This is a genomic window from Pontibacter sp. Tf4, from assembly GCF_014212495.1.
Lineage (GTDB): Bacteria > Bacteroidota > Bacteroidia > Cytophagales > Hymenobacteraceae > Pontibacter.
Map to the genome: position 1 here is coordinate 115,344 of NZ_JACKZC010000002.1, position 57,671 is coordinate 173,014.

The following is a 57,671-nucleotide window of genomic DNA, read 5'->3' on the forward strand; positions in this document are numbered from 1 at the left end:
GCGCCGCCAAACAGGAAGTGTACGTTTAAACTATAGCTTTACAGGTAATTCAAGCCCTGTTGTGCGAAACACAACAGGGCTTTTTACTTAAACCAAGTTTTTAATAGCAGCAGAGTAAGTTTTGTCTGAATCAGGATTTACAGGATTAAAGGATTTTCAGGATTGGAGATATTGTTATAGTTGGAATGGCTGTAGTTTCATAGTCGCGGTTGGTCGTCCAACCACCCCTGCCCCTCCTTATCTAAGGAGGGGAACTCTGATACTGCTATAGGTTCAACTATAGTTCTATAGTTACAGCAGTAGAAAGGACAGGTTTACCTGTCCCTGCGGATTTACAACCACGAGAAAAACCGGTCTGCTACAACCAAGAGATATTAAGCAAACTATAGCCAAAACAGCAGCTATCGAATTGATATCAGTCTTTGGGTTGAGCGCCTTGTAGATTTCCGGTGCCGCAAGGCATTGCGACGGTAGGAGCAAAGGAAATGTACACCGCGCGATGCCCGAAGACGGGGCCTCCCGGCCCGGGAGGGAGACAAGCAAACTATAAAACTATAGGCTATTAAAGCTCCCAGGATTAGAGGAAACTATTGAACAACGGCTTGGTTCCAGCAGTAGGCAAAGCCAACTATAGGAGGATAGCTTTTGAGCATCAACTATAGTTTGAGATAGATTTCTCACGTTGTTCGAAATGACAATAGTGGGTTATTTGACATATACGATCCCTCACAGCTACGCTGGCTCTTTTCGACTCACGTCTCAGGAATGCTCGGGATGACTATAGTGTAAGAATTACAGGCCTCACATACCTCAAACCACAAACAAACAACAGCAATTACCACAAGCAACGGAACAGAAGGGACTGTAAACCATGTTGCAATTTTAGCTACCTTTGCAAGTTCTGCGGTAGTTGCAGATAGCAATTTAAAAGAAAGAGCATCGGCTATAGTTGCGATGCTAAAGTTAGAGAGTACATTGGAATCAACAAAGACATACAAAACCGCTTCTATACACCAGGTGCCGAAAGATGGCAGCCAGTTACCGCTGATGGAAGCATTTTATACCATACAGGGCGAAGGAGGCAATACAGGAACAGCAGCTTACTTTATACGCCTGGGCGGCTGCGACGTAGGTTGCCACTGGTGCGATGTGAAAGAAAGCTGGGACGCTGAATTACACCCGCTTACACCCGTAGAAACGATCGTTGAAACCGCTGCTCCTTTTCCGGGCAAGACGGTGGTGGTAACGGGCGGAGAGCCCTTGCTGTATAACCTGAACCCGCTCACCAGCCAGCTGCAGGAACAGGGCATGCGCACCATGATCGAGACCTCGGGCGCTTACCCCTTGAGCGGCTACTGGGACTGGATCTGTTTGTCGCCTAAAAAGTTTAAAGCTCCACACGATTCGGTGTACCCGCATGCGGATGAGCTGAAAGTTATTATCTTTAACAAGAGCGATTTTACGTGGGCGGAAGAGCACGCGGCTAAAGTTGGGCCAAAAACCAAACTTTATCTGCAGCCGGAGTGGAGCAAAGCCAACCAATTAATGCCGCTCATAGTAGAATACGTGAAATCAAATCCGCAGTGGCGTGTGTCGTTGCAGACGCACAAATACATGGACATTCCTTAACAAGCTATGCTTAAAAACCTGCTCGCTCTTTTTCTGAGTTTTATAGTTTCTGTAACGGTAGTTGCCCAGCAGCAAAACTTATCCACCAGCTCTAAAAAAGCTGAAAACCTGTACCTCAAAGCCGACCAATACGCCCGTACCAGAGATTTCGGGAAGGCACTGGAGTTACTGGCGCAGGCCGTAGAAAAAGATCCGAATTTTGCAGAAGCATACTTGAAGGCCTCTAACCTGAACAAGATGATGGGCAACAAAGGGGCTGCTTTCGAACAACTGCAGCAGGGACTGAAGCTGATGCCCTACAACCCGGCCTTTGCCAACTATTACTTCGACCTGGCAGAACTGTATTTCGATAGGGGCGATTACCAGGAGGCCAAAACAAATTACGATGCTTTCCTGAAAGCGAAGCCCCGCAACGCAAAGCAGGTAGCCTATGTGCAGGACCAGTTAGCGACCGCCGATTATGCCGTGAAAGCGATGCAGAATCCGGTGGAGTTTACCTCGGTGCAGCTGCCCGCAAGCATCAACAAAAATCCGTTGCAGTATTTCCCATCCACCACTGCCGACCAGAAGTACCTGATCTTTACAGCCCGCAAAGGCCATCGCCCTGACGATGATGAGAATATTCTGATCAGTGAAAACAAAGCAGATGAATGGCAGGCGCCGGTCTCTATCTCTGAAACTATAAATACCCCAGCCAACGAGGGCGCCGCTACTATTTCCGGAGACGGTAAAACATTAGTGTTTACCTCCTGCAGCCGCCCCGACAGCTTCGGAGACTGCGACCTGTACATATCTTACCGCACCGGCAACGAATGGAGCAAACCCCAGAACATGGGCAACACCGTTAACTCAAAAGCCTGGGAGTCGCAGCCGAGCCTTTCTGCCGATGGGCGTACGTTGTATTTCAGTTCGGTGCGCGGTGGAGGCGTTGGCCGTGAGGATATCTGGGTTACAACCCGTAACGAGGATGGTACTTGGCTGGCCCCGCGCAACTTAGGCGAGCCAGTAAACTCCAAAGGCCGCGACCTGGCGCCGTTTATACACGTGAGTGGCGCTACACTTTATTTTGTGAGTGATGGGCACCAGGGCTTGGGTGGGCTGGATGTTTTTAAAACGGATCTGGCTGGTAAGCAGCAATGGCAGCAACCCGAAAACCTGGGCTACCCATTAAATACACACGCCGACGAGAGCTCCCTTTATATTACGCCGGATAACAAGCTTGGCTTTTATGCCCGCAGCATGGTAACCGATGCCGGTGCCTCAACCGTGCAGCTTTTTGCGCTGGATGTGCCGCCTGTCTGGAAGGCTAAAGGTAAAAGCACCTATGCGCAGGGCCGCGTATATCACGCCGATACAAAACAGCCGCTGGGCGCCACCGTGCAACTATACGATGTTGTGGCCGACTCGCTGGTGCAGCAGGTACAGTCGGATAAAGTGAGTGGCGAGTATACTGTTGTGCTGACCGAGGGAAAACAATATGCCCTATTTGTAAACGCGCCACAGTTTTTAATGAACAGCCTCAGCTTCGACTATACTTCCCGTCAGAACCTGTCGCCGGTGGCACTGGATGTTTACCTGAAACCCATTAAAACCGGTGCAGCTGTCGTGCTAAATAATCTGTTTTTCCCGAGTGCCAAGTACAACCTGGAGAAAAAGTCTGAGACGGAGCTGAATAAACTCATCAGCTTTATGCGCCAGAACAAGGATGTTAAAATAGAGATTACCGGCCATACCGACGACGTAGGTTCTGATGCTGCCAACCAGGTCCTGTCTGAAAAGCGGGCGAAAGCAGTAACAGATTATCTAGTTGCGCATGGTATTGCGTCTAATCGTATCCGTTACAAAGGCTTCGGGGAGACAAAGCCAGTCAAGCCCAACACTTCTGAAGAGAACCGCCAGTTTAATAGAAGGATTGAGATGCAGATTTTGTAAAGTCTGAGGCTTCTGCTGTGTTCCAAATTGTTTTATAGTTAGCTATAGTTTCTGTTCTACGTTTTGCTGCTGGCGTGGGTATCCTGTTCGTAACTTAGTGCAGTGTTTAGTCTCCTGATTAAGCTATCCCGACAAGGATAGGTTTACCAAGAACGCTGGCTATAGTTTGTTAAGCTATAGTTATTTCTTTGTCATGTCGAGCGCAGTCGAGACATCTTATGGATCCAATAATCCATATTTGTCATTTCGAGTGTAGCGAGAAATCTATCTCAGACTATAGTTCAATAAGCTATAGTTCTATAGTTGCCTTTGCCTACTGCTGGGAACAAGCCGTTGTACTATAGTTTCCTCTAATCCTGGGAGCTCTAATCACCCATCGTTTTATAGTTTGTTTGGCTCCCTCCTGGGCCCGGATGCCCCGTCTTCGGGCATCGCGCGGTGTACATTCCCTTTGCTCGTACCTCGCAATGCCTTTCGGCACCGGAAATCTACAAGGCGCTCAACCCAAAGACTGAGATCAATTCGATAGCTAGGCTATTGCTATAGTTTCTGTACTTGCTCTTGGGTAGAGCAGATCGGTTTTACTCGTGACTATAGTTCCGAAGGGACAGGTAAACCTGTCCTGTTCACAGGCTGTAACTATAGAACTATAGTTTAGGGATGGCAAATTCAGAGTTCCCCTCCTTAGATAAGGAGGGGCAGGGGTGGTTGGACCAACCGCAACTATAGAACAATAGCTGAAACTATAGCTTATGCCAAATCCCGCTTAAAACAAAAAAGGCTGATCTTTTCAGACCAGCCTCCCTATTTGTATCAGATACGGTTATCTCTTGTTCATTGGCACGTAGTTGCGCTCTGTTTCGCCGGTGTAAACCTGGCGCGGACGGCCGATCGGCTCTTTCTGCTCACGCATTTCTTTCCACTGTGCGATCCAGCCTGGCAGACGACCAAGGGCAAACATCACAGTGAACATATCTGTCGGGATGCCAAGGGCGCGGTAGATGATACCTGAGTAGAAGTCTACGTTAGGGTATAGTTTACGCTCCACGAAATACTGATCAGTAAGGGCTGCTTCTTCCAGCTCTTTGGCAATGTCCAGGATCGGGTCTTTCACGCCAAGGGCAGTCAGTACTTCATCAGCTGCTTTTTTGATGATCTTCGCGCGTGGGTCAAAGTTTTTGTACACACGGTGACCGAAGCCCATCAGACGGAACGGATCGTTCTTGTCTTTTGCTTTCTCGATGAATTTCTTAGAGTCGCCGCCATCTGCTTTAATTTCTTCCAGCATCTCGATCACAGCCTGGTTAGCGCCACCATGCAGCGGGCCCCACAGTGCAGAAATACCTGCAGATACAGAAGAGTAAAGGCTTGCGTTAGCTGAACCTACCAGACGCACAGTTGATGTAGAGCAGTTTTGCTCGTGGTCAGCGTGCAGGATCAGCAGTTTGTTCAGGGCATCTACAACTACCGGGTTGATCTCATAATCTTCGGTAGGGTAGGCAAACATCATGTGCAGGAAGTTGGAGCAGTAGTCCAGCTTGTTCTTAGGGTAGTTAACCGGATGCCCGATAGAATTCTTGTATGACCAGGCTGCTATTGTTGGCATTTTAGCCATCAGGCGGATGATCGACAGGTTAAGTTCTTCGGTGCTCTGGTTCGGGTTAAGCGACTCCGGATAGAAAGCGGTAAGCGAGCTAACCAGGGCAGACAGAATACCCATTGGGTGAGCTGCAGACGGGAAACCATCCAGTATCTTGCGCATATCCTCGTTTACAAGGGTATGCATTTTAATAGAGTTGCTGAAATCATCCAGTTCCTGGGCGGTTGGCAGTTTGCCGTAGATCAGCAGATACGCTACTTCTATAAAGTTTGAGTTCTCTGCCAGCTGTTCGATCGGGTAGCCTCTGTAACGCAGAATACCTTCTTCACCATCCAGAAACGTGATAGCACTTTCGGTAGCGCCCGTATTTTTATAACCTGAGTCCAGCGTAATGTAGCCGCTCTCGGCACGCAGGTTGTTTATATCAATTGCTTTTTCGTCTTCGGTACCTACTACAATAGGCATTTTATAGGATTTACCCTCTAAAATAATTTCAGCGAAATCTGACATTGTTTCGATTAGTTTATGTCCGTTGTTGTGTCTCTTTTAATAAGGCGAAATTATGCAAAAATGTATTAAAATGAAATCAGACCAGTTCTTAATATCTGTATTTTATAATATAATAACACCTTATCAACTATAGCCTATGGTATAAACGGCAAAGCGCCAAAAAGTTTTTAATCCTGAGCAATTATAATTCTGAGGTAAACCCGTTTTGCTGCGCCCCAGGTGCTTACCACACGGGCGGTACATCTTCATCATCGTCGTCGGTGGTACTGCTGAAACCGTCGCGTGGATTATAAGGTGTGCCGCGGCCCTCCAGGTGGTTCTGCATGTCGTGGTGCAGCTTTATAGCATCCAGCCGGATAAACTCGTGCCATAGTTCCTGGTCATCTTCCGATAACTGGCTGATCAGGTCGTTCAGTTGCAGGCTTTTGCCCTGTTGCACCATGTCGCGGATGTACGGGTCCGAATCCACAAGCACCTGTATCCGCACCCGGAAATAACTGTTCAGTTCGCGGTAGCGCTCCTCGTTCCACTCGTTCAGGTTTTCTTGCTCCATAGTTGGTATACTCCGGTTGTGGTAGTTCTGTTGGGTGGTGGCTGTAAAGCCGGTTAAACTATAGCTCAGGCGTTAAAATGATACAGGAATGTGATGATGCCGGTATACGCTGGTTTTTTGCTGCCGTTTATTTCAAGGGTTACTTCGATACGTGTTTTGGCAATGCCGCGCAGGTCTTTTACCGAGAGCATTTTAGCACGCAGGCGCACTTCGCTGTTTACGGTTACTGCCTGGTTAAACCGCAGGTTTTCGATCTCATAGTTTACCTGCATTTTCAGGTTGCCGATCTCCACGATCTGGTGCCACAGGTAGGGGAGTAGCGACACGGTCAGGTAACCATGGGCTATAGTTGCGCCAAAGGGTGTTTCTGTTCTGGCCCGCTCTGCATCCAGGTGTATCCACTGGTGGTCCAGGGTGGCGTCGGCAAATTTGGTTATCTGCTCCTGTGTAATGGTGTGCCACTCCGATACGCCCATTTCCTGGCCTTCGTACTGCGTTAGTTCCGCCAGGCTGTTGATGAATAATTTGCTCATATAGGTTGTTTGTTGTGTCGGTTTAAGCAGGCTGCCGGTATTGCCTGCCGCGTAATTTCCTGTAAATATAGGGCTAAATCTATAGTTGGCTGTAGCCGTGTGCTCAGAAATTACCGCTGTGGCCAGCAGCCTTATAAAAACAAAAGCAGCCAACTATAACGTAAGCTGCTTTTGCCTGATGTGTTGTATGCTGTACAAGTTGGTTAAGCGGCGTGGCTTAATCGTAGCTGTTCTTTTTCTTTTCCAGTTTGGCTGCTTTCTTTTCCTTATCGGTTTTAGCAGGCTTTTTCTTCGCTTCTTTTTTTGCGTCCTGTGACTTTGCCATGGGAGTTTTGATTTATAGTTTAGCTAAAGATACGAAATTTATAGTTATAAGTCGTTTCAATTTACCTGCAAACGGAAACTGGTAAAACTGCCACACATGTGCTGCAGCCAACTTATTCAAAATAGACTTCCAGTTCGTCATTTGCCAGACCAATGGCTATGCCGTGGCGTAAAATCTTATAGTTCGGGTGGTCGGGGTTGCGCAGGTCCTTTTCTATTTCGGGTAGGGTGAGCCCGTCGGCATCGCCTTCAAAAAAGCGTATCCATAGTCCTTTGCCGGAAGTAAAATCAAGTTCTTCGTCATCGGTATCGTTATCCGACATCAGCTGCATTTCTATTTCACGCAGCTTTATCAGTAACTCCTCGCCGGAAATAATGCCATCCAGGTAGGCGTTGAAAGTTTGCTTTACAGTTGGGGTATAGCGGTCTTGTTTTGTCATGGGGTGGAGGTAATGATTACACTTTATTATAACCAGCTTTTTTTGCTAAACATTTTGGAAACCAGTTAGTTAATAAGAGTGTAATTTGTGGTTTTTTATTGATCTAAATTTTAATTGTGTATGACTCCAAACATTGCACTTGCTTTACTACTTATCGGTTCGGTAGCATATCTTGTTATAGAACTGGCAATTGATTAACGGTATCTACCTTTAAAAACATTTTCTCTGTGCCAGGCTAAATTGGCAGAGGCTGGGTAGTGTTTTGCTCCGAATGGTAAATTTAAGGGCTTGCCCTTTAAGTGGTGGAGCGCATAGTTATTTGCGGTATCTTCTGCTAAAGTATCAGAAACCAAAACTTTCAAATTAACATCAACTGTAATCAGGCCTCTGTCGAAGGCACGATGCAAATTAGGGCAGAGTGCTAGACCATTGGTAATTTTATCATCTTTACTCAAACTGAAAGGTACGATATGACAGGCATCAATCATTGAAAAACCATGACTTGAAACTAACCTCATTCCTGACATACTGCATGTATGATTATAAACCTGAGGCACTAGCTTTTTAAATAATCCGCCGCGTATAAACTGCTCTTCTTCATCTGTTTCCGCTGAATTTATCTTGTATTCAACGGTTGATTCATTCAGCAGATAACTTTGAAGATTCCGGATGTAGCCTCCTTGTTTTACTTTTAAGTAATCAGTTTTGGTTTCTGAAAAGTAGTGGTCGAGTAAAGCCGTTTTCAAAATGTTTCGACACTCTTGATCTATAAGTAACAAATACAGATCATCAGTGAAATAAGCATAATCAACAATTTCATCAAGTGTGCTTATACTTTTGATATGTAAGTTTAACTTAGTTCCGCTCTTAGTATTTACAGCCCAAAAACCTTCTCCTGATAAATGATAAAAAGGAAGTGAGAATTCAGATTTGTGAGCCGTCCTTACAAGAAGAGAGAAAGTTTCTTTAAACAAGCCAACCAATTCAGGAGTTATGTAAATTCTGTTTTCCTTTACTTCACTGTTCTCAAACAGATCAATTAAGGTAAGTAGCAAAATTGGTTTGTGTGGAGCTTTACCATACTTCGTTACTCCCTGTCGTAGTCTGGTAAACTTTTTCAGGTATAGTTTGAGTGTGGTAGAAATGTTAGCCATTGTTTTTATGATTTTAAAGTAAGATAGTAAATCTCACACAGTACAATCATAGTCTGCTTAAAATTACTCTCTCCACCAACGCTTAACCGGCGCTTTCTTTCCTAAAACTATAGATTGCCCGATCATCGGTGTGGTCATTGGTACATTTAGCTTTGTTGCTTCGGCGGTTACGCGTTCTATCGGGTCGGTCCAGGAGTGCATGGCTAAGGCGAAGGCTCCCCAGTGAATAGGCATGAGCAGCTTGCCTTTTAGGTCGAGGTGGGCTTGTACGGTTTGCTCGGGCATCATGTGTATGTTGGGCCATAGTTCGTTGTACTGGCCGCATTCCATCAGGGTAATATCAAAGGGGCCATATTTTTCGCCGATCGCTTTAAAGCCATCAAAATAGCCGGAGTCGCCGCTGAAGAAGATGCGCTTCTCTTTTCCCAGAATTGCCCACGAAGTCCAGAGAGTTTGCATGCGGTCGGAGAGGCCGCGGCCTGAAAAGTGGCGCGATGGCGTTGCTGCTAAGATCAGGCCTTTATAGTTTACTTCCTGCCACCAGTCCATCTCGGTTATTTTTTCGGCAGGCACGCCCCAGCGCTGCAGATGCGCTCCTACGCCCAGGGCTACAAAAAAGTGGCCGGTCTTTTCGTTCAGTATTATAATCGAACCATAGTCCAGGTGGTCGTAATGGTCATGCGAGATCAGAACAGCATCCAGCGGTGGCAGCTCCTCGGCAGTAATTGGCAAAGCCGAGAAACGCTCGGGGCCAATAAAACTAAATGGCGAAGCAATATCGCCCATCATGGGGTCCAGCAACAGGCGTTTACCATCTATCTCTACTATAAAAGCCGAATGCCCCAGCCAGGTAACTATAGTTGCCGTGTCCTGTGTGTTGTTGAAGCGCTTCGGGTTAATGGCCCTGACAGGTATAGGTTTTTGAGGTAACTGGTTATCCGATTCGCCGAAGAGCCGGGTCCGGAGCAGCTTCATGTAACCCATAAAACCGATGTCCATGTTCGTTTCTACCGGGTTCTGGAACTGCCCATCTTTATAGTTGGGCGATTGCTGCATGGCCTGTAAACGCGCGCCTTCTGCCTCGGCACCAAATTGCGGCGACAGCTTTAAAATAGAACAGCCTGCCACTGTAGCCAACAGCACAAAAAATGCAAGCCCGGAAACTATAACTTTAACCGTTTTCTTCATCCGTTCAGATCACAGGAATTACCTGTCTTTTTAAAATAACCTTGCCATGCCGCTAATGCGGTAGCCGTAAGGAATAGGCTGGCTATAGTTTGTTAAGAAGTTAGTGGCCTACTTACCGATGCAGAATTTTGTAAAGATATTGTCCAGCAGGTCGTCGGTGGTGATCTCGCCTGTTATCTCGCCTAAACTATAAAGGGCTCTGCGGATGTCGGCTGCTACTAGGTCGCCGCTCATGCCGAGGGCCAGGCCGTTGAGCACATCATCCAAAGCAGTGTAGGTTTTATTCAGGCTGTCGACGTGGCGAAGGTTGGTAACTATAGTTTGCTGCTGGGTATTCAGCTTGCCCAGGTTCACTTTCTCTACCAGGGCCTCCTTCAGCACGTCCATGTTTGCTCCTTCGGCAGCCGAGATCTTCACCAGCCCTTCCAGGCTGTCGAAAGCGGAAAGCACAGCCGGCGAAGCTTCGTCTATTTTATTGGCCACAGGCAGTATCGGGAGTTTTTTCGGATTGAGCTTCTCCAATTCGTCCTGCACTTCCCCGGGGGTAGTGGTGGTAATATCAAACAGGTATACGATCAGCGACGACTGGCTGAGCTTCTGCATGGTACGCTCCACGCCAATAGCTTCTACTTTGTCGGTGGTTTCGCGCAGGCCGGCCGTATCAATAAAGCGGAACGTTATGCCGTGCAGGTTGATCTCATCCTCAATAAAGTCGCGCGTAGTGCCCGGCACATCCGATACAATGGCTTTTTCCTCGTTCAGTAATTGGTTGAGCAGGGTTGATTTGCCGGCATTGGGTTTGCCCACTATAACCGTAGGCACGCCGTTCTTGATCACGTTGCCCAGCTCAAACGATTTCAGCAGTTCGCGGATGATGCGCTGTATGTTCAGGATCAGGTTGCGCAGCTGGTCGCGGTCTGCAAATTCCACGTCTTCTTCGCCAAAGTCCAGCTCCAGCTCTATCATCGAGGCAAAATGCACGAGCTCAGCCCGCAGCTTTTTAATTTCCTGCGAAAACCCGCCACGCATCTGCTTCATAGCCACCTCATGCGACAAAGCCGAGTCCGATGCGATCAGATCAGCTACCGCCTCCGCCTGCGCCAGGTCGAATTGCCCGTTCAGAAAAGCCCGTTTGGTAAATTCGCCGGCATTGGCCAGTCGGGCACCCTGCTTCAGGAGTAGCTTCACGATCTGCTGCACAATATAGTCAGAGCCATGGCACGAAATCTCTACCACGTTCTCTTTGGTATAGGAGTGGGGCGCCTTAAACAGTGACACCAGCACTTCATCCACAATCTTGCCTTCGTCGCGGATGGTACCGAAATGGATGGTATGGGATGGCTGCTCTTCCAGGTTCTTGCCTTTAAAAACACGCTGGGTTATAGTAACGGCCTCAGGTCCGGAAAGACGTATGACGGCAATGGCGCCGGCGCCGGCAGCAGTGGCTACGGCTACAATGGTATCGTTGGTAAGTAGGTGCGGGTTCAAATCAGTTTTTTTATCAGATTACAAATTTAACATTTATCTGCTGATGTAGTTTGGATTTGATCTATAGTTACTTTTGTGGAGGATGACTTGTTAGGTTGAACCATTGTCATTTTGAACAATGTGAGACATCTGTCTCTGACTATAGTTCCTACTTTGTCATGTCGAGCGTAGCTGTTAGTCATCTTATGTGTCCTATAGTTCGATAAGTTATCCTGCTATAGTTGACTTTGCCTACTGCTGGAAACAAGCCGTTGTTCTATAGTTTCTACCAATCCTGGGAGCTCTACTTACCTATAGTTCTATAGTTACTTTGGCTCCCTCCCGGGCCGGGAGGCCCCGTCTTCGGGCATCGCGCTGCTGCCTTCTTGCTATCCTCGCTGCGCTCGGATTGCCTGACGGCACCGCAACAAGTCAAAGGCGCTCAACCCAAAGACTGAGATCACATTCGATAGCTACTGCTCTAACTATAGTTGCTGCACTTGCTTTTGGTAGGAGCAGATCGGTTACTTACTCGTGTTAGTAATTCTGTAGGGACAGGTCGCGACCTCTCCGCCACATGGACTGAGACTATAGCACTATAGTCTATGAAATGGCAGCAGTTCAAGCTCCCCTCCTTAGATAAGGAGGGGTTAGGGGTGGTTGGACCACGGCAACTAAAGAACTATAGCTGCAACTATAGCAAAGACAGAAAAAGTCCCCCTTTGAAGGGGCAGGGGATGACTAACCGTAACTATGAAACTATAACTTAAACTATAGCCACATCACCAATCCTGATAATCCTTTAATCCTGTAAATCCTGATTCAGAAAAACTCCTTCCCTTGTTCTTAGGGGCAGGCTAGGCCGGGATGAGGTGTTTTACTTTTGCTTCTCGTATTCCTGCCAGGTCATGGTTTTGTGGAAGTTCTCGCCGAAGTAGCGGATGATCTTGGTGAAGGTCTTTTTGTCGAGGTAGCCGGGAACGGGAGAGAGCATGTTCAGTTTTTCGTCGAGGTACACGGTGGTGGGGTAACTCATTTGTCCGTTCAACAGGGCAACCGCCAATTCATGCGATTTGTATTCGGGGTTATAGTTAAAGGTGCGGCCGCCAACCGTAATGGGGTCTTTTCCTTCGGCATCCAGCTTAACCGCATAAAAGTTCTTGTTCACATAAGCTGCTATTTCCGGATCAGAGAAGGTGTCTTTGTCCATTTTCTTGCACCAGCCGCACCAGTCGGTGTACACATCAATAAATATCTTGCGGGGCTCTTTCTTTGTTTTGGCTTCAGCTTCCGCGAGGGTCATCCATTTTATGCCTTCGGCTTTGGGGGCTTTTGTGTCAGCCATCTTAAACGCGGAGATACCAGCTATAAGCACCAGCAGCGCTATCCATGCGTAACTACTTCTCTTCATTTCAGGAATAGGTTTATCTGTATCACAATGTAAAGGCCGAAACAGTTTCGTAGGCAGCAAAAATGCTACACCGGGATAGCTTTCCGTCTTTTAAAGAACTGCCCGTGCGTTGGCGAAAACAGGAAAGCCAATGCAAAATTAAATCCCGTAACCGCTGCAACAGCACCTGCTATCGAGCCATCGAGCCAGTAGGCCAGGTAATACCCGATCACCACCGCCACAACCCCGCATATCACCGACAGGAACAGCATCTTTTTAAAATCATCGGTAAGCAAATAGGCCGTAGCTGGCGGACCAACCAGAAACGCTACCACCAGAATTGCCCCTACCGACTCGAACGAAGCTACTGTTGTGAGCGATACCGCCGTCATGAGCAGGTAATACCACACGGTGGTTGAGATACCGATGGCTGCTGCATACCCCGGATCAAAAGCCGTTAAAAACAGTTCTTTATAACCTAACGCTATAAAGGCAACGATCAGTATAGTTACAAATCCCAGTGTCCAGACGGTGCGGGGGCCGTAGCTCAGGTTGTTTTCAGTGATCCAGAGGTCCAGCGGCACGTAGGCAATTTCGCCGTACAGCACACAATCCTGGTCAAGGTCTATCTGCCCGGCAAAAACAGAGATAAGGATGATGCCGATGGCAAAAAGCCAGGTAAACGTAATACCGATAGATGCATCGGCCTGCACGCGGGCGTACCTGTGAAAGAATTCGATCAGGAACGTGGTGATCACACCTAACAATCCGGCGCCGATGATCATGGGTAACGAATCGCGGGAGCCGGTGAAAAGGAAAGCGATAACAATGCCCGGCAGCACCGCATGCGAGATAGCATCGCCCACCATCGCCATTCGCCGAAGGATAAGGTAGCACCCCAGCAAACTACAGCAGGTTGCCACCAAAGAGCCCGTCAATATGATCCAGAATGCATTCAAGGTTAATTGTTGATTGTTAAATTGTTGATGGTTATTCGTTTATAGTCTTAATATTTCCATTCATAATTTATAATTTCTAATTCATAATTCGGATTCCTACGGAATCCGCGTTTGGTGTGGGTCCAGGGCCGGGTAGTTGAGCTCTTCCATCAGTTTCTGTTCCAGTTCCGGTGTAATGATGTGTTCTATAGTTTCGGCGTCTTCGTGTACATGGTCGCTGGCAAGTTGCAGGTACTGCGTTAGGTATAGTTCCCACAAACGGTGCAGGCGCACCACACGCTTCCCACGCGTCTCGCCTTCAGCGGTCAGCGCCCAGCCTTCCGGGTGACGGGTGATATAGCCCTGGCGCTTGAGCTTTTTCAGTCCCCTTAAAGCTCGTTTTTTAGGGATGTTTCTTCTTTCCAGGATGCTGGCCAGGGTGCGGTTACTGTAATAGTCTTCCTGCTGCTCGCCTAACTGGTAAAATAACTTCAGCAGGTTTTCTTCCAGAATACGGGCTTCGTTACGGCGCTGGCGCAGCAGGCGGGCAATCCACCCACGCCCCGGGGCAAGGGCAAAAGACATAATCGCTATCATCGACACGATCAGTACGATCCAGGGACCTGTTGGCATAGCAGGAGCGGTATACGAAACAAAAGCACCACTTATCCCTGAAAAGGCACCGATCAGAGCAGCCAACACTAACATAACACCCAGGCGCTCGGTCCAGAAACGGGCAGCGGCGGCAGGGGTAATCAGCATGGCTGCCATCAGCACCACACCTACCGCCTGTATGCCCACCACTACCGCAAACACGGTTAAGGTTGTCAGCAGCAGTTCCAGCGACCGCACCGGGAAACCGATACTTTTAGCGTACACTTCATCGAAACAAAGCAGCTTCAGTTCTTTGTAAAACAGGAGTGTAGTTACCAGCAACAGCACTGCCACCGCACTGAAAACGATCAGGTCTTCGCCAACCAGGGAGGCCGCTTTGCCAAACAGGAATTTATCAAGCCCGCTCTGGGCAGCGTTTCCGGAATGCTGAATGGATGTAAGCAGCAGGATACCGATGCCGAAGAAAACAGAAAGTACCAGGCCAATGGCGGTGTCTTCTTTAATGCGCGAGCGGGATGTGATATAGTCTATAGTTACAAGCGAGATCCAGCCGGTTACAAAAGCCCCGATCAAAAGTATAAAAGGGTTTTTGGTACCCGACAGGATAAAAGCCAGGCAGACACCGGGCAGCACCGCATGTGCCACCGCATCGCCGACGAGCGCACGTTTACGAAGCAGTGTAAAGCAACCCACCACTGCCGAACTACTGGCCAGCAATACAGAGCCCAGCGTTACATACCGTATGTTGGCATCTGCAAACGAAAAGAACTCTAAAAAATCGCTCATGCTATAGTTGTTGGTTGATGGTAGTTAATTGTTGAATGGTTAAATTGTTAATGGTTAGATTGTTGATAGTGGGTCTGTTTAGAACCAGTAATGCTGAGCTCAAACTATAGCTTTGTTGCCAATTAGAATTTCTATACACTCCAACCTTATAACTTTATAACTTCCAAACTTTCTAACTTCTCTAGCTTTCATCTTTCTCTTGCCGGAAACTGTTGTTTTTGAAGCAGGTCGCCTACTTTGCTGAGAACTGTTAACTTGCCGCCGTAGGTTTGTTCCAGTAATTCCTGTGTCAGTACCTGTTCGGTAGGGCCGGAGGCTACCAGGCGCATGTTCAGCAAAACCACCCAGTCAAAATACTGGCTCGCCGATTGCAGGTCGTGGTGCACAACTATAACAGTTTTGCCTTGTGCACGCATGGTTCGCAGCAATTCTATAATTGCAGTCTCGGTAGCAATATCTACACCGGCAAAAGGCTCATCCATAAAGTAGATGTCGGCATTCTGGGCCAGTGCCCTTGCCAAGAACACACGCTGCTGCTGCCCGCCCGATAGTTGTGAGATCTGCCGTTCGGCAAAACCCTGCATCCCTACTTTTTCCAGGGCCTGCATGGCCGCATCCTTGTCCGCCTTACGGGGCCTTTTGAACAGGCCCAGGTTGCCATAGCGGCCCATCAGCACCACATCAAACACCGATGCCGGAAAATCCCAGTCCACGGACTCGCGCTGCGGTACATAAGAGATACGCTTGCGTACCTGTTTTATAGGTTCGTTAAAGATGCGTACATAGCCGCTGCTGGCCGGCAACAGGTTCATGATGGCTTTGATGAGGGTAGATTTTCCGGCGCCGTTCGGCCCGATCACACCTACCAGAGAGCCCGCGGGCAAGGTAAGATCCACGCCCCAGAGCACGGGTTTTCGGTCGTAACTTACCGTTAAATCGTGCACTTCTACTACCGGATTATCTACTTGAAGTATCATGAGGTAAGATGTTTATTTTAAAGCGGATACTATTTGATCTACATTGTGCCGTACCATGCCGATGTAAGTGCCTTCCGGAGTGCCCGCTTCGCCCAGCGCATCTGAGTAAAGCGTGCCGCCAATGCGAATGGTATGTCCTTTCTGCCGGCTCCCGATCACCACCGCCTCAATAGCTTTTGGCGAAACCGAGGACTCCACAAACACGGCTTTTATTTTATGGCTGACTATAAAGTTTACCAGACCCGACACATCCTGCAAACCAAATTCTGAAACGGTAGAGATGCCCTGCAGACCGCGAACATCTATGTCATAAGTTCTGCCAAAGTAGCCAAACGCATCGTGCGCTGTTATCAGGGTGCGCTGGCTGGCGGGTATTGTGGCTATGGCCTGTTTGGTGTAGTTGTGCAGTTCGTTTAGTTGCTGCAGGTAGGCTTTTGCATTGCGGGCATACAGGTCGGCATTTTGGGGGTCTTTTTGCTGTAGTTCAGTAGTCAGGTGCTGCACTACCAGCTGCCAGAGCGGTACCGAAAACCAGATATGTGGATCGTGGCTGTCGGCAAAGGCCTGGGAACGCAGCAGTTGCTGCTCCGGGATACCTGCGCTGGCTGTTATAACGGTTTTAAAGCGGTCGAGCTTGCCGAGTACTTCACCCATTTTGCCCTCCAGGTGCAGGCCATTGTAAACTATAGCATCTGCATCGGTCAGTTTCTGCAGGTCGCCCTGTGTGGCCTTGTACAGGTGCGGGTCTACGCCGCTGCCCATAATGGCATCTACGGTTGCAGCATCGCCTACTATATTTCTGACAGCATCAGCCAGGATACCCGTAGTTGTTACCACGTACATTTTCTTCCCCTCAGGCACAGGGCCTTTGTCTATAGTTTGCGCGCAGCCAAAACACAGCAGGCACAGCAGGAGCAAGGGCAGAAGAGAACGGTAGAACGCTTTCATACAGGAGGCTAAGCCGACAGGAAAATATTACGCGCTACTTCGCTTGATACGACCAGGTTCTTTTTGTTTTCGATGCTGATCTCCAGAGAGCTATCATAAGGGATCTTGTCCAGTACTTTAACTTTAGCGCCCAGGAAAATGCCCATCTTGTCGAGGTACTGCAGGAACAAAGGTTGCGAATCATTTACGCCTACTACCACACCGGAGTCCTGCACGTCCATCTCGGCAAGCAGCTTCTGGGGCTTCAGTTTCAGTTCCCCGCTTTCAGATGGGATCGGGTCGCCGTGTGGGTCAAACTGCGGATAGCCCAGAAACTCATCCAGCCGGCGGGTAAGCAGCTCCGAGCTTACATGTTCCAGTTCCTCGGCTACTTCGTGTACTTCATCCCAGTTAAACCGCAGCTTTTCTACCAGAAAAACCTCCCACAGCCTGTGTTTCCGGATCACCTGCAGGGCTATACGCTCACCGGCTTCCGTCAGTGACACACCTTTGTACTTCACATAATCTACCAGTCCTTTGGTACTGAGCTTGCGCAGCATATCAGTAACTGAGGCAGCACGGGTATCCAGTGCGTCGGCAATGGCATTGGTGTTTACGCCATCCCGGCCATTCCCCGAAAGCTTATAGATCGCTTTGATGTAGTTCTCTTCTGTGAAGCTATGCACTTTTCTAATTTGAAGATTTGAAAATGAGGAAATTTGAAGATGAGCTATACTTGATTATGAGTTATTCAATTTTCAAATTTTCACATCTTCAAATTTCCAAATCGTTAAACTTACCAACGGATGAGGGCGGATGCCCAGGTAAAGCCGCTTCCGAAGGCTGCCATACATACCAGGTCACCTTCCTTGATGCGGCCTTCCTGCACGGCTTCGCTTAGAGCCAATGGTACAGACGCTGCCGTAGTGTTACCATACTTATGGATATTGCTCATCACTTTATCCGGCGACAAGCCCATTTTCTGCTGGATATAGGAAGTTATTCTAAGGTTAGCCTGATGCGGTATAAGCATGTCAATATCAGATGCCTTGTAGCCGTTCTTGTTAAGTGCTTCTTCAATCACCTCGGGGAAGCGGGTAACGGCATGCTTGAACACCATGTTACCGTTCATGTGCGGGAAAATAGTGCCCTCATCGATCATCTCATGCGTCAGGCGGTTTTTCTTGTTGCTGCCCGGGTCAAGGGTGGCCAGCTCTTCAGCGAATTCACCGTCGGCGTGCAGGTGTGTACTTAATATGCCACGGTCTGTGCTCTCGGAAGGGGTGAGTACTACGGCACCGGCGCCATCACCGAAAATAACCGATACGTTACGGCCACGGGTAGAGAAATCGAGACCGCTGGAATGGATCTCGGAGCCTACCACCAGTACGTTATTGTACATACCCGTCTTGATGAACTGGTCGCCTACCGAAAGGGCATACACAAAGCCGGAGCACTGGTTACGAACATCCAGGGCTGGTATTTCTTTCAGGCCAAGCTCGCGCTGCAACAGCACACCGGAACCAGGGAATACATAATCCGGGCTCAGGGTGGCGAAAATGATCATATCGAGGTCAGAAGCTTCGAGGCCTGCATTTTTGAGGGCCATGCGGGCGGCATTGGCACCCATGTTAGCTGTAGTGTCGGTTCCTTCTTTAAAGTAACGACGCTCCACTATACCTGTGCGTTCCCGTATCCATTCATCTGAAGTTTCCATCAGTTTCTCCAGGTCCTGGTTGGTAACTACTGTTTCAGGCACATAGTGGCCTACACCGGCTATTTTTGAATTGCGCATAGTTATAGTTGTTTGGTTTTCAAATATACTGCTTTTGTTGATATTTAGATACGTCTAAAAATAAATTTAAAATTATTGGTTTTTGAAATTAGCTTAAAACCGACTTTAAAATTGGTAGAATTTTCTGCTCTTCTGTGTTCCAGAACACCATTTCAGGGATGCCAGAACTATAGAAGATTTTGGTGTATATGTCTGATTCTAAAGTATGAAAGCTATAGTTGTTAAAGTTTATAGTTAAGCCTGCGGTATATGCTGTCAGGATGTCATTCCATAATTTGTTTTGCTGCATCAGGATAGGCAGGCCATATGCCATATACTCGTATAGTTTGGTAGGGATGCAGCGGAACGTGCTTTCGTTTGGCTGGTAAGGCAGCAGCCCGATATCGTGTGTTGCTATAGCCTGTAGTATCTCCGGATGCGGTACAAGTTGGTCGCCACCGATCAGGGTAATGTAAGGTTTGCCGGCTATAGTTTGTTGCAACTGTTGCAGGGTTGGCTTGTGCGCACAGTAACCGATAATGGTAAGTGTTACCTGCGGGTTATAGTTGTGCCACTGTTCAGCCAGCCCGATAGCTTCAAAAATGCCATAGATGCCGGCTATGGTACCGGAGTAAAGTAGTTTTACCGGCCCCGGGTTTAGCTTTACCGGTGTTGGCCTTGGGCTATAGTTTGCAGTTCGTTTATACTTGTTCTCGAGAATGGTATAGCGCTCATCTATAAAAGGGATTTCGTTGGCGTAGCTTTTCTCGGCTAAAAAGAAGTGCGCTATAGTTGGTGCGGTAAGGTTTTCTATTGTTCGTACGCCTGCGGCTAATACTCTTTTCAATACTGGGTTATAGGCTTTCTGTGCGGTCAGGTTTAAACTATAGTTTTCCTGCACATCGTAGATCAGTTTGCAACTATAGCGTTTGCAATAAAACCAACTGGTAAGCAGCAACTCGTGTGTGCAAACTATAAGCAGGTCGGGTTTTATAGTTTGCAGCAGTTGCCAGTACCGGCGCTGGGCTATAAAACGGTTTAAGCTGAGCCTTTTAAAGGAAAAGATGGGGTGGAAGTTCAGGTTGGCCTGTGCATTACCCGGAATAGGAGCTGAGAAGCCTGCTATATGCACCTGGACCCCTGGTAGTTTGCACAGCGATAGCCCCAACTTGCCGTACATACGGGTGTCGTTCACGGGTTTTAGCAACGAGGCCAGCAGAATTCTCTTTTCAGACATCGGTTAAATTTAATACTTTTACGCATTATTCAACATCAACTATATTTTTAGATGGCGCTTCAGACGATAATAGAACAGGCCTGGGAAAACAGAGACCTGTTAAAAGAACAGGCTACAGTAGATGCAGTACGCGCTGTAATAGAAGAACTTGACAAAGGCAGACTGCGCGTTGCAGAGCCGAATGGCGACGAGTGGAAGGTAAACGAGTGGGTGAAGAAAGCCGTGCTGATGTACTTCCCGATACAAGCCATGAAAACCATAGAAGTAGGTCCTTTTGAGTTTCATGATAAAATTGCGCTGAAGACGAACTATGCCGCACAGGGTGTGCGTGTTGTGCCTCACGCTATTGCGCGTTATGGTTCGTTCCTGGAGAAAGGCGTTATAATGATGCCGTCTTACGTGAACATTGGCGCTTATGTAGGCGAAGGAACCATGGTGGATACCTGGGCAACCGTAGGTAGCTGTGCACAGGTTGGCAAGAACGTACACCTGAGCGGTGGCGTTGGTCTGGGTGGCGTGCTGGAGCCAGTTCAGGCTGCCCCGGTTATCATCGAAGACAATGCCTTTATCGGATCGAGAAGTATACTGGTGGAAGGTTGCCGCATTGGCCGTGAAGCGGTGATTGGTGCCGGTGTAACTATAACCGGAAGTTCTAAGATTATCGACGTGACAGGCAGCGAACCGAAGGAATACAAAGGTTATGTACCACCGCGTTCTGTTGTTATTCCGGGTTCGTATACCAAAAAATTCCCGGCAGGCGACTTCCAGGTCCCTTGCGCCCTGATCATTGGCCAGCGTAAAGAAAGCACCGACCTGAAAACATCCCTGAACGACGCCCTGCGCGATAATGCGGTAGCAGTGTAATACAGTGAACAGTGAACAGTTAGCAGTAATCAGTTAACAGTTTTTTAAAAGAAGAAGGCCTTTGCAACTATAGCAAAGGCCTTCTTATTTATGAGCATCAGTAAATTGATCACTGATAACTATTTACTGCTAACTGTATACTGTTATTTCTTTTTAAAGCGGTCGGCAACGATGAGGTCTTTGGTGCCGTGTGTCCAGCTATAAAATCCCTGGCCGGTTTTTACACCTTTGTGACCAGCTTGTACCATGTTTACCAGTAGCGGGCAAGGGGCGTATTTCGGGTTGCCAAAGCCGTCGTGCAGCACAGTCAGGATCGAAAGGCATACATCCAGACCAATAAAGTCAGCTAACTGGAGCGGGCCCATCGGATGCGCCATGCCTAATTTCATAATGGTGTCAATCTCTTCTACACCGGCAACGCCTTCATATAAACTATAGATGGCTTCATTGATCATCGGCATCAGGATGCGGTTTGCCACAAAACCCGGGTAATCGTTCGCTTCCGCCGGAATTTTGCCTAACTGCTTCGATAGCTCCATGATCTGCTGAGTTACCTCATCAGTAGTTGAGTAGCCACGGATCACTTCAACCAGTTTCATAACCGGTACCGGGTTCATGAAGTGCATGCCAATTACTTTATCCGGGCGGGTTGTAACCGAGGCTATTTTGGTAATTGAGATAGAGGAGGTGTTGCTGGCAAGGATTGCTTCAGGTTTAGTAAAGCTGTCCAGGTCGCGGAAGATTTTCAGTTTCAGGTCCACATTTTCGGTGGCGGCTTCTACCACCAGGTCTACATCCTGCACGCCTTCCTGCATGCTGGTATAAGTAGTGACGTTGCCTAATGTCTGTGTTTTCTGCTCTTCGGTCAGGTTGCCTTTGGCTATTATGCGGTCCAGGTTTTTGGCAATAGTACCCAGTGCTTTGTTCAGGGCTTCCTGCGAAATATCAACCAGCGCTACCTGGAAACCATTTTGTGCAAACACGTGTGCTATACCGTTGCCCATAGTGCCTGAGCCGATAACTGCTATTTTCTTCATAGGGGTTGCGAATTCGTAAGGTTTGAAAAGTATACAAAGCTAAAAGAAAATCTGTTATTCTTTGGGGCTAATCAAGCTAATCTTGGCATACTTCAAAAAACCTGAAATCAATGTAATCGCTGCTTCAGCTATAGTTGGTATACCTGTAGTTTCTTTTCAACTCAATTTATTTACCAGTGCAAGTTTTTGTTAAGAGGAAATAATGCGGCTGTATATGAGGGATTTATAGGCTGGCAGCTGGTGAGGGTTACAAATGACTCCGCAACTGGTCTTCTGCGTCCGGTCGTAAAAAGTATGATTTTAATAAATCTTTTATGATATATATGCGTACAAGCTTAAACAAAAAAGTGCAACAACGCTGTGTTCAGAGTGAGTGCAGTGGATTGCTTTACTAAAAGACTCTTATTATGGGAAACTTACTTTATATTATCGCCGTGGTGCTGATCATTTTTTGGTTGATCGGCTTTTTAGGATTTCCGGATGCCGTTGGAGGTATCATACATGTGTTACTGGTACTGGCTGTAATTGCCGTACTGCTACGCCTGATCCGGGGAGTTTAACCTGGAATTAAAAAACACGTTAATACATAAAACAGAGAACATTACCACTTCATTAAACAATTAAAACTATGGGAAATTTATTGTATATTATAGCAGTTATCCTTGTGATTTTCTGGCTGATCGGTTTCTTGGGCTTCCCTGATGCTGTAGGCGGCCTGATCCACATTCTATTAGTAATCGCCGTTATCATGGTGCTGTTACGCCTCATAAGGGGCTAACGCCACTCTTGATCTGAACCTTTAAAAACAAAAGGACTGCCCCGTAAGGCAGTCCTTTTGTTTTTGATGCTGGCTGTATGCTTAACGCGTGAAAGGTAAGTTTATACCTGCCCTGATAACGGGGTTACTATAAGGGTTTACCGGATCATTGTTCGCATTATAAAGCAGCAGCAGGTCAAAAGAGGCTTTGTCGGAGATACGCTGGCGGTATCCTGCTCCAAACATCGGCATTACCAGTGTCTTGCGGTCCTTTAAAATTGCCGTCCGGCTGCTGTTCAGATAAAGGTATTCCAGGCTGAGCGTTTCGGCTTCGGCATGTGCCAGCAAGGCCCCATCCCCGATATCCACTACCTCTACCTGCGCAAACACGCGCCCGCCATAGTTGTTCATTGAATAAGGGCCATCTTTCACATACTGATACACTGCTCCAACGCCCGCGCTAAGCCGGTCGGTGAGGCGGTAGCCAAGTATAGGCAGCAGCGAAATATTGGTGTATGAGCCAAACTGCAGACCCAGGCTGCCTCCGAAATATAGTCTGTCAATAAAGCGTTCCTGTTCTTCCTCGTCCTGTTGTGGTTTCTCGGCCTGCGGCTGTGTTTGTACCGGCGGTTTAGGCTGTACTTCTGGCTGCGGTTTTGGCTTTGGCGTGTAAACCGGCTTCTCGCTACCCGGAGGGCCCGTTGGCAACGATGGCTTCCGTTTTACAGTATCGGGCTCTACCTGGGCATTGGCGCCTAATGTGCAGAGCACAAAAAAGCAAAGTGCCAGCAGGCACTTTGCAAACAGAGGAGTCGGTTTAGCTGACATATTTATTTATACGGTAGCTGTCTGGTACATTTTTTTGCGCAGTTCGCGGATGTTGTCGTCCTGCAGGTACTCTTCGTAGGTCATGCGCTTATCGATCATGCCATTTGGTGTCAGCTCGATAATGCGGTTAGCTATAGTATCTACAAACTGTAAGTCATGCGAAGCGAACAGAACAGTTCCATCAAAGTCTTTCAGCGAGTTGTTCAGCGCCGTGATCGATTCCAGGTCCAGGTGGTTGGTAGGGTCATCCATTACCAGGAAGTTACCGGACTGCAGCATCATTTTAGAGAACATACAGCGCACTTTTTCACCACCCGATAGTACGTTCGCTTTCTTAAGCGACTCTTCGCCAGAGAACAACATACGACCCAGGAAACCACGGATAAAGCTTTCGTCTTTCTCTACAGAATACTGACGCAGCCAGTCTACCAGGTTCAGGTCAGTGTTAAAGTACTCGGCGTTGTCTTTCGGGAAGAATGCGGCATTTATCGTAGTACCCCATTTAAATTCTCCGGTATCAGCCTGCTCTTCGCCGGCCAGGATCTTAAAGAACAGGGTAGCGGCCACGTCATTACGGCCAAGTATCGCGATCTTGTCGCCTTTGTCTACCATAAAGCTGACATCCGTAAAGATCGGCTGGCCTTCCACAGACTTGCTCAGGTTCTCTACATGCAGTAACTGGTTACCTGCTTCACGCTCCGGCTTAAAGGCAATGTAAGGGTACTTACGTGACGATGGCTGAATATCATCTACCGTCAGTTTCTCTAACAGCTTGGCACGCGAAGTAGCCTGCTTTGATTTGGAAGCATTGGCGCTGAAACGGCGGATGAATTCCTCCAGTTCCTTGCGTTTGTCTTCTGTCTTTTTATTGGCATCGGCGCGCTGTTTCAGGGCCAGCTGGCTCGACTCGTACCAGAAACTATAGTTACCGGCATACATTTTTATCTTTCCGAAATCAATATCGGCCACGTGCGTACAAACGGCATCCAGGAAGTGGCGGTCGTGCGATACAACTATAACCGTGTTCTGGAAGTTATCCAGGAAGTTCTCCAGCCACATGATCGATTCGGCATCCAGGTTGTTGGTAGGCTCATCGAGCAGCAGGATGTCGGGGTTACCGAAAAGCGCCTGCGCCAAAAGCACACGTACTTTCTCGCTACCGCTCAGGTCTTTCATCAGCGAGTAATGCAGGTGCTCACCAATGCCCAGGCCACTCAGCAATTCAGCAGCTTCGTACTCAGCATTCCAGCCTTCCATGTCGGCAAATTCGCCTTCCAGTTCGGCAGCGCGCTCGCCATCGGCTTCTGTAAAATCAGCTTTGGCATAAATCGCATCCTTCTCCTGCATAATATCAAACAGGCGCTTGTGGCCCATAATCACTGTCTGCAGTACCGGAAACTCATCGTAGGCAAAGTGGTTCTGCTTTAACACGGCCAGGCGCGCTTTGGCAGGAATCTCCACTGAACCTGTATTTGGCTCAATTTCACCTGATAATATCTTCAGGAAAGTTGATTTACCCGCGCCGTTTGCGCCTATCAGGCCATAGCAGTTACCGGGTACAAATTTTATAGTTACATCTTCAAATAATGTGCGCTTGCCATACCGCAGGCTTACATTGTTAGTACTGATCATGCCTTTGTGTTAGAGAATTAAAATTGATCCTTGTTGCAAAACTACAAAATAAAAGTCGGGTTTGACTACAGGCTGCTTTTTGCTTTTGGCGGCCCCGCAGCGTAGTGTTGTTGTAAGGCGTTTATGGTCAATGGTTTGCAGCTGTAATCTGAAAAATATATGCTGCAAAGCACAACGCCACCCCAACTTCTTTAGTATATAGTTTAAATAATATTTCAGTTTGCGGCTACCAGGTAGTGCCGTAATGCTTCTATCTTAACCAAATGTAGCGCCAAACTGTTCATTGTTAGTATATTAATTGATTTACCCTAAACGTATAATAAAAATGGCTATAGGAAGAATAACATATCAGAAAGTATCATTAAAGTATGGTATACTGGTTGGTATAGCGCACATTGTTTATTTCCTGCTGATGGGGCTGCTGGGCCTGCACGACATCGTTGAACTGTCTTTCCTGAGTTCAATTTTTCTGGTTATAGGCATTGTGGTAGCAATTTCGAATTTCAAGCGGGCCAAAAATGGTGAGATCAACTACTTTCAGGGGCTGGCCATTGGTGCAACTGTAGGCGTGGTTTCATCCACTATTCTGGCTTTGTTCCTGGTGTTGTACATCGGCGTATTCGACTCTACTTACCTGGCTCACCTGCAGGCAAGTGCTTACTTCCCGAAAAGCATTTCGCTGCTGGCCTTGTTTGCTTTAACCATCATCTATGGTTCATGGCCTGGTTTCTGGCTGGCCTTTATTGCCATGCAGTGGTTTAAACGCGCCGATCATTCGGTAACAGAACGAGTATAACCGGCAACTATAGTTATGGAAAAGCTGAGCCTGAAGTACGGAGTCTTAACGGCCCTTGGTCTTATTGGCTATTTTTTGCTGATGCGCCTGATCGGGCTGTCGCACATCCTGGAACTGCGTTTCTTTAACGCCATTGTGCTGGCTATTGGTATTGTACTGGTGCTGCGGGCTTACAAACGCATGATGCATGGGCACATCGGGTACCTGAAAGGGCTTGCCACAGCTTTCCTGACATCGCTTGTCGCTACCTTGCTCTTTTCGGTCTTCATGCTCGTGTATATCAAAGGCTTCGACGATTCGCTGCTTCGCGTGATCTCGGAAGACCAGATGCTGGGGGAGCGGATCGCTACAACGCCGGGCATTGTAATTTTTATGGTGCTGATGATGGAAGGCGTTATTTCCGGGGCCATGATCGGGTTTATAGCCATGCAGTTCTTTAAAAGACAGGACCATGCCATACCAGGCAACTTATAACTTACTACAAATAAAAACCCGCAGCGCTAACAACTGCGGGTTTTATGCTTTTAAAACCTTTTTCTTCTCTATTTTACGAAGTTGTCGGGTCGCTGAATGATCTTGACCACTACCTCGTGCAGGTCGCCCTCGTTATCCTGTATCCGGAAGGTGAGTTGCGGGTTGTCGATGTTGTGTTCTGATTTTATAGCTATTACCTGGCCTCTGCCAATCTTATGTTCTATCTGCGGGCTCAGGTCATGAAATGCTTTTGCAAAGTCTACCTCAAGCGAGCTGGGGTTATAGTTCTCTGTTCTCATACGTGACGTTCTTAAACCGCTGCACGCGGCTGCATACTGCTTGTTAAAATACTAAACCGGAATTATGTTTTTTATATACCCCTAAGTAACAGGTATGTTACCATTATCCGGTTTTATATACTATTTTCTTTATACTTTAGTGATAGAATATGGAAAAATCATATTTACAGATTTTAAAACAGTGCAATTGCTAAAATATAGGATATAAAAAATATACTAAAACAGGCCAACCTGTAGGCGGGTTTTCCGTTCAAGTAGCTTGTAACACCTTGTGTAGTACACACAGACTAACAGTAAACCCTATGAAATTTTTTATACTTATAGTTGCCCTTGGCCTGACAGCTTCTTCAGGTTTTGCACAGCGAATTACCAGAGGAGATGACGGGCTTGATAAAAAAGTGCTGTCCGTGGAAGTAGCGGGACCAACATTGCTTACCCTTGAAATGACCCGGGAATTAAATCTGACAGAAGAACAACAAAAAGAAGTGCAGCTCCTGAACGAACAGCGCTACCAGCAGTTGCAGCAATCGGAGCAGGGCGACCAGTACTACCTGGCTGTACAGAAGGTGCATCTGCAGAACGACAAGGCACTGATGAAAGTACTGAAACCCGAACAACTAAGCAGGTTTTTGGAACTGGAAGGCAGGCAGAACATGCTCCACCTCACCGAACTTGGAAACGACTAAAAGCAAAAGCCCGAATTATTCGGGCTTTTTTACTTTATCAGGGTAATTGTACGTTATTTCCGAAACCTTGCCCAGCGAGTTGATGCGTACCTCCGCGCGGAAAGCATCCGAAAGGGTAGTGGCATCCGTGCATTGCGAACCGGGCTCTAAGTAGTAATAGTAAATGCGCTGGCTGCGCTTCAACAGGTCTTCCTTGTCCGGCTTGCCCAAAACGTTTCGTACCACATATTCCTTTTTGCCATACAGCTCTTTCCGGATCTTTTCGAACTCCGGTGTCAGGTTGCCGCGCTCGCCTTTGCAGGCATTCTTATCTGCTTTCCAGCTATCGCTATCAAATCCTTTTAAACTTTCAGGGGTGCTGCAGGCCACTGTCAGCAGGCAGGTAACTATAACCAGGAGGGTGTTCAGCTTTTTCATGCTGCAAATTAACTATAATCCTTGTTATACCTGCCATCTAACATGTTGCTATGGGCTGTTTTTTACTTTTTAAGTGCCTACAGTAGCCTCTATATACTAATGAGCAATGGCTTGACGTTGAACTAAATACAGAAATGCATTATACTTTTTGGAGCTCCCGGGCCGGACTCTTTTTCACCTCCTCCGGAACGATTTTTATAGTTTTGCCTGTTAAAAAACTAATTGCGTAAACAAGAAGCTCACTAAACTATGCTTAGATCAGCTATTTCCCTGCTTGCACTTAGCTTATTATCTTTCAACTCGCCCATGGCAACTACCAGGCCTGTGGGCATCACCAACACAGCTACTGAAAGTGCAACGGCCCTTAACGAGAACCTGACATACGAGAAAAAAGAACTTGCCTTTGCCAGTCACCTGGAGCAACTATACCGCGATGCGGACCTGCAGAACAAAGGCCTTTCTTTCCCGGTGTTTAAAAAAGCGTACATCGGGTTTGTGAACCTGAAGCAGCGTGCACTTATCTCTCCTTCAAAATCTATCCTTACGGTGGTTGATTTCACCAAATCGAGCCGCGAGGAGCGTCTGTGGGTGATAGACCTGCATGCCAGAAAAGTACTTTTTAACACGCTGGTAGCACACGGCCGCAACACTGGCAACGACAAAGCCACTAAGTTCTCGAACCAGCCAAACTCGTATATGAGCAGCCTCGGCTTTTACGTGACCGATAAAACGTACTATGGCAAGCATGGCCTGTCGCTGCGCCTGCAAGGCATGGATAAAGGCTTTAATACCAATGCCATGCAACGGGCTATAGTTGTACACGGTGCCGATTACGCCACTGCCGACTTTATTAAGCAATATGGCCGCCTTGGCCGAAGCCTTGGTTGCCCGGCTTTACCGCGCGAAATTTCAAAAGAAGTGATAGATGTAATTAAAGACGAGACCGTACTTTTTGTGCATCATAATGATAAAACCTATAGTTCAGATTTCCTGGATATGGAGAAGGCCGTAGAGACTTTTGCAGCCGGCATGCCAGACAACAGCATCACTATCTGAAAGTTGGCTGAAACTATAGAAACAGAAAAGCCTCTGCTTAACGGCAGAGGCTTTTCTGTTTTTTAATGAGTACTACTTATGTCTGATCTTTGGTGGTCTTCACCAGGCTGATGCCGGCAAAGAAAAAGATGAGACCGATAATGAACGGAATGGCGGATGTATATTTACCCACCGCTGCGCCATCGCCACCCATCAGGAAGGCGTATGCCCCCCAAATAATACCGATAATACCCAGTATGGTAAGCAGGGCGCCAAAGGTTCTTTTCATATTCATAGTTTCTATGTTTTGGTTCAGTGGGCTACCGCATCAGTAGCCTGCGTACAGGTAATACGATAATCCTATAGTTAGGTATAGCAGTTTACGCGTAAAATGTGCAGGGCGTGGTTGCAGGGCTATAATTGCCTATAGTTGCTGCACTAACTGCTTCGTACTGGTGGATCAAAAGTTTTCTGATAGAGTTAGTTACCACTCGATTGCATTCTGTCTATAGTTAGCGTACCACAGGCAATGCAAGAAGTGTGGCCCGAAGGGCTTCCGGATGGGCTCATCTCATAGAAAATGTTCAAAAAGCAGGCATAAAACAAAACTTTCCGAAAAACTTAATGTATAAGAAAACTGCAGTTTACTGCAATCGCTTCCCTTTACGCAGTTCTGCTGCGGGCATACTTGCTTTATTAAAAACAAACTTAAACTTGTAAGCTAACTATAATGGCTACTAAAAACGACAATCAGAAAGGTGGTTCTTCGAAGTCCGGATCGTCTTCGTCAACCTCTGCTAAAACAAGTGCTAACAAATCAACTACTTCAAAAAGCTCTGGTGGCGCTTCAGGCTCATCATCAGGCTCTTCATCAAAATCTTCAGGCAGCGGCTCTGGTTCATCCGGATCTAAGTCAGGAAGATAACTGATTTAACTATAGCCGCCTTCCGGTGGCTGCAGAAAAAACTAACCCGCAGGTTAGTTTTTTTTGTGCCCTATCTATTCCTTAATTTCATCGTATCAGAACCATCACCAACTATAACTTCACCCTGATGAAGCAGACCGGATCACCTGAAAACATCCTTTTTGTGATAAACCCCATCGCCGGAGATATAGACAAAACCGACCTGGTAGAGCAAATAGAAGAGATCTGCAGGGAACATGACATCCGGTACCACATTTATACCACCACCGGCCACCAGGACAGCCAGCAAGTGAAGGAACTGATAACCGAAAAAGGGGCGGAGGCAGTGTTTGCGGTCGGCGGCGACGGCACGGTAAGCATGGTAGGCGCTTTGCTGATCGATCGGAACATACCGTTGGGTATAATTCCGCTGGGTTCGGGCAACGGCCTGTCCAAAGACCTGCATATACCACAGGATACAGAAGATGCCCTGGAACTGATCTATCGGCACACGGTGCGCAACATCGATACACTGGACATAAACGGGCAGCCCTCCATTCACCTGGCGGATCTGGGTTTTAATGCGCTGGTTGTAAAGCGTTTCAGCGAAGGAGAGAGTCGAGGGCCGGGCGCCTATGCCTGGATCGCGCTGCAGGAATACCTGAGTTATGAACCAAAGTTTTACCGCATCGAAACCGACAACGAGCATTTTGAAGGCGAGGCGTTTATGGTAACTATAGCCAACGCCAATGCCTTCGGTAGCAACGCGGCCATTAACCCGTCGGGTATTCTGAACGATGGCCGCTTCGAGATCTGTTTGATCGAACGTTTCCCGAAAACAGCCGGCATCGGCATCCTGTACAAGCTATACACTGATAGCATTGATACCTCTGTTTACACCCGAAAACTAACTTGCAGGAGCGCCACCATTTACAACACAGACCACGAAGTGATGCACATTGACGGTGAGCCGGTAGAGCTGGGAACGGAAGTACGTATCCATATAAAACCGAAAAGCCTGAAAGTGCTGCTACCGGCACCCGACCCGGATGCTGCATAAGCTTACACTTCGGCCTGCTGCGGCACAACTATACTTTCCAGCTTTTTCCGGAAGATTACCTCGCCTGTGCCAGGTGCTGCACCGCTGTTGGGAGCTGGTACCACGTGTATTTCCAGCCATATTTCACCGGTGTAGTAATAATTGAGCACGATAAACCCGGGCTGCTCTAAAGCAAACGTGGAACTGCCGCCTTTTTTAACGAACGCTGTTTTACTGCCCGAGCCGCTAACCAGATAGTGATTGCCGCGCTTTTCGAAATATTGCAGGTTGTGGTCGTGGCCGGCAACGTAAATAATGTTCTGATACCGGTGAAAGATCTGTAGCAGCCGTTTGCGCATTTTCTTGTACCGCTTATGCGACATATCTTCATTCGCCCCGAAAAACTTGCGGTAGAACGGGTACAGGGAGCCCAGTATCGGCAAGGGTATAAGGAAGCGTTTGTGCGCTGCCGTAAGCGGGAACACATGTTGCTTGATGGTGAATTTACCGCCATGCAGGGCGTTGCTGTAAAGCGGGTGGTGGCCTGCTACAACTATACGCTGGTGCCGGTTCCTGCGCAGCAGGTTGTTCAGGTTGATGTAGAATTCCTCGATATCGGCGTAAGGGCAGTTGTATTTTTTGCCTAACGGTTTTTCGCCGCGTTGTACCCACCATTGGGTGTTTATCACGAGCAGCAGCAGACCTTCTGTAAGTTGTATGGCTACAGGGCCGGGGCAGCCGTGGGCTGGTAGGTAGCTTTCCGGGTTTTGCAGGGCCTCTACAATATATTTTTCCTGGCGCAGCATATACTGGTATCCGTCGGGGCGGCCTTTGTTCCAGTCGTGGTTGCCGCTCAAAAAAGTGCAGCGAGTATTGTACTGCTGAAGTTGGTTCAGTATGGTTTGCAGGCGGGTTTCAGCCATTGCGCGGTGCCGGTGTCCTTCGGGCGGCAGGCCTACCGGGTACAGGTTATCTCCCAGAAATACCGCCATACCTGCTTCCGCATTTTCCTGCTGCCAGCGTTCAAAATAAGTCAGTACCGGATCAGAACCGTTGGTGGCTACCGCGCCTACATCACCCAGCATAGCCAAGGAGTAAACTTTTCCCGAGTCGGGAGGAAGCTGTGATTGGCGCCAGCCCACATCGGCAAGTTTATAGTACGGTTTGCGCCGGTACTTCCTTTCCTGCCAGTAACTAAAGAGCAGGTAAGCCGTGAAAAGCGTTGGCACTATGATCAGGAAGTATAAAAGCATGGATGAAGTAAGAAAGTTAGTAAGTTAAAAAGTTTTGAAGGTTTTATTCTTTCATCATTATTCATTCGTCATTAATCAAAACTCCGGTGGTTTCAGGGATTTGAAGTGGCCGTTCTGTTTTATTCTTTCCTTCAGGCGTTCGGTTTCCTGCACGATGGGCAAAATGTTTTCGAGGTGCTGCAGGATGATCTCCTGCCGGTCGCTTTCGCGTTGTATCTGCAGCAAGGTGTATTCCTGTTCCAGGCTCAGGCCAAGCTGGTGGGCAATGGTAAAGCTGGTGAAATCATCTGTCAGGTTATTTGCCAGGCTCATTAAACCCAACACGTCGTATAGTTGCTGCATCAGCTCTTTTATGCGGGTCTTGGTGATGATGTCTTCGTCGTTTTCATAAACTATAGTTTCCACTTCGCCGCCGGCGTATAACCTGCCCGGTGCAGTCTTATCAAAGCTGACGATCTTAAATGTGCGGATACCCTTGCTGCGGATATCCATTTCGTCGTTGTCGTATTTCTTCTCAATGCTTAATATCGTTACTTCGGTGCCATAGTTGCCAACAGCATTTTTAATGAAAGGAGGGATGCCAAAAGTTTTGCCCTGCTGCACACAATCGAGCACCAGTTGTTTGTAGCGGGGTTCAAAAATATGCAGGTTCAGCTTTTCGCCGGGGTATACCACAATATTTAACGGAAATAAGGGCAGGTACTCTGACATTGTATTGCTTATTAAGTTACAGCCAAATGGTTAAGTTTAATAACCCTTACGTATGGCCTGCACGCTGCAGTTGAGTAAGGTCTAAATTTAACCGGAAAAAATCCGGCGAATACTATACCTTTGCGCCCTCAATCTGGAAAGCTTTTATGAGTAAGAAGCGTATTGGCCTGCGCACTGTAAAAATAGTATTTGTGAAGTTGGTTCTCAGCCTTTTTCTGCTGAGCATTGCCTGGGTGTTGCTGTATAAATGGATAGATCCGCCTACTACGCTGCACATGGTAAAGCGCCGCGCCGAAGCAGGTAAAGCCGATAAAAACGACCCGACCATCAACTATAGATTTGTGGACCTGGATGAAATGTCGGAGCAGTTGCCTTTGGCGGTGGTGGCTTCCGAAGACCAGTTGTTTCTGCTGCATAACGGCTTTGATATGGAAGCTATAGTTGATGCCTTTAAACGCAACCGGAAAGGCGGCAACATACGCGGTGGCAGCACCATCAGCCAGCAGGTGGCCAAGAACGTATTTCTGTGGCATGGCCGTAGTTACCTGCGCAAAGCTGTAGAAGCTTATTTTACCGTACTGATAGAGCTGATCTGGGGCAAGCAACGCATTATGGAAGTGTACCTGAACATTGCTGAAATGGGTGATGGTGTATTTGGCGTTGAAGCTGCCAGCCAGCTGTATTTTAAAAAATCTGCCAAGGATGTGGGCCGACAGCAGGCGGCCTTGCTGGCGGCAGTACTACCGAACCCGATAAAATACAGCGCTAAAAACCCGAGTGGGTTTGTATTGCGCAAACGTGGCCGTATTGCACGGGCCATGGGGCGTTTAGGTGGCACCACTTACATCAAAACTATACTACCAGCCCATAATGAAGCTCAGAACTAACTTTCTTATAGTTGCCGCCTTCGGGCTGCAGTTTATAATGGCAGGTTGCCAGCCGGCCAAGTCTGTCGCAGATTCGCAGCAGCAAACTATAGTTCAGCCTGATGCTGTTGCACAGGTTAAACAGGTATTGGCCGACCAGGCTGCCTGTTGGAGCAACGGCGACCTGGAGTGTTACATGGAGGGCTACTGGAAATCGGACTCGCTGTTGTTCGTTGGCAAAAGCGGGCTGACCTATGGCTGGCAGCAGACCCTAGACAACTATAAACGCCGTTACCCCGATGTAGCGGCTATGGGCAAGCTGAACTTTGACCTGAAAGAAGTACGCCAGCTGTCGTCGGACAACATACTGGTAGTTGGCAAGTGGCACTTGCAGCGCGAACCAGCCAAAGGCAATTTAGAAGGCCATTTTTCGGTCATCTTCCAGCGCTTTGCCGATGGCTGGAAGATCGTGGCTGATCACTCAAGTTAAGTACTAACTTACTGCAAAGGGTGTAGATTGCTATAGTTACGCCAGTACTTTTTCAGCTGCAGGGGTTTTCTTTTTGCCAGCATCCTAGCGGCACAATCCGATGCAACTATAAGTCCGCCCGCCATCATAATAATATCCTTCAGCACCAGTCGCCCGACCCCCGATAAATAAGGGAAGCCGAATTGTGGCGTCGGGAAATCGCCGCCGAGGTTGGGCACATACACTTCGGGAGTCGTGATCAGGAAAGACAACGTTACCAGCGACATCCCGAACGTTAAAAGCCCGCCGACAACTCCGGTAGCAGGCAGCCAGATACCCAGCAGCGTCAGGGTGCCTATCGTGATAATAACAGCGCCTAAGGCATAAGAGAAAATATAGGTGTTGTTTGCCTCATGCCAGTCCACATTTCTCTGAACGGTCTTGCCTTCCGGGTTTTTATATTGCTGATACTCCGGCGCATCTTTGCTGTAGAAAAAGGACATGAACGGGCTGTTCGCTACGAACGGTACAATTCCATCAGCCTCATACTGAAATGCCTTCAGCCCGCCTATCCAGGCCATCACAACAAAGATGGAAATCCGGATAAAATGTATGAAGTTCGATTGGTTTACAGCCAGCAGCTTTAAGAGCTTTTCCATTTGCAGTTTTTTTTACTACAAACTTAGGGCATAAGCCGGGCGGCAGAAATGGACAGAAAAGGCTTATCCATAGATTATTTCGCCACAATAGAGATACCTACCTCGTCGCGGTAATGCAGGGGAGACAACCCGACACTCTTCTTGAAATACCGGCTAAAGTAGAACTCATCTTCAAAATGTAGCTCAGCCGCAATTTCCTTCACCGATTTGTGGGTGAGGTGCAGGAGCTTTTTTGCTTCTAAAATCACCCTTTCCTGTATAAGCTGGGTAGGCGTTTTGCCGTACTGTTTCCGGATGTATTTTCCGAAGGCATTGGTCGATAAGCGGGCTTTGGCAGCGTAAAAGGCAGGGCTCCGTTCCTGAATAAAATGCTTGTCCAGCAGCTCCTGAAACTGAAACTGGTCCTGCAGCGCTATCGTTTCGGGCTGTGTGGTTTTCAGGTGAATGCTTTTCTCTTTGCTGCAAAGGGCCAGAATCAGCTGCAGATAAGCTTTCAGGATAGCTTCGGAGAACGCATTGCCCGCACTTTTTTCAGTTTCAATTTTCCGGAACAGGTCGGCAATCTCATTGTAAAGTGTGCCACTGATGCTAAGGTGTGGAGCTAAGTAAATATTGTTGAATAGCAGCCCGTTGCAGGCCACCTCTTTTTTGTGGTACTCGATGCAGTAAAAGTCACCATGAAACGAAAGCCGATAAATGCTTGCTTCTTCCCCGGACTTCCATTGCAGGCATTGGTATGGGGTAAGGAACAGGATGGTATTGCCGGAGAAAGTGTATTCTGTAAAGTCAACTATAAAGGTGCCTTTACCTTTAAACAACAGGATCTGATAAAAAGCAGTTTTGTAGGGCTGCAGAAAATCAGTGCCGGTGTTTGTATGGATGGCTATTTCCTGTTCGGTGATCATAAGTACTTTACTTTCCCGGCGCCCGGTTTCCTGAAAAGACTGCAACTATAGCAGGTTGAAAAATAGTACCAGTGCGCTCTTACAAAGGTAACAGTTAACCACGAATCTATAGTTGCCCGTAGTGTAACCGAAAACTTCTTGAGAAAGGATTGGCAAAATACAGTTTGAACAGGAATGTAAACTACAGCAAAAGCCGGTCAGCGATAGTTGTTCTATTCTTAACCGGCTTCCAACTATAGGTAGTATAGGTTCTTCTTACTTATCACCTGCTTCGTCAATTTCCACTTCTTTCTGCACTTCTTCTACTTCTTCCACAAAAATAAAGCCTTTGCCGGCGGCATGTTTGGCGGCTTCAGCAGTCTCTTTTACAAGCAGCATTTCCACCTCGCCTCCACCTTTTTTCAGTTCGTCAGCAATGCCAACTACTTTGCGCGTGTGTTTTTCGATGTTCACATCGCGGATGTAGATAGCCATGATACGTCCCGGGTGTTTCTTCACCACTTCGCTGTAGATAGCAGCATCCTGTTGTCCGCTGTCTCCGATCAGTACAAAGTCGAGGTGCGGGTAGGTGATGAGGATGTTCTCGATCTCCTTGTACTTATGGCTCATGTGATCGGAGTGCCCCAGCTTGGTTTCGTCAATGCCAAAATCGCGGAGCAGGAGCGGGCCTTGTGGTATCTCGTTCAGCTCCAGGAAATGGTAGAGCAGGTCATAGTTGTTCCAGGGGCTGCTGCTAACGTAAAAGAACGGGTTGTTGCGCTTTCCATTTCGCCCCAGCTGCAAGGATTTGTAAAACTGCGAAACCCCATGAAACGGAATGCGCGTGTGGGCATTGTTCAGGAGTATGTTCCGGCCGGACTCCAGCAGGCTGGTAGCGCCGGTGCGCATAATGGTATCGTCGATATCTGATATAATGCCATATTCAGCGTCTGGCGGTGGCACCAGCACATGCGCAGTTGCTGCCACTTCCTCAGTAAGCTCAACAGGCGCATCTATAAGTTTCAGCTCTATTTCGTGCCAGATGTCGTCGAGCACCAGCGGAATTTTAGGTTCCAGGTTCAGGACAAAATAGCCTTCCGTATCTGTGGTTATTTCATGGGTCTGGTTATTCAAGCAAAGCTGTACGCGGGCATTCGGTACTTCATCTGTCTCGAACCGACGATACATGTTCATGATGTTCTCCCAGAGCGTATCGTTTTCTTCAGAGTGCCTGATTCCCTTGTCTTTTAACACGCGGCCTTTTACATAAAGGCGGTTGGGGGTACCATAACTACGGTATGGCACGATCTGTAAGGGCTGCATCATGCCCAGCTTCCGTTTCAGCTTAAAGGTGAGCATGTCCAGCTTTTCTTCTGCTTTCAGGATGGCTTTAGCGCCGGTTTGTTTCAGGTTTTTCATAGCATGTATCTATAAAAAAGCCTGCAGATGGCTGCAGGCTCAGTTTTATTATTTTAAGGCATTTTTAAGCGCGGTAAAGTCGTTGTCTGGTGCCGTGGCAACACTGCAGCCTACCTGCTGCGCCTTCTGCTCTATGTTCTCTACGCGGTTCTCCGGGTTGGGGTGCGTACTCAGGAACTCAGGCGGCGTGCCCTGGGCTGCTTCTTCGTTCATTTTAATAAAGAAACCGGCAGCGCCGTCGCAGGCATAATAATCGGTACCAGCCAGGTATTCTACGGAGTAGTTATCTGCTTCGGTCTCGGCATCGCGGCTGAATTTTAAACCAGCCAGTGTACCGGACAGTTGCCCCGCAATCTGTTTCAGGGCACTCGGGTTATTACCCAGGGCGATAGATAACAGCAGGTTTATGCCATACTGGCGCTGTAGTTGCTTTACGCTGTGGCGCTGGTCGGCGTGCGCAATTTCGTGGGCTATTACGCCGGCAAAATGGTCTTCGTCGCTCAGGTATTTTATCAGGCCTGTAAACACATAAATATGACCGCCTGGCGTAGCAAAGGCATTCAGTTGTTCATCATCTTTTATCAGTTTCACATCCCAGGCAAACTGCTGGCGGTACTGTACTTCGCCGGAGTTCAGCACGCGGTTCACGATCTTGTCAAGCGAAGCATAGGCCTGCTGGTTAGTAGAATTACGCTCCATCAGTTTTCCCTGTGCACGGTACGTCGAGTCTACCTGGTGGGCCACCTGAGCACCCAAAGCTACGTCATCTTCTATCGAAAAAAGCAGTACGCCGTCGTCGCCGCAACTGGTAAGGGTAAAAGCACTGGCTACTGCCAGCCCAAGTGTCAGTAAAGATTTTTTAAGTTTCATGTATTATAGGTTTGGTATATAGTGCAATCGCACTGCAAAGTTTGTGCCTTATTTAACGCACGTGTAGCCCCTTTACGCATGTTATGGCAGGGCAGGTTGCAGGCTATAGTTTAGCAGGTGGTAAAATTGGATACAAAAAAAGCCCCTGAGGTTATCAGGGGCTTTCCAGTGTGTAGTATGAGCTTACTTTACAGAGGAGGTTCCTACGGGGTTACCGTCGGTATCCAGCTCTATAACTTCGTAGCTTAGTTTCTGCAACTCTGGCATTACAGTTTTCTTATCGCCTACTACCACAATGTGCATCTTGTCTGATGGCAGGTATTTGGCTGCCAGCGCATCAATTTCCTGCTTGGTAATAGTGTTAAGAATCTGTGTCTGCTTGGCTACATAATCCTTTTTCAGATCAAAGCGCAGGATACGACCCAGGAAGCCGGCCTTCTGGCCTGGTGTTTCGTACTTGCGGGCGTCAGACTGGCCGATTGAGTTTTTCATGAACTGTAGTTCCGCTTCGGTGATCCCTTTGGTTCTGAAGTCGTTGATCTCTTTCATGAATTCTATAACCGAAGCGGCAGTCGCATCGGCGCGAACACCGGCAGAAGCCGTGAACGGACCTGCATACTTGCTGCCACCAAAGCCTGAACGGGCACCGTAAGTATAACCTTTATCTTCGCGCAGATTCAGGTTGATACGGCTGTTGAAAGCACCACCCAATGCAAAGTTCATCAGCGATGTTTTGTAATAGTTGCCTGTTGCGTCGTATGGCATGGCTACATACCCGATTCTGATCTCTGACTGTGCTGCATCCGGCTTATCTACAAAATAGATCTTTGTTTTAGCAATTGCCGGGGCCTTGGTATCAGCAGGGATGGTTACGTTTTTCTTTTCCCACTTCTTCAGGAAGTCCAGCTTGCCCATGATCTCTTTCTCAGCAATATCACCAACTATAACCAGCTCCGAAACAGAAGGAGAGTAGTTGGCTTTGTAGAACTGCTTCACATCGTCCAGGGTAATGCTGCTTACAGAAGCGGTAGTACCGGATGTTGGAATGGATTCGATATGGCCGTCGCCGAAAAGCAGTTTGCTGTATACGTTGTTGGCAATAGCGGTTGGCTGCGTCGACTGGTTTGCGATGCCTTCCAGCTGCTGTTTTTTCAGGCGGTCGAAATCGTCCTGCGCGAACTTAGGACGGAACATGCGCTCTTCTAAAAGGGCCAGTGTCTTGTCCAGGTTCTTCTTCAGCGATGTCACCATGATGTAAGTATCCTCGGAGCCACCACCTACACGGATTGAGCTACCCAGTTTATCCAGCTCACTGCTGAATTGCTCTGAAGTATAGTTCTCGGTATCCTCGTTCAGTAACGCGGCAGTAAGCGATGCAATACCGGCTTTGCCTGTGTTAGCGGCAGAAAGTCTGTGGCCACCCTGTATCGTTAACTGTAAGGTTACTGTCGGGATCTCATCAGATTTTGTACCGATCACTTTAAGACCGTTCTTGAACTTGGTAGTGTAGTACGACGGAACAGTAACGGCTTTTGCCTGGCCTGCAACCGGGCGCTTGCTGCGGTCAAAGCTATCAACAGCTTTGGTATACTTCAGGTTGCTGTAGTCCTGCGGCTGCGCTACCGATTTGCTTGTATCTATTGTATAGTTATCAGCCTTGGCTACTAAGTCCGCTTTACCTTTTGGCACTACGCTCAGGATAACGGCATTTTTACCTTTGATGTACTGGTTGTAAACGCGCTGCACATCGGCTTTGGTAACTGCATTTATACGACGCAGCTCTTCCTGGATGTAGTTCGGGTTGCTACGGAAGGTCTCATAAGCAGCCAGTTGCGAAACTTTACCGCTCACGCTGGCCATACGGTTGATCAGGCTCGATTCGGCTGATGCTTTGTAGCGCTGCAGGTCTTCGTCGGTTACGCCGCGTGTTTCAAACTCAGCAATAGAGTTGCGCAGCATTTCTTCCATTTTCGCCAGGCTGGTGTTCGGGAATGCCATTACGGTAATGCCAAATTCGCCGGCAAGCTCAGAAGTAGAGTTAGAGGCGGATGCCTGCAGGGCTTTCTGCTCTTTTACAAAGTTTTTGTAGAAGATGGAGTTTCTGCCCTGGCCCAGTATCTCTGCCAGTACATCCAGTGCAGGCTCGTCTTTATGGCCGGCTTCCGGGGTTGGGTATGTCATGCGCAGCATCGGGAAGCGCACGTTATCTTCGTAAGAAATGTAACGGTCTTTTTCCAGCTTCGCTACCATTGGCTTCATGTCCTCTACAGCAGGGCCGGCAGGAATAGCACCAAAGTATTTCTCAACAAGTTTTATCACTTCGGCTGGGGTAACATCGCCACCAACAGTTATAGTAGCATTGTTAGGACCATACCAGCGAAGGAAGAAGTTCTTCAGGTCGTTTACGTTAACACGGTTCAGGTCTTCGATGTAACCAATCGTTGTCCAGGAGTATGGGTGACCAAAAGGGTACAGGTTCTGCGATGTTTTTTCGTAAACCAGGCCATACGGACGGTTGTCGTAGCTCTGGCCACGCTCGTTCTTTACTGTCTCGCGCTGTACCTCAAATTTCTGCTGGGTTACGGCATCCAGTAAAAAGCCCATACGGTCGGCTTCCAGCCAAAGAGCTGTTTCCAGCTGGTTGCTTGGCAGCGTTTCGAAATAGTTTGTTCTGTCGCGGTTGGTTGTTCCGTTCAGCGTACCACCTGCATCCGATACGATCTTGAAGTGTTCTTCATCGGCTACGTTGTCGGAGCCCTGGAACATCATGTGCTCAAAAAAGTGCGCGAAACCGGATTTTCCGACCTCTTCGCGGGCAGAGCCTACGTGATAGGTAACATCCACGTGTACCACCGGATCGGAGTGATCCTCGTGCACGATGAGGGTAAGGCCGTTGGCCAGCTTATATTTCTCGTAAGGGATAACCAGCTCATCGCCTTTTTTGGTTACCTTCTCTACCAGTTTCGTCTGTGCATCGGCAGCGCCTACCACGCTGGCTGTGAGCACAATACTCAACCCAATTTTTTGTAGCATAAGATTAGTGTTATAGTGATTGTTTGCTTTGACTAATATATGTAAAACAAGTTTAATGTCCTGTGTTAAAATAGACCAATACCTATTTTGTATCGACTAAAACCTGCTTGGCAAACATGACGGATACCGTTAGGGTAAGAAGCGAAATAATGAGCATGGCCGTTGTCAGCAGGAAGGCCATACCGGCTGTTTCGGTAGTGGCTGTATCGCCGCTTGTCTGTACCATTTCCAGCAGCTTTATAAAGTAGGCACCGGCACGCCAGGCCAGCAATAGGGTAAGCAGGCCTGCCTCAGCGGCGCCAACTATAAATGCCCAGCGTTTGCCCCGCTTTAAAAAATGCCCGGCCGTAAGGGCTATAAAGCCGCCGATGGCGCCGGTAATTAGAGCGGTATTGGCCTGCTCGCCGGCAATATCCACGGCCACGGCGCCACACCCGATCAGGAAAGCACCAAAGAAGGCGTACAGGTAGGAGATATTTTTATGCATGATGTGATTGGTTAACGTTAGTGCCTGCAAATTAACAGGCGTTGCCAAAAGTACAGCATAAACTATAAAATACCGCTACAACTTTTGCCGGTAACTATAGTATGAAATGCAGGATATACACAATAGATGGCTAAAAAGAACGAGATACATGCCCTGCATGGCGACCCCGAAAGATCAGCACAGGCTGCAGGCTTACGATATACATCAGACGACCGGCCCGGTTATACCCGCAAAAAGAGTGGCAAAGGCTTTACTTACCTGGATGCGAAAGGAGAGCGGGTAACGGATGAGAAGACCCTGGAACGACTTCAGAAATTGGTGATTCCGCCAGCCTGGACGGATATATGGATCTGCCCGAGTGTCAAAGGCCACCTGCAGGTTACCGGACGCGATGCGAAAGGACGTAAGCAATACATTTACCACCCCGAATGGAACAAGTCGCGCAACGTGACCAAATTCGGCCGCATGCTCTCGTTCGGGAAAGCTTTGCCGAAGCTGCGGGCTCAGATCAAAAAAGATATTCAGGCTAAGGACCTGGACAGGCGGAAAGTAACGGCTTTGGTCTTATCGATTATGGATAACGCGCTGATACGGATCGGCAACCGGCAGTATGCCAAAGCTAACGACTCGTATGGCCTGACCACCATGCGCGACAAACACGTGAAAATAAATGGCAGCCAGGTGAAATTCACCTTCCGGGGTAAGAAAGGAGTGGAGCACGACATCGACCTGAAAGACCGCCGGCTGGCACAATTGGTAAAGAAGTGCAAAGACATTCCGGGATATGATCTGTTTCAGTATTATGATGAGAACGGCGAGCGACAGGTGCTGGAATCCGGCGACGTGAACGAGTACCTGCGCGAAGCCACTGACCAGCCTTTTACGGCCAAAGATTTCAGGACCTGGGGTGGCTCGGTGCGCATGGTGAAGTGCCTGGAAAATGTACTGGAAGAAAACCCGGAACTGGAAAAGGAGAAGGCCATAAAAGCGGCGGTAAAGGATGTGGCAAAGGGCCTGGGAAACACCCCGACCGTGTGCAGCAAATACTACATCCATCCGGAAGTAGTGAACATGTTCCGGGAAGATAAACTGCTGAATTACCTGCGCACGCATGACGCCAGCAAATCCAAAAACGAATACCTGAACGGTACCGAAGAACTGGTACTGAAGATGCTGGAGAAAGCCGGTAAAGTTAAAAAGTTAGAAAGTTAAGAAGTTAAGAAGTTAGAAAGTTTGGGAGTTGAGGAAGTTATAGTTTGTGAGGTACATGAAGAGACGCAAGATTTTGCGTCTTAATCCATAGCAGACCCAACCATTAAACCATTTAACCATCAACAATTTAACTTTATAGTTGCGAAATAACATTTATGGGTTGATCTGGTTAAACTATAGTTTGAAGAATATATTTGTAACTATAGCAAACTGAATTTGAGAGAGGCTTACGCTATACAATCTATAGTTACCTTTCAAAGCCCTGTTATCTGACTATTAACTGACCTGCACATGGAATTAGGAATAACCACTTTTGTTGAGAATACACCCAACCCTGAAAACGGCAACCTGCTGAGCCCGGCGCAACGCCTGAAAAACCTGATGGAAGAAATTGAGCTTGCCGATCAGTTGGGGCTGGATGTGTTTGGCATCGGGGAGCATCACCGACAGGATTACCTGGTTTCATCGCCGGCGGTAGTGCTGGCAGCAGCGGCTGTTAAAACCAGAAAAATAAAACTCAGCAGTGCAGTAACCGTCCTCAGTTCCGACGACCCGGTGCGTGTTTTCCAGGATTTCGCGCACGTCGATCTGCTATCCGAAGGCAGGGCCGAGATCATGGCAGGCCGCGGTTCATTTATTGAATCTTTCCCGCTGTTTGGCAACGACCTGAAAGATTACGACACGCTGTTCTCCGAAAAACTGGACCTACTGATTGAACTCAATAAAGCTGAAAAGATAACGTGGAATGGCAAGCACCGCCCGGCTATAGATAACCGTGGCGTGTACCCAAGGCCGTACCAATCAGACATACCGATCTGGGTGGCAGTTGGGGGTACGCCGGAATCGGTGGTGCGAGCATCAAGCAAGGGATTGCCTATGATGCTGGCCATTATAGGAGGCATGCCCGACCGTTTTGTGCCTTTTACTAACCTCTACAAGCAAACCTATAAATCCACAGGCCATGCGGCTCCGATGCAGCTTGGCATAAACTCCCATGGCTACATTGCAGAAGATTCGCAGAAAGCAGCTGATGAATTTTACGGACCCTATGCGCAGGTAATGAGTAAACTGGGGCGGGAGCGGGGCTGGTCGCCGATGAGCAGAGACCACTACGAAGCCATGCGCGCAGCCGAAGGATCGTTGCTGGTTGGCAGTCCGCAGCAGGTAATTGACAAGATATTGTACGAGTACGAGTTGTTTGGCAATACCCGGTTTTTGCTGCAGTTCAGTGTAGGCACCCTGCCCCACGACAAGATGCTGCGCGCTATAGAATTGTTCGGAACTATAGTTGCGCCGGCCGTACGAAAAGCGATTGGAGAGAAGAAGTAAGCTTGGCAACTGCCGGAATGGTGTAAGCTATGGCACAGTCTCTATTCCTGAAAACAGGTAAACTCCATTTACTTTCCTGAACCGGATGCCTAACTGGCTGCCTTCATGCCTGGGTGCGTATTCTTCTGCTTTCCAGGTCGTGATGAATGCAGTGATCTCTGCCTGGTTTTCTCTGTGAAGATTGATTTCCTTTGATGTGATTGCTCTTTGCCAGTCAGCACTTACAGCTATAGTTTTAAGGAGCTTTTCATAAAACGTTCTGCTATCGATGTACTGCGAAGCCGCAACAGGGGGCTTTCCACTGTTGCATATCAGGCACCAGATATCGTCTGCTGCGATCTTCTGAAACGAACTATAGTTTGGTTTTTCAAAATTCTGAAATACACTTTTAACCGCGTCCATTACACCCAGGCTATCTAACTCGCTTATAGTTTGTCCCACTGAACTATAGCCACATATCAGTAGAAACGGGATTAGGAAAAGCTTTTTCAAACAAGTTTTGATTTAAAAGTGGGAATTTTGAATAACTATCTTGTACATGAGGTGAGCAAGGCGTAGTCGAAGCTTTACCCATGCGCTTTGTTAGCGGGAGGAGTTCTTATCTATTTTATTTATTACTTGGTTCTCGAACACAGTAATTAGTTTTTCAATATCAGTATTGTCAATTTTATAACCACCTGTCCTATTTACCCTATCGAACGCACCAACAAGAGACACAACAGATTTGTCATTGTTCTTCCATAAACCATCTTTTGTGTAATACGATATTGAAAACTCATATTCTTCAGTCTCACCTTTAATTAATATATCAGCATGATAGTGACGATTCTCCTTATCTGTACCCGTGCTATCACTAAGATTCAAAGTCATGTTTGGGTTTGTATCGACTACCTGAAATAGTCTTTCTTGAAGCTCTTCCGTTGTCATAGAAAATCGATAAGACTTTAAGGGGGCATAGGTAGCACTCAATTGAGTAGCAAAATAAATCATCCATAAAAGTATGACTACGACAAAGCCTATTATTAATTTCATTTTACTCAATCATTCAATTTATTATAGCACTTGCCGCTAACTATAGTATAACAGGAGTGCCTACTCCTGTTAACTGCGCTATTTGTGGAGTCTTTAAGGTTGTTTTCAATGTTTTATTGGTACAATATAATAAGATCCTATAGTTCTGCCATATAAAAAAAGCAGCTACCATTTGGGCAGCTGCTTTAACTATAGTTTTATAGTTACTTATCGGTTACGCTTATAATAATCCATCAGCATTTCGGTGGAACTGTCGTGGCTGCCCGGGGTATTTTGCAACAGTTCTTTTTCTATAGTTGTAGCTAATTGCTTGCCCAGTTCCACGCCCCATTGATCGAAACTATAGATGTTCCAGATAACGCCCTGCACAAAGGTTTTATGCTCGTACATGGCCAGCAGTGCACCCAGGTTGTAAGGCGTCAGCTCGCGCATCATAATGGATGTGGTGGGTTTGTTACCAGCAAATAGTTTATGTGGCAGCAATGCTTCCAGCTCGATTTCAGACAGGTGCTTTTGCTGTAGTTCGGTACGTACTTCATCTGCATTTTTGCCCTGCATCAAAGCTTCGGTTTGGGCAAAAAAGTTAGATAGAAGCAGTGCCTGGTGCTCGCCAATCGGGTTATGGCTTACAGCCGCTGCTATAAAATCACAAGGTATCAGGATGGTGCCCTGGTGAATGAGCTGGAAAAACGAGTGCTGGCTGTTGGTGCCGGCGGCTCCCCAAATAACAGGCTGCGTCTGGTACGTAACCGGCTGGCCGTTACGGTCGGTGCTTTTACCGTTGCTTTCCATCATCAATTGTTGCAGAAATTCCGGCAGCAGGCGCAGGTACTGGTCGTAAGGCAGAATGGCGTGCGTCTGGCAACCGAAAAAGTTTGTATACCAGATGCTCAGCAGAGCCATCAGAACAGGTATGTTCCGGCGCAGCGGGGTGTCCCGGAAATGCTTGTCCATGGCCTCGGCACCTCGTAATAACTGCTTGAAATTCTTATACCCAACCGCACAGGCTATAGATAAGCCAATAGCCGACCACAACGAGAAACGGCCACCTACCCAGTCCCAGAAGCGGAACATGTTTTCAGGCGTAATACCGAATTTTTCTACTTCGGCGGTGTTGGTAGAGAGCGCTACAAAGTGCTTGCTTATATGCTGTTCGTCGCCGGCGTGCTTTAAAAACCAGTTTCGCGCCGTATGGGCATTGGTGATCGTTTCTTTGGTTGTAAAGGTCTTAGAGGCAACTATAAACAGTGTGGTTTCCGGGTCCAGTTTCTTTAAAACTTCTGCGGCATCGGTGCCATCTATGTTCGAGATAAAATGTACTTCCAGGGTGGGTTGCTGGTAACTTTTTAGGGCTTCGCAAACCATCTGCGGGCCCAGGTGCGAGCCACCAATCCCAATATTTACGACATGTCGGAAAGCCTTGCCGGTATAGCCGGTCAGTTTGCCGCTGTGTATGCCGTCGCTGAACTGCTGCATCTGTCGGAGCACATCGTGTACTTCGTCCAGCACATTTTCACCGTCCAGCAAAAGCTCCTTGTCGGTAAAGTTGCGCAGCGCCGTATGCAGTACCGCGCGGTTTTCAGTAGCGTTAATTTTGTCGCCGGCAAACATGCTTTTTATGGCACCCGGTACATCCATTTCTTCGGCCAGTGCTACCAGCAGGTCCAGCGTTTCAGCCTTCACCCGGTTCTTCGACAGGTCGAAGAGCAGGTCCTCAAACTTATAGCAAAGTTCTTTTGCGCGCTGCGGGTCTTCGGCGAACAGGTCGCGCAGGTGCTGCGGTTGCAATTGCTGGAAATGAGCCTGTAGTTTCGGCCAGGCCTGGGTGGAAGTAGGAGCGTAATTCTTTAGCATAGGAGCCGGAATATAGTTAAGCAATTCGCGCTCAATTACTCTGTTTTTATAGTATAAGTTTCGGTTTTAAGCAGGCCTCGATGTAGCGATCCGGCAGCAGAAAGTTATCCGTACCGCTCAAAAGCCGTATGACAGAGAAAGTTATGTCAGATGGCCTGGCTTACTTTCGCACAATTTAATATTTTTATCATGAAAGAGAACCAGAAAAACAATCCTTCGGATAAACCAACCAAAAAACAGGTACTGCGCGAAGACGATGGAAAACGACTGCCACCACAGCCAAGTGCCTATGGCGTAGGCAGTGCGCACCGCAATACAAGGCCGGAGCAGGGAGCCGATATTCCGCCCCATGAGCGCACCGAAGGCATTCCATAAAACTGACAGCAGGGTATAGCCGTAGCAAGGGTCGGTAAACGCATATTTTCCATGACCACATCATCCTCCGGAGTTTCAACTACACAACTATACGATCCTGAAACACTGCCTTCGGCCCTGGGCCGGGAAGCGCAATTGCTGCAAGGTAAAAAGCCCGCAATTTTTCTGGATTACGACGGCTGCCTGACACCCATTATGCCCCGACCCGAGGAGGCTGTATTGAGTGATGAGATGAAAGCCACCTTGCAGCGGCTTGCCCGTGTTTGCCCGGTAGCTATAGTTAGCGGGCGCGACCGGGCCAATGTGCAGCAACTGGTTAACCTGGAAGAGCTGTACTTTGCCGGCTCGCATGGGTTTGATATTACCGGCCCCAACAACCTGCAAACCGAACCTGGCGGAGCGAAAGAAGCGCTACCAGCCCTGGACACAGCCGAACAAGAGTTGAAACAGGAACTACAAACTATAGCCGGCGTGCTGATAGAACGAAAGCGCTATGCCATTGCCGTGCATTACCGCAATGTACCCGGTACGCAGGAGGACCAAGTAAAGCAAGTCACTGAAACCATACTGCATCGGCATCCGCAACTTAAAAAAGGCCTGGGTAAAAAGGTGATCGAACTGAAGCCAAACCTGGACTGGCACAAAGGCAAAGCGGTACTATGGCTACTACATGAGTTAGGTCTGGACAACCCGGAATACATCCCCATTTACATCGGCGACGACATTACAGACGAAGATGCCTTTGCGGCACTTCAGGGCAAGGGCATTGGCATATTGGTAGGCCAGCACGACGAAAAAACAGCCGCCACCTACCAATTAAATGATGTTGCCGAAGTGCAGAAACTGTTGGAGAAGTTTGGAAAGTTGGGAAGTTAGAAAGTTGAAATTCCTTCATACACAAAACCGCCTGTTGCTTATAGTTGCAACAGGCGGTTTCCGTTTGGTGATATCAAAAGTAACTACACTATAGTTTAACGTCTCTAATTGTAATTCTAACTATCAAAAACTATCACCTTGTCTTTGTGTTTGCCGCGCATGTGGCCCCTAATGATTTGCTGGATGTCTTTGTTATCGTTGTAGCGGGTGATGGCACTTTTAAAATCTTCCAGAGTGCTCGCCGAGAAAGTTTCGTCAACAAAACCGAAGCCAAGGTAGGTGCCATGCTCTACGACAACTATAGATTTCTCGCCGGGCTCGCGGCCTTTGCCAACTATAACAAAGCTGTTGTGCTCATAGGTAAACGAATCCAGAGCAGCTGCCACACGCATGTTATAAGTTTCCGGCGATTCCTTGCCGATACAGGCGCCGTTGCACTGGTGTACCTGGTAATCAAAACAGGCGCCCGGGGTTTTGTACAGGTCGCATAGTTTCTGGCACAGGTTGTACTTGGCTACTTTATGAAACAGGAAACCCTTTGCCTTGTAATGGTTCGACAGCGCGATCAGGGGTGTCATGCTCACATTATCGGCTTTGTTGATGCTGCCATAAGTCAGGCGTTTGTAGCCTTTCTCGTCTTCGTACACAAAAATTCCGGTGTTAAAAACGCTGCGGCGCTGTTGCCGGTTAAAGTGCGGCTTCATCCGTTTTATCTCGGCACTCTCAAACAGCAAAGCCACCAGTTCATTGCCCATCAGCTCATAAGTTATGTCCGAGATGCTGTTCTTAAAGTCCAGCGATTTGCGGCTCTTATAGTCGATGTTGAAGTGCTGGATGATGCGCTTTTTGATATTGATGCTTTTGCCGACATAGATCACTTCGCCCTGCTCGTTATGGAAGTAATACACTCCGGGCACCATTGGCAGCGCATCCACCTGTTCCTTGCTGATGTTAGGTGGTAGCAGTGAAGTTTTTATCTCCTGCTTCAGTACCTGCGAGGTATGCTCGGCTGCCATCTGCATGTTGCCGTCCACCACAGGGCGGTTTATCTTGATGAGCTTATCGAACAGGTGCGCTGTAGCTTCGGCATCGCCGATGGCACGGTGGCGTTGCTGCAAAGGAATATCAATGCTTTTGCAGAGCTTTCCCAAACTATAGGAAGGCAGTCCCGGAATAAGCGAACGGCTCAGGCGCACGGTGCAAAGTGTTTTCCGCTGGAAAGTATAGCCCAGGTCAGCAAATTCTTTTTTAATGAAAGAGTAATCGAAGCGCACGTTATGGGCCACGAATATCTTACCTTCCGTAAACTCCACAATCTCCTTGGCCACTTCATAGAACTTAGGCGCGTCCTGCACCATGTCATCCGAAATGCCGGTGAGCTGCGTTATAAAATAGGGGATAGGGCGCTGCGGGTTGATGAGCGTGTTATACTTGTCCACGATCTTCTCCCCGTCATGTATAAAAATTGCGATCTCTGTTATCTTATCCTGAGCAGGCTGCCCGCCTGTTGTCTCAATATCGATGATTGCGTACAAATGACTCTGATTTAGGTCTACATCCAAGGCCGCTGTGGCGGTTGCCGAGGGCTCTAATCCTAAACCAATATTTTTAGTAATCCGTTTCAAATTGGAAGCTTAACTATAGTTGCTGCAAATCTATTTAGCACAAGGGCCTACTGCTGATCCTGTTCAGGCGGTGTGTCCTCACCCTTATCCCGCTTCCCACGGCCTATGCCGTTCCATATTTCCTGGAGCCAGTTGGTTACTTTTTTATGCCGTTTGGGCGCCACATCATCAATATCTGCCAGCAGGAACCCGATCGGTTTCAGGGGCTCATACACATCAAACATCACCTTCAGCATGGCAATGATCGGGATTGACAGGATCATGCCGGCAGCCCCCCAAATCTCGCCCCCGACAAGCAGGGCAACTATAGCTGCAAAGGGGTTAAGGCTTACTTTAGAGCCTACCACATAAGGCGTAATAAAATTACCCTCTAAGAACTGCACAAACATAAACACCAGCACTACAAACACGGCATCTATCAGGTGCCCGGTGGTAGCCAGGGTAAAAAGGGCCGGAAGTGTTGCCCCGATCAGAATACCAATGTAGGGTATGATGGTAAGGATGGAAGCAAAGATACCGAAGAAGATCGCGTACTTTACTCCGAGTAAAAGCAATCCGGCCGAGTTAAGCAGCGCCACGATCACGATCACGATCATCAGTCCTGAAATATAGCTTTGCACCACCTGCTGTATGTTGGTCACGGTCTGGATGATGCTGCTCCTGCGGTCTTTGGCCACAAACTGAAACATGAACTGCTGCAGGTGATCGCGGTAATACAGGAGGCAGAATACAAAGATGGGCACCACTACCAGCATCGAAATGGCACCCGTTGTCATGGAAATAGTGTTGCCTAAAAAAGTAGTGGCAATATCCTGAAAACTGCCGATGGCATTGCGCACCAGCTCGCTCCGATTGGATGGAGCGATCCCGAACTTGTTGTATAAAAAGAGCTGTACCTTATCTATCAGGTCGCCGATGTTGTTGCCTATTGTCTCGAGCTCGGAGGTGAGGTTGAGCAACTGCACTGACAGAAACCACACTACCAGCGCAAGTATGATAACTATAAGCACAATGCTCAGCAGAATAGCTAATGGGCGTGGCATCCTGGTTTTCTTTTCTAGGTCGTGCACCAGGGGCAGCAGCAGCATAGCAAATAACATGGCAAATGCGAGCGGCACCAGCACCGATTTAAACAGCTGCAACAACCAGATCAGCAGGATGATACCCAGTAGGATGACTGTGTACTTAAAGTAGGCAGGTAATTTTATTTCCATCAGCAGGGCTCGCGTTGGGGCAGTTTAGTAAATAATGTAATCTTATAAGCGCCTAATATACAAAATATTGAATATTTTTATGCTAAATAAATTAGCAAATATTTTCCTGTAAAAAATGCTGTATTTAATGAACCGGAAGCTGAAATCTATAGTTGTATATCCTATAGGATAAGCAGTAGCTATAGTTGATAAAATATGAAAGCTAATTAATTTAGCAAATAATTTTATTAATTTGCAAACCGGCAGGACACCGGAACTATTATTGCGTCTTGTCTCTTTTATTTTTCTATATTTCCGATTGAATTTACCTAAACAACTACACTTACGCTTACAGAATGGCAGAGTTAGAGCATAATTACAACGAAGACAGTATCCGCTCCCTGGAGCCCCGCGAGCACATCAGGCTGCGCCCTGGTATGTACATTGGTAAGCTTGGCGACGGTGCAGCTGCTGACGACGGCATTTACATTTTAGTGAAGGAAGTGATCGATAACTCCATCGACGAACACGTGATGGGTTTCGGTAAGACCATTGACATCAAGATCTCTGACCACAAAGTACAGGTGCGCGACTATGGCCGTGGTATTCCGCTTGGCAAGGTGATCGATTGCGTGAGCAAGATCAACACCGGTGGTAAATACGACAGCAAAGCCTTTCAGAAGTCAGTTGGTCTTAACGGGGTAGGTACCAAAGCAGTGAACGCGCTTTCAAGCCATTTCCGCATCCAGTCGGTGCGTGACGGGCAGATGAAAGCGGCGGAGTTTGAGCGTGGCGTTTTAACGAACGATCTTCCGCTGGAAGCTACTTCGCAGCGAAACGGTACGCTTACTACGTTCACCCCGGACGATACCATATTCAAGAACTATAAGTTTAACCCGGAGTACCTCGAGAACCAGATCTGGAACTACGTGTACCTGAATGCCGGGCTAACTATAAACTTCAACGGTAAAAAGTTTTACTCAGAAAATGGTCTGCTGGACCTGCTGCGTAACAAAGCCGATGAAGAAGCCATGCGCTACCCGATCATCCACCTGAAAGGGAATGACATTGAACTGGCCTTAACCCACGGCAACGACTACGGTGAAGAATACTATAGTTTCGTGAACGGTCAGTACACCACGATGGGTGGTACGCACCTGGCCGCTTTCCGTGAGGCTATCGTTAAGACCGTGCGCGAACACTATAAAAAAGACTACGATGCAGCTGATATCCGCGGATCTATAGTTGGCGCTATCTCATTGCGCGTGCAGGAGCCGGTATTTGAATCGCAGACCAAAACCAAACTGGGCTCCATAGATATGGGACCGGACGGACCAGCGGTTCGTGCTTATATCAACGACTTCATTAAGGAACACCTCGATAATTACCTGCACAAGAACCCAACGACAGCCGAAGCGCTGAAGAAGCGAATTGAGCAGAGCGAACGCGAGCGTAAGGACATGGCCGGCGTAAAGAAACTGGCGAACCAGCGCGCAAAAAAAGCCAACCTGCACAACCGTAAACTCCGCGATTGCCGCCTGCACTTTAACGAGGACAAACACGAGAATTCACTGCTATCTACTCTCTTTATAACAGAGGGTGATTCGGCCAGCGGTTCTATCACCAAGTCGCGTAACGTGGACACCGAAGCGGTATTCAGTTTGCGTGGTAAGCCGTTGAACTGCTATGGCCTGAAAAAGAAAGTAGTGTATGAGAACGAGGAATTTAACCTGCTGCAGCACGCCCTTAACATTGAAGAAGGCCTGGAAGGCTTGCGCTACAACCGCGTGGTGATCGCAACCGATGCCGACGTGGATGGCATGCACATCCGCCTGCTGCTGTTAACGTTCTTCCTTCAGTTTTTCCCGGACCTGGTGCGAAACGGACACGTGTACATTCTGGAAACACCGCTTTTCCGTGTGCGCAACAAGAAAGAAACGATCTACTGCTATAACGAAACCGAAAAGCAGGAAGCGATACAGAAACTGGGCAAGCGCCCGGAGATCACCCGTTTTAAAGGGTTGGGAGAGATCTCGCCGGAGGAATTTGGTAAGTTTATCGGCGATAACATCAAATTAAAACCGGTGATCCTGCAGAAGGATACCACGATACAGAAGATACTGAGCTACTACATGGGTAAGAACACGCCGGAGCGCCAGAACTTTATTATCGATAATCTGAAGATTGAAAAAGACATAGTAGAAGAAGTATATGCATAACGACGATATAAACGAAGAGCTGCACCAACAGGAGGAAGAAGAGCTGGAAGTAGCGTTTACAGATGGCGATGAAGAAGTTATTCATAACGTAACTCCTGTTGCCGGTCTGTACGAGAACTGGTTCCTGGACTATGCTTCTTATGTAATTCTGGAGCGTGCGGTGCCTGCCATTGAGGACGGTCTGAAGCCTGTTCAGCGCCGCATTCTGCACGCCATGAAAGAGATGGACGATGGTCGCTTTAACAAAGTAGCCAACGTCATCGGACAAACCATGCAGTACCACCCGCACGGCGATGCTTCTATCGGCGATGCGATGGTAAACCTGGGCCAGAAAGACCTGTTGATCGAAACACAAGGTAACTGGGGCGATGTGCGTACCGGTGACAGTGCGGCTGCGCCACGTTATATTGAAGCACGTCTTTCAAAGTTTGCGCTGGATGTGGTGTTTAACCCGCAGACAACGCAGTGGCAGCTGAGCTACGATGGCCGTAAGAACGAGCCGGTAACCTTGCCGGTAAAATTCCCGCTGTTGCTGGCGCAGGGCGTGGAAGGTATTGCTGTAGGTTTGTCTACCAAGATTATGCCGCACAACTTTAAGGAACTGATCAAAGGTTCTATTGATGTGCTGAAAGGGCGTAGCACGACACTTCTGCCTGACTTCCCGAACGGTGGTATGGTGGATGTGACCAACTATAACGGTGGTGCCCGTGGTGGTAAGATTCGTGTGCGTGCAACTATAGAAAAGGTAGACAAGACCATGCTCATCATCCGTGATGTTCCTTATGGTATTACCACTACCGGCCTGATGGAATCTATAGTTAAAGCCAGCGAGAACAACAAGATCAAGATCAAGAAGGTGATCGACAATACGGCTGCTGATGTAGAGATACAGGTTCAGTTGCCGCCGGGCGTTTCTCCTGACCTGACCATGGATGCCTTGTATGCCTTCACCGATTGCGAAGTGTCTATTTCTCCGAACACCTGCGTGATCATCGACGATAAGCCGAACTTTATGACGGTGGACGAGTTGCTGCGCATTTCTACGTTCAAAACCGTAGACCTGCTGAAGCGTGAGCTCGAAATACGTAAAGGTGAGCTGGAAGACAAGTGGCATTACTCCTCACTGGAGAAGATCTTTATCGAGAACCGCATTTACCGCGACATTGAAGAGTGCGAAACCTGGGAGGCTGTATTAGAAGCTATAGATAAAGGGCTTGATCCGTTCAAGAAACTGCTGCGCCGTGAGGTAACGGAAGAGGATATCGTACGCCTGACCGAGATCAAGATCAAGCGTATCTCGAAGTACGACTCTTTCAAAGCTGACGAATACATCAACAAGCTGGAAGAGGAGATGGCTGAGGTGGATGATAACCTGGCGAACCTGATCCGCTATGCGATTGCTTATTTTGAAGGCCTGCTGAAGAAGTACGGCCAGGGCAAAGACCGCAAAACGCAGGTGAAGACTTTTGATGTGATCACGGCACAGAAAGTAGCGATTGCCAACCAGAAACTATACATGAATGCTAAAGATGGCTTTATCGGAACCAGCCTGCGCAAAGACGAGTTTGTGTGCGACTGCTCTGATATGGACGATATCATCGTGTTCCGTAAAGATGGCAAGTTCACTGTTACCAAAGTAGCTGACAAAACTTTTGTAGGTAAGGATATCATCATGGCCGGCGTCTATAACAAAAACGACGAGCACATGGTGTACAACATGATCTATGTGGATGGAAAGACCGGCGTATCGTTCGCGAAACGCTTTGCTGTGAAGTCCATCACCAGAGACAAGGAGTACGACCTGACCAAAGGCAACAAAGGCTCCAAAGTACATTACCTGACCGCCAACCCTAACTCAGAATCGGAGGTTGTAAGCATTACATTGGCACCGCAATCTACGGCCCGCAACAAGCAGTTCGACTACGACTTTGCAGAGCTGATGATCAAAGGCAAAGGTTCTAACGGTAACATTGTCACCAAGTATCCGATCAAGAAAGTGGTGCAAAAGAGCCTGGGAGAGTCTACCTTAGGCGGACGTGAGATCTTCTACGATGAAGTGATCGGGAGACTGAACACCGAAGGCCGTGGCCGTTATTTAGGGTCCTTCAATACCGAAGATACGATCCTGGTGATCTACGAAGATGGTACCTATGAGCAGACCACGTTTGACCTGGCAAACCACTACACAGTTGAGAAGATAAAAGTGCTGCAGAAGTTTGATCCGGAACTGGTTGTTTCAGCTATTTATTATGAAGGAGACAATAAAACCTATTATGTGAAGCGTTTCAGGATCGAAACTTCTACGGTAGGTAAGAAATTCACCTTCATTTCTGAAAGCAAGAACTCCAGACTCGAAGCTGTTTCAACGCATTCCGAGCCTTTAGCTGACATCAAGTTCAAGCGCAGCTTGCGTGGCGAGAAAGAATCTGAAAAGATTTTGCTGAGCGAGTTCATTGATGTGAAAGGCTGGAAGGCCATGGGCAATAAACTGAATTACTTCAAGATATTTGATGTAACAGTGCCAAAGCAGGAAGTGGTGGAGTATGAGGAAGAAAAACCAAAGGCAAAAAAAGCTGCTAAACGCGAGCCGGTTACTTTGCCGTCAGAGCTGAAAGAGCTGGCCGAACAGGCAGCCCTTGCCAGTGGTACTCAACCTGATGCTGCAGAAGACGTAGAAGAATCTATACAAGAAAATAGTGCAAAGAAAGCCATTAAAGAAAAGAAGCAGCTAAATCTGTTCTAATTTAAGTACAATCTCTGCCGGTTTCTTGTTTCATGTTGTTCATTTGATCTTTATATGAAGCGAAAACTTCAGGTATATATGCTTTTACTTGTGCTCGGTCTGGCAGGTGCGCCTTTGGTGGCCTATGCCGGAGCGGGCACAGAACAGCTGCTTAAAAAGGCAGAAGCCCTGATGTTAAGTTACCGCGATACCGAAGCCCTTGCCATGTATGAGGAAGTGCTGCAGGTGTCTCCTGAGAACTATACAGCACTTTGCAAAGCCAGCATTCTGAACTGCCGCATTGGCGAGCGCATAACAGACGAAGGAACAAAGGTTGCTTTCTATACCCGGGCAAAGGAATATGCTACCAAGGCCTATCTGCTGAAACCGGATGATACGGAAGCAAACTATGTGATGGCACTCACGGTAGGGGCAATGGCCATGGTTTCCGGACCTAAGCAACGTCTGGCCGGGATTAACCAGATGAAGCCTTTTCTGGATGTGGCGCTCGCAAAAAACAGCAAGCATGCGGATTCCTGGTATCTGCTGGGGCGCTGGTACTTTAAAATGGCTAATTTAAATTTTGCTGAACAGGCAGCTGCAAAGCTGTTTTTTGGCGGCGTATGCGATGAAGCGACCAACGATGAAGCTGCCGCTGCCCTGCAGAAAGCGATAAAGTATAACCCAGGCAACATACAATATTATTACGACCTGGCTACGATCTATAAGGAAATGAAGAAAACGGAAGCTTGCTCCGAAACATTGGAACAGGCGATGGCCTTGCAGGTAACCACCCGCGAGGAGCTGGAACTGGCACGCAGGTGTAAGCTAATGCTGCAACAATACAAGAAGTAGAAAACACGATCCGAAGTATAAAGCCTGCACCTCAAACTGCAGGCTTTTTCTTTGGTACAATCCGGTAGGGTAGCCAATAATTTCACAAATAATACCTAATTTAGCGCACCTATGCACCACTTGCCATACATCAATACCAGACCTTTGAGAAAAGCGCTTTGCTTTTTGTCGGTTACGGTGCTGATGTTGGGCAGTAGTTGCAACCCGGTGCAGCAGGACGGAGAGCATTTGGTAAACCTCGAAGAGGTGACGGATGATGAGGAAGCAAAGCTCAGAAACCTGGATGCAGCTATCCAGCGCAACGGGCAGGATGCCAGCCTTTTTGCCAGAAGGGCCCGGGTTTTACTGAGCAAGGGAGAACTGGAGAAAGCGCTGAAGGACGTGGATGACGCTATCGCGCTGAACGAGAAGAACATGAGCTACCTTTTCCTGAAAGCGCATATTTTGCGGGCCATGCACCAACCGGCAGAAGCTCTTGCACTGGCGCTGAAAGCAGAGCGTAACTCGTACCAGAACACGGCCCTCTATGTGCTGTTAAGCGATCTGTACCTGCAACTGAAGCAACCGCAAAAGGCTGCTGAAGTGGCACGCAAGGCCTTGGCACTTGATCCGGATAACGGCTATGCTTTTTACTTTAAGGGTAGAGCAGCAGCAGCCACCGGCGATACGGCCCGCGCCCTTACCAACTATAGATTGGCTGTAACCGAAGAGCCGGAGTTACTGGAAGCGCAGCGCGACCTGGCAGGAGCTTTGGTAAAGCAGCAGCAGCTGGATACAGCCAGGTATTACCTGCAAAAGGTGCAGAAGCAATTGCCGAAAGATGCGTTGGTCTGGTATTACCAGGGCATGTATTACCAGCAGGTACAGAAAACGGATAGTGCATTGTGGAGCTACCAAAAGGCGCTTGCATTGGCGGATACCCTGCAGGCTGCACATGCCCGGGCAGGTTTTCTGATGTATGCAAAAGGAGATTACCCGGCCGCGAT

55 protein-coding genes (2 of these 55 cut by a window edge) are annotated in these 57,671 nt (G+C 47.9%); 21 read left to right on the top strand and 34 right to left on the bottom strand.

Annotation, left to right across the window (positions count from 1 at the left end; translation table 11 throughout):
• From H7F15_RS03400 to H7F15_RS03410, 3 genes are all read left to right on the top strand, one after another.
• Positions 1–29, top strand: partial view of a bifunctional 5,10-methylenetetrahydrofolate dehydrogenase/5,10-methenyltetrahydrofolate cyclohydrolase gene (locus H7F15_RS03400; RefSeq protein WP_185195558.1) — the 3' portion only. 853 nt of this gene lie to the left of the window's left edge; only the last 29 of its 882 coding nucleotides appear in the window; its start codon lies off the left edge, out of view; it ends in the stop codon at positions 27–29.
• Between the two features lie 946 nt (positions 30–975).
• Complete coding sequence (locus H7F15_RS03405; protein ID WP_255481063.1) at positions 976–1,629, top strand: 7-carboxy-7-deazaguanine synthase QueE; 654 nt, start codon at positions 976–978, stop codon at positions 1,627–1,629.
• Positions 1,630–1,635: 6 nt separating this feature from the next.
• A complete protein-coding gene (locus tag H7F15_RS03410) occupies positions 1,636–3,561 on the top strand; it encodes an OmpA family protein (RefSeq protein ID WP_185195560.1) in 1,926 nt (641 codons plus the stop codon).
• A gap of 823 nt (positions 3,562–4,384) precedes the next feature.
• On the opposite strand, the gene H7F15_RS03415 is transcribed toward H7F15_RS03410, so the two are convergent.
• The 15 genes from H7F15_RS03415 to H7F15_RS03485 all read right to left on the bottom strand — a co-directional run bounded on the left by H7F15_RS03415 (position 4,385) and on the right by H7F15_RS03485 (position 19,974).
• Positions 4,385–5,671, bottom strand: coding sequence for a citrate synthase (locus tag H7F15_RS03415; RefSeq protein WP_185195561.1), 1,287 nt, complete (start codon positions 5,669–5,671; stop codon positions 4,385–4,387).
• A 223-nt stretch (positions 5,672–5,894) separates the two neighbouring features.
• A complete protein-coding gene (locus H7F15_RS03420) occupies positions 5,895–6,224 on the bottom strand; it encodes a hypothetical protein (RefSeq protein WP_185195562.1) in 330 nt (109 codons plus the stop codon).
• Positions 6,225–6,289: 65 nt separating this feature from the next.
• Entirely contained in the window at positions 6,290–6,757 is a 468-nt protein-coding gene (locus tag H7F15_RS03425; protein WP_185195563.1) for a MaoC family dehydratase, read from the bottom strand.
• 437 nt (positions 6,758–7,194) lie between these two features.
• The gene (locus H7F15_RS03430; RefSeq protein ID WP_185195564.1) at positions 7,195–7,521 is read right to left on the bottom strand and encodes a hypothetical protein; all 327 of its coding nucleotides are present in this window, start codon (positions 7,519–7,521) and stop codon (positions 7,195–7,197) included.
• Between the two features lie 194 nt (positions 7,522–7,715).
• Positions 7,716–8,675 (bottom strand): HNH endonuclease, encoded by a 960-nt coding sequence (locus H7F15_RS03435; protein WP_185195565.1) that lies wholly within the window; start codon positions 8,673–8,675, stop codon positions 7,716–7,718.
• A gap of 63 nt (positions 8,676–8,738) precedes the next feature.
• Positions 8,739–9,863, bottom strand: coding sequence for an MBL fold metallo-hydrolase (locus H7F15_RS03440; protein ID WP_185195566.1), 1,125 nt, complete (start codon positions 9,861–9,863; stop codon positions 8,739–8,741).
• 108 nt (positions 9,864–9,971) lie between these two features.
• Positions 9,972–11,351, bottom strand: coding sequence for a tRNA uridine-5-carboxymethylaminomethyl(34) synthesis GTPase MnmE (gene mnmE, locus H7F15_RS03445; RefSeq protein WP_185195567.1), 1,380 nt, complete (start codon positions 11,349–11,351; stop codon positions 9,972–9,974).
• Positions 11,352–12,207: 856 nt separating this feature from the next.
• Entirely contained in the window at positions 12,208–12,741 is a 534-nt protein-coding gene (locus tag H7F15_RS03450) for a DUF255 domain-containing protein (protein WP_185195568.1), read from the bottom strand.
• Between the two features lie 65 nt (positions 12,742–12,806).
• The gene (locus H7F15_RS03455; protein WP_185195569.1) at positions 12,807–13,679 is read right to left on the bottom strand and encodes a metal ABC transporter permease; all 873 of its coding nucleotides are present in this window, start codon (positions 13,677–13,679) and stop codon (positions 12,807–12,809) included.
• A 96-nt stretch (positions 13,680–13,775) separates the two neighbouring features.
• Complete coding sequence (locus H7F15_RS03460) at positions 13,776–15,059, bottom strand: iron chelate uptake ABC transporter family permease subunit (protein WP_185195570.1); 1,284 nt, start codon at positions 15,057–15,059, stop codon at positions 13,776–13,778.
• 188 nt (positions 15,060–15,247) lie between these two features.
• Positions 15,248–16,036 carry a metal ABC transporter ATP-binding protein gene (locus H7F15_RS03465; RefSeq protein ID WP_185195571.1) on the bottom strand — a complete coding sequence of 263 codons (789 nt, stop codon included), beginning with the start codon at positions 16,034–16,036 and terminating at the stop codon, positions 15,248–15,250.
• Between the two features lie 12 nt (positions 16,037–16,048).
• Entirely contained in the window at positions 16,049–16,984 is a 936-nt protein-coding gene (locus tag H7F15_RS03470) for a metal ABC transporter solute-binding protein, Zn/Mn family (RefSeq protein WP_185195572.1), read from the bottom strand.
• Between the two features lie 8 nt (positions 16,985–16,992).
• Complete coding sequence (locus tag H7F15_RS03475; RefSeq protein WP_185195573.1) at positions 16,993–17,649, bottom strand: metal-dependent transcriptional regulator; 657 nt, start codon at positions 17,647–17,649, stop codon at positions 16,993–16,995.
• A 110-nt stretch (positions 17,650–17,759) separates the two neighbouring features.
• The gene (locus tag H7F15_RS03480) at positions 17,760–18,758 is read right to left on the bottom strand and encodes a 3-oxoacyl-ACP synthase III family protein (RefSeq protein WP_185195574.1); all 999 of its coding nucleotides are present in this window, start codon (positions 18,756–18,758) and stop codon (positions 17,760–17,762) included.
• 88 nt (positions 18,759–18,846) lie between these two features.
• Positions 18,847–19,974: a glycosyltransferase gene (locus H7F15_RS03485; RefSeq protein WP_185195575.1), complete on the bottom strand. Its 1,128-nt coding sequence runs from the start codon at positions 19,972–19,974 to the stop codon at positions 18,847–18,849.
• Between the two features lie 51 nt (positions 19,975–20,025).
• Between H7F15_RS03485 and H7F15_RS03490 the strand changes: the two genes are divergently transcribed.
• Positions 20,026–20,838: a 2,3,4,5-tetrahydropyridine-2,6-dicarboxylate N-succinyltransferase gene (locus tag H7F15_RS03490; protein WP_185195576.1), complete on the top strand. Its 813-nt coding sequence runs from the start codon at positions 20,026–20,028 to the stop codon at positions 20,836–20,838.
• Between the two features lie 143 nt (positions 20,839–20,981).
• Here H7F15_RS03490 and H7F15_RS03495 read toward each other — a convergent pair whose 3' ends face one another.
• On the bottom strand, positions 20,982–21,875 hold the full coding sequence (locus tag H7F15_RS03495; RefSeq protein WP_185195577.1) for a 3-hydroxyacyl-CoA dehydrogenase family protein: 894 nt from the start codon (positions 21,873–21,875) through the stop codon (positions 20,982–20,984).
• Positions 21,876–22,282: 407 nt separating this feature from the next.
• Between H7F15_RS03495 and H7F15_RS03500 the strand changes: the two genes are divergently transcribed.
• Together H7F15_RS03500 and H7F15_RS03505 are read left to right on the top strand one after the other, a co-directional pair.
• Positions 22,283–22,435 carry a lmo0937 family membrane protein gene (locus H7F15_RS03500; protein WP_162426218.1) on the top strand — a complete coding sequence of 51 codons (153 nt, stop codon included), beginning with the start codon at positions 22,283–22,285 and terminating at the stop codon, positions 22,433–22,435.
• Positions 22,436–22,503: 68 nt separating this feature from the next.
• Positions 22,504–22,653: a lmo0937 family membrane protein gene (locus tag H7F15_RS03505; protein WP_162345496.1), complete on the top strand. Its 150-nt coding sequence runs from the start codon at positions 22,504–22,506 to the stop codon at positions 22,651–22,653.
• An 81-nt stretch (positions 22,654–22,734) separates the two neighbouring features.
• On the opposite strand, the gene H7F15_RS03510 is transcribed toward H7F15_RS03505, so the two are convergent.
• Together H7F15_RS03510 and H7F15_RS03515 are read right to left on the bottom strand one after the other, a co-directional pair.
• Complete coding sequence (locus tag H7F15_RS03510) at positions 22,735–23,460, bottom strand: hypothetical protein (protein WP_255481064.1); 726 nt, start codon at positions 23,458–23,460, stop codon at positions 22,735–22,737.
• A 6-nt stretch (positions 23,461–23,466) separates the two neighbouring features.
• Positions 23,467–25,092, bottom strand: coding sequence for an ABC-F family ATP-binding cassette domain-containing protein (locus tag H7F15_RS03515; protein WP_185195578.1), 1,626 nt, complete (start codon positions 25,090–25,092; stop codon positions 23,467–23,469).
• A gap of 325 nt (positions 25,093–25,417) precedes the next feature.
• Here H7F15_RS03515 and H7F15_RS03520 point away from each other — a divergent pair, with 325 nt between their 5' ends.
• Both H7F15_RS03520 and H7F15_RS03525 read left to right on the top strand, forming a co-directional pair.
• Positions 25,418–25,888, top strand: coding sequence for a DUF4199 domain-containing protein (locus tag H7F15_RS03520; RefSeq protein WP_185195579.1), 471 nt, complete (start codon positions 25,418–25,420; stop codon positions 25,886–25,888).
• 15 nt (positions 25,889–25,903) lie between these two features.
• Complete coding sequence (locus H7F15_RS03525) at positions 25,904–26,362, top strand: DUF4199 domain-containing protein (protein ID WP_185195580.1); 459 nt, start codon at positions 25,904–25,906, stop codon at positions 26,360–26,362.
• Between the two features lie 68 nt (positions 26,363–26,430).
• Here the strand turns inward: H7F15_RS03525 and H7F15_RS03530 are convergent, their stop codons facing one another.
• The gene (locus H7F15_RS03530) at positions 26,431–26,661 is read right to left on the bottom strand and encodes a hypothetical protein (RefSeq protein WP_185195581.1); all 231 of its coding nucleotides are present in this window, start codon (positions 26,659–26,661) and stop codon (positions 26,431–26,433) included.
• A 302-nt stretch (positions 26,662–26,963) separates the two neighbouring features.
• On the opposite strand from H7F15_RS03530, the gene H7F15_RS03535 reads away from it, so the two are divergent.
• Positions 26,964–27,347 (top strand): hypothetical protein, encoded by a 384-nt coding sequence (locus H7F15_RS03535; protein ID WP_185195582.1) that lies wholly within the window; start codon positions 26,964–26,966, stop codon positions 27,345–27,347.
• A 15-nt stretch (positions 27,348–27,362) separates the two neighbouring features.
• Here H7F15_RS03535 and H7F15_RS03540 read toward each other — a convergent pair whose 3' ends face one another.
• Entirely contained in the window at positions 27,363–27,764 is a 402-nt protein-coding gene (locus H7F15_RS03540) for a hypothetical protein (protein ID WP_185195583.1), read from the bottom strand.
• Positions 27,765–28,070: 306 nt separating this feature from the next.
• On the opposite strand from H7F15_RS03540, the gene H7F15_RS03545 reads away from it, so the two are divergent.
• Complete coding sequence (locus tag H7F15_RS03545; protein ID WP_255481065.1) at positions 28,071–28,820, top strand: murein L,D-transpeptidase catalytic domain family protein; 750 nt, start codon at positions 28,071–28,073, stop codon at positions 28,818–28,820.
• Between the two features lie 76 nt (positions 28,821–28,896).
• Here the strand turns inward: H7F15_RS03545 and H7F15_RS03550 are convergent, their stop codons facing one another.
• Positions 28,897–29,094, bottom strand: a complete 198-nt coding sequence (locus tag H7F15_RS03550) for a hypothetical protein (protein ID WP_185195585.1) — start codon at positions 29,092–29,094, stop codon at positions 28,897–28,899.
• Positions 29,095–29,851: 757 nt separating this feature from the next.
• Here H7F15_RS03550 and H7F15_RS03555 point away from each other — a divergent pair.
• On the top strand, positions 29,852–30,763 hold the full coding sequence (locus H7F15_RS03555) for a diacylglycerol kinase family protein (protein WP_185195586.1): 912 nt from the start codon (positions 29,852–29,854) through the stop codon (positions 30,761–30,763).
• Positions 30,764–30,765: 2 nt separating this feature from the next.
• Here H7F15_RS03555 and H7F15_RS03560 read toward each other — a convergent pair whose 3' ends face one another.
• Both H7F15_RS03560 and H7F15_RS03565 read right to left on the bottom strand, forming a co-directional pair.
• On the bottom strand, positions 30,766–31,995 hold the full coding sequence (locus H7F15_RS03560; protein WP_185195587.1) for a metallophosphoesterase: 1,230 nt from the start codon (positions 31,993–31,995) through the stop codon (positions 30,766–30,768).
• 75 nt (positions 31,996–32,070) lie between these two features.
• Positions 32,071–32,706 (bottom strand): LON peptidase substrate-binding domain-containing protein, encoded by a 636-nt coding sequence (locus tag H7F15_RS03565; protein WP_185195588.1) that lies wholly within the window; start codon positions 32,704–32,706, stop codon positions 32,071–32,073.
• Positions 32,707–32,852: 146 nt separating this feature from the next.
• Here H7F15_RS03565 and mtgA point away from each other — a divergent pair, with 146 nt between their 5' ends.
• Entirely contained in the window at positions 32,853–33,593 is a 741-nt protein-coding gene (gene mtgA, locus H7F15_RS03570; protein WP_185195589.1) for a monofunctional biosynthetic peptidoglycan transglycosylase, read from the top strand.
• Positions 33,577–34,062 carry a DUF4440 domain-containing protein gene (locus H7F15_RS03575; protein WP_255481066.1) on the top strand — a complete coding sequence of 162 codons (486 nt, stop codon included), beginning with the start codon at positions 33,577–33,579 and terminating at the stop codon, positions 34,060–34,062. Before mtgA ends, H7F15_RS03575 begins: the two co-directional genes overlap by 17 nt.
• An 8-nt stretch (positions 34,063–34,070) precedes the next feature.
• Here H7F15_RS03575 and H7F15_RS03580 read toward each other — a convergent pair whose 3' ends face one another.
• The 6 genes from H7F15_RS03580 to H7F15_RS03605 all read right to left on the bottom strand — a co-directional run bounded on the left by H7F15_RS03580 (position 34,071) and on the right by H7F15_RS03605 (position 41,393).
• Positions 34,071–34,700, bottom strand: a complete 630-nt coding sequence (locus H7F15_RS03580) for a DUF417 family protein (RefSeq protein ID WP_185195590.1) — start codon at positions 34,698–34,700, stop codon at positions 34,071–34,073.
• A 74-nt stretch (positions 34,701–34,774) separates the two neighbouring features.
• Positions 34,775–35,605, bottom strand: a complete 831-nt coding sequence (locus H7F15_RS03585; RefSeq protein ID WP_185195591.1) for an AraC family transcriptional regulator — start codon at positions 35,603–35,605, stop codon at positions 34,775–34,777.
• Positions 35,606–35,860: 255 nt separating this feature from the next.
• Positions 35,861–37,003 carry an App1 family protein gene (locus tag H7F15_RS03590; protein ID WP_185195592.1) on the bottom strand — a complete coding sequence of 381 codons (1,143 nt, stop codon included), beginning with the start codon at positions 37,001–37,003 and terminating at the stop codon, positions 35,861–35,863.
• 48 nt (positions 37,004–37,051) lie between these two features.
• The gene (locus tag H7F15_RS03595) at positions 37,052–37,873 is read right to left on the bottom strand and encodes a M48 family metalloprotease (protein WP_185195593.1); all 822 of its coding nucleotides are present in this window, start codon (positions 37,871–37,873) and stop codon (positions 37,052–37,054) included.
• 183 nt (positions 37,874–38,056) lie between these two features.
• Complete coding sequence (locus tag H7F15_RS03600; RefSeq protein ID WP_185195594.1) at positions 38,057–40,906, bottom strand: pitrilysin family protein; 2,850 nt, start codon at positions 40,904–40,906, stop codon at positions 38,057–38,059.
• Positions 40,907–40,988: 82 nt separating this feature from the next.
• The gene (locus H7F15_RS03605) at positions 40,989–41,393 is read right to left on the bottom strand and encodes a hypothetical protein (RefSeq protein ID WP_185195595.1); all 405 of its coding nucleotides are present in this window, start codon (positions 41,391–41,393) and stop codon (positions 40,989–40,991) included.
• Between the two features lie 126 nt (positions 41,394–41,519).
• On the opposite strand from H7F15_RS03605, the gene H7F15_RS03610 reads away from it, so the two are divergent.
• Together H7F15_RS03610 and H7F15_RS03615 are read left to right on the top strand one after the other, a co-directional pair.
• Positions 41,520–42,605, top strand: a complete 1,086-nt coding sequence (locus tag H7F15_RS03610) for a DNA topoisomerase IB (protein ID WP_185195596.1) — start codon at positions 41,520–41,522, stop codon at positions 42,603–42,605.
• Positions 42,606–42,896: 291 nt separating this feature from the next.
• The gene (locus H7F15_RS03615; RefSeq protein WP_185195597.1) at positions 42,897–43,934 is read left to right on the top strand and encodes an LLM class flavin-dependent oxidoreductase; all 1,038 of its coding nucleotides are present in this window, start codon (positions 42,897–42,899) and stop codon (positions 43,932–43,934) included.
• A gap of 27 nt (positions 43,935–43,961) precedes the next feature.
• Here the strand turns inward: H7F15_RS03615 and H7F15_RS03620 are convergent, their stop codons facing one another.
• The 3 genes from H7F15_RS03620 to pgi all read right to left on the bottom strand — a co-directional run bounded on the left by H7F15_RS03620 (position 43,962) and on the right by pgi (position 46,820).
• Complete coding sequence (locus H7F15_RS03620; RefSeq protein WP_185195598.1) at positions 43,962–44,426, bottom strand: hypothetical protein; 465 nt, start codon at positions 44,424–44,426, stop codon at positions 43,962–43,964.
• Between the two features lie 90 nt (positions 44,427–44,516).
• The gene (locus H7F15_RS03625; RefSeq protein ID WP_185195599.1) at positions 44,517–44,966 is read right to left on the bottom strand and encodes a hypothetical protein; all 450 of its coding nucleotides are present in this window, start codon (positions 44,964–44,966) and stop codon (positions 44,517–44,519) included.
• 207 nt (positions 44,967–45,173) lie between these two features.
• The gene (gene pgi, locus H7F15_RS03630; RefSeq protein ID WP_185195600.1) at positions 45,174–46,820 is read right to left on the bottom strand and encodes a glucose-6-phosphate isomerase; all 1,647 of its coding nucleotides are present in this window, start codon (positions 46,818–46,820) and stop codon (positions 45,174–45,176) included.
• Between the two features lie 189 nt (positions 46,821–47,009).
• Between pgi and H7F15_RS03635 the strand changes: the two genes are divergently transcribed.
• Entirely contained in the window at positions 47,010–47,195 is a 186-nt protein-coding gene (locus H7F15_RS03635) for a hypothetical protein (protein ID WP_185195601.1), read from the top strand.
• Between the two features lie 51 nt (positions 47,196–47,246).
• Positions 47,247–48,071 (top strand): trehalose-phosphatase, encoded by an 825-nt coding sequence (gene otsB, locus H7F15_RS03640; protein ID WP_185195602.1) that lies wholly within the window; start codon positions 47,247–47,249, stop codon positions 48,069–48,071.
• A gap of 116 nt (positions 48,072–48,187) precedes the next feature.
• On the opposite strand, the gene H7F15_RS03645 is transcribed toward otsB, so the two are convergent.
• Both H7F15_RS03645 and H7F15_RS03650 read right to left on the bottom strand, forming a co-directional pair.
• Entirely contained in the window at positions 48,188–49,696 is a 1,509-nt protein-coding gene (locus H7F15_RS03645; protein WP_255481067.1) for an exonuclease domain-containing protein, read from the bottom strand.
• 47 nt (positions 49,697–49,743) lie between these two features.
• A complete protein-coding gene (locus tag H7F15_RS03650) occupies positions 49,744–50,910 on the bottom strand; it encodes an AI-2E family transporter (protein ID WP_185195603.1) in 1,167 nt (388 codons plus the stop codon).
• 335 nt (positions 50,911–51,245) lie between these two features.
• Between H7F15_RS03650 and H7F15_RS03655 the strand changes: the two genes are divergently transcribed.
• The 4 genes from H7F15_RS03655 to H7F15_RS03670 all read left to right on the top strand — a co-directional run.
• Complete coding sequence (locus H7F15_RS03655; protein ID WP_185195604.1) at positions 51,246–53,108, top strand: DNA topoisomerase IV subunit B; 1,863 nt, start codon at positions 51,246–51,248, stop codon at positions 53,106–53,108.
• Positions 53,101–55,851 carry a DNA gyrase/topoisomerase IV subunit A gene (locus H7F15_RS03660; protein WP_185195605.1) on the top strand — a complete coding sequence of 917 codons (2,751 nt, stop codon included), beginning with the start codon at positions 53,101–53,103 and terminating at the stop codon, positions 55,849–55,851. The genes H7F15_RS03655 and H7F15_RS03660 overlap by 8 nt, the downstream gene beginning before the upstream one ends.
• Before the next feature lie 78 nt (positions 55,852–55,929).
• Positions 55,930–56,685, top strand: a complete 756-nt coding sequence (locus H7F15_RS03665; protein ID WP_185195606.1) for a lipopolysaccharide assembly protein LapB — start codon at positions 55,930–55,932, stop codon at positions 56,683–56,685.
• A gap of 111 nt (positions 56,686–56,796) precedes the next feature.
• Positions 56,797–57,671: the 5' portion of a tetratricopeptide repeat protein gene (locus H7F15_RS03670; RefSeq protein ID WP_185195607.1), read on the top strand. 238 nt of this gene lie beyond the right edge of the window; the window shows 875 of its 1,113 coding nt (coding positions 1–875); its start codon is at positions 56,797–56,799; its stop codon lies off the right edge, out of view.

Coding starts and splice junctions, on each gene's coding strand:
- H7F15_RS03465 (WP_185195571.1), bottom strand. CDS start 16,036: ATGATACTTCAAGTAGATAATCCGGTAGTAGAAGTGCACGATTTAACG.
- H7F15_RS03495 (WP_185195577.1), bottom strand. CDS start 21,875: ATGAAGAAAATAGCAGTTATCGGCTCAGGCACTATGGGCAACGGTATA.
- H7F15_RS03515 (WP_185195578.1), bottom strand. CDS start 25,092: ATGATCAGTACTAACAATGTAAGCCTGCGGTATGGCAAGCGCACATTA.
- H7F15_RS03490 (WP_185195576.1), top strand. CDS start 20,026: ATGGCGCTTCAGACGATAATAGAACAGGCCTGGGAAAACAGAGACCTG.
- H7F15_RS03625 (WP_185195599.1), bottom strand. CDS start 44,966: ATGAAATTAATAATAGGCTTTGTCGTAGTCATACTTTTATGGATGATT.
- H7F15_RS03590 (WP_185195592.1), bottom strand. CDS start 37,003: ATGAAAAACCTGAAACAAACCGGCGCTAAAGCCATCCTGAAAGCAGAA.
- H7F15_RS03545 (WP_255481065.1), top strand. CDS start 28,071: ATGGCAACTACCAGGCCTGTGGGCATCACCAACACAGCTACTGAAAGT.
- H7F15_RS03510 (WP_255481064.1), bottom strand. CDS start 23,460: ATGTCAGCTAAACCGACTCCTCTGTTTGCAAAGTGCCTGCTGGCACTT.
- H7F15_RS03410 (WP_185195560.1), top strand. CDS start 1,636: ATGCTTAAAAACCTGCTCGCTCTTTTTCTGAGTTTTATAGTTTCTGTA.
- H7F15_RS03575 (WP_255481066.1), top strand. CDS start 33,577: ATGAAGCTCAGAACTAACTTTCTTATAGTTGCCGCCTTCGGGCTGCAG.
- H7F15_RS03530 (WP_185195581.1), bottom strand. CDS start 26,661: ATGAGAACAGAGAACTATAACCCCAGCTCGCTTGAGGTAGACTTTGCA.
- H7F15_RS03565 (WP_185195588.1), bottom strand. CDS start 32,706: ATGTCAGAGTACCTGCCCTTATTTCCGTTAAATATTGTGGTATACCCC.
- H7F15_RS03605 (WP_185195595.1), bottom strand. CDS start 41,393: ATGCATAAAAATATCTCCTACCTGTACGCCTTCTTTGGTGCTTTCCTG.
- H7F15_RS03615 (WP_185195597.1), top strand. CDS start 42,897: ATGGAATTAGGAATAACCACTTTTGTTGAGAATACACCCAACCCTGAA.
- H7F15_RS03660 (WP_185195605.1), top strand. CDS start 53,101: ATGCATAACGACGATATAAACGAAGAGCTGCACCAACAGGAGGAAGAA.
- H7F15_RS03425 (WP_185195563.1), bottom strand. CDS start 6,757: ATGAGCAAATTATTCATCAACAGCCTGGCGGAACTAACGCAGTACGAA.
- H7F15_RS03535 (WP_185195582.1), top strand. CDS start 26,964: ATGAAATTTTTTATACTTATAGTTGCCCTTGGCCTGACAGCTTCTTCA.
- H7F15_RS03430 (WP_185195564.1), bottom strand. CDS start 7,521: ATGACAAAACAAGACCGCTATACCCCAACTGTAAAGCAAACTTTCAAC.
- H7F15_RS03440 (WP_185195566.1), bottom strand. CDS start 9,863: ATGAAGAAAACGGTTAAAGTTATAGTTTCCGGGCTTGCATTTTTTGTG.
- H7F15_RS03665 (WP_185195606.1), top strand. CDS start 55,930: ATGCTTTTACTTGTGCTCGGTCTGGCAGGTGCGCCTTTGGTGGCCTAT.
- H7F15_RS03485 (WP_185195575.1), bottom strand. CDS start 19,974: ATGTCTGAAAAGAGAATTCTGCTGGCCTCGTTGCTAAAACCCGTGAAC.
- H7F15_RS03415 (WP_185195561.1), bottom strand. CDS start 5,671: ATGTCAGATTTCGCTGAAATTATTTTAGAGGGTAAATCCTATAAAATG.
- pgi (WP_185195600.1), bottom strand. CDS start 46,820: ATGCTAAAGAATTACGCTCCTACTTCCACCCAGGCCTGGCCGAAACTA.
- H7F15_RS03500 (WP_162426218.1), top strand. CDS start 22,283: ATGGGAAACTTACTTTATATTATCGCCGTGGTGCTGATCATTTTTTGG.
- H7F15_RS03435 (WP_185195565.1), bottom strand. CDS start 8,675: ATGGCTAACATTTCTACCACACTCAAACTATACCTGAAAAAGTTTACC.
- H7F15_RS03505 (WP_162345496.1), top strand. CDS start 22,504: ATGGGAAATTTATTGTATATTATAGCAGTTATCCTTGTGATTTTCTGG.
- H7F15_RS03460 (WP_185195570.1), bottom strand. CDS start 15,059: ATGAGCGATTTTTTAGAGTTCTTTTCGTTTGCAGATGCCAACATACGG.
- H7F15_RS03540 (WP_185195583.1), bottom strand. CDS start 27,764: ATGAAAAAGCTGAACACCCTCCTGGTTATAGTTACCTGCCTGCTGACA.
- H7F15_RS03420 (WP_185195562.1), bottom strand. CDS start 6,224: ATGGAGCAAGAAAACCTGAACGAGTGGAACGAGGAGCGCTACCGCGAA.
- H7F15_RS03650 (WP_185195603.1), bottom strand. CDS start 50,910: ATGGAAATAAAATTACCTGCCTACTTTAAGTACACAGTCATCCTACTG.
- H7F15_RS03635 (WP_185195601.1), top strand. CDS start 47,010: ATGAAAGAGAACCAGAAAAACAATCCTTCGGATAAACCAACCAAAAAA.
- otsB (WP_185195602.1), top strand. CDS start 47,247: ATGACCACATCATCCTCCGGAGTTTCAACTACACAACTATACGATCCT.
- H7F15_RS03560 (WP_185195587.1), bottom strand. CDS start 31,995: ATGCTTTTATACTTCCTGATCATAGTGCCAACGCTTTTCACGGCTTAC.
- H7F15_RS03525 (WP_185195580.1), top strand. CDS start 25,904: ATGGAAAAGCTGAGCCTGAAGTACGGAGTCTTAACGGCCCTTGGTCTT.
- H7F15_RS03550 (WP_185195585.1), bottom strand. CDS start 29,094: ATGAATATGAAAAGAACCTTTGGCGCCCTGCTTACCATACTGGGTATT.
- H7F15_RS03450 (WP_185195568.1), bottom strand. CDS start 12,741: ATGAAGAGAAGTAGTTACGCATGGATAGCGCTGCTGGTGCTTATAGCT.
- H7F15_RS03580 (WP_185195590.1), bottom strand. CDS start 34,700: ATGGAAAAGCTCTTAAAGCTGCTGGCTGTAAACCAATCGAACTTCATA.
- H7F15_RS03470 (WP_185195572.1), bottom strand. CDS start 16,984: ATGAAAGCGTTCTACCGTTCTCTTCTGCCCTTGCTCCTGCTGTGCCTG.
- H7F15_RS03595 (WP_185195593.1), bottom strand. CDS start 37,873: ATGAAACTTAAAAAATCTTTACTGACACTTGGGCTGGCAGTAGCCAGT.
- H7F15_RS03555 (WP_185195586.1), top strand. CDS start 29,852: ATGAAGCAGACCGGATCACCTGAAAACATCCTTTTTGTGATAAACCCC.
- H7F15_RS03655 (WP_185195604.1), top strand. CDS start 51,246: ATGGCAGAGTTAGAGCATAATTACAACGAAGACAGTATCCGCTCCCTG.
- H7F15_RS03520 (WP_185195579.1), top strand. CDS start 25,418: ATGGCTATAGGAAGAATAACATATCAGAAAGTATCATTAAAGTATGGT.
- H7F15_RS03610 (WP_185195596.1), top strand. CDS start 41,520: ATGGCTAAAAAGAACGAGATACATGCCCTGCATGGCGACCCCGAAAGA.
- H7F15_RS03480 (WP_185195574.1), bottom strand. CDS start 18,758: ATGCGCAATTCAAAAATAGCCGGTGTAGGCCACTATGTGCCTGAAACA.
- H7F15_RS03585 (WP_185195591.1), bottom strand. CDS start 35,605: ATGATCACCGAACAGGAAATAGCCATCCATACAAACACCGGCACTGAT.
- H7F15_RS03600 (WP_185195594.1), bottom strand. CDS start 40,906: ATGCTACAAAAAATTGGGTTGAGTATTGTGCTCACAGCCAGCGTGGTA.
- mtgA (WP_185195589.1), top strand. CDS start 32,853: ATGAGTAAGAAGCGTATTGGCCTGCGCACTGTAAAAATAGTATTTGTG.